General features: G+C 30.5%; 40 protein-coding genes (1 of these 40 running past the window's edge). 9 read left to right on the top strand and 31 right to left on the bottom strand.

The window, feature by feature from the left end:
* Nucleotides 1-64: 64 nt before the first annotated feature.
* The 9 genes from VJY38_RS06415 to VJY38_RS06375 form a co-directional block, all read right to left on the bottom strand.
* On the bottom strand, nt 65-3,154 hold the full coding sequence (locus VJY38_RS06415; RefSeq protein ID WP_353679851.1) for an efflux RND transporter permease subunit: 3,090 nt from the start codon (nt 3,152-3,154) through the stop codon (nt 65-67).
* 37 nt (nt 3,155-3,191) lie between these two features.
* Nucleotides 3,192-4,256, bottom strand: coding sequence for an efflux RND transporter periplasmic adaptor subunit (locus VJY38_RS06410; RefSeq protein ID WP_353679850.1), 1,065 nt, complete (start codon nt 4,254-4,256; stop codon nt 3,192-3,194).
* A gap of 319 nt (nt 4,257-4,575) precedes the next feature.
* The gene (locus VJY38_RS06405) at nt 4,576-5,334 is read right to left on the bottom strand and encodes an NADH-quinone oxidoreductase subunit B family protein (RefSeq protein WP_353679849.1); all 759 of its coding nucleotides are present in this window, start codon (nt 5,332-5,334) and stop codon (nt 4,576-4,578) included.
* Nucleotides 5,335-5,352: 18 nt separating this feature from the next.
* Nucleotides 5,353-6,822, bottom strand: coding sequence for a hydrogenase large subunit (locus VJY38_RS06400; RefSeq protein ID WP_353679848.1), 1,470 nt, complete (start codon nt 6,820-6,822; stop codon nt 5,353-5,355).
* A 1-nt stretch (nt 6,823) separates the two neighbouring features.
* Nucleotides 6,824-8,248 carry a proton-conducting transporter transmembrane domain-containing protein gene (locus tag VJY38_RS06395; RefSeq protein WP_353679847.1) on the bottom strand — a complete coding sequence of 475 codons (1,425 nt, stop codon included), beginning with the start codon at nt 8,246-8,248 and terminating at the stop codon, nt 6,824-6,826.
* 1 nt (nt 8,249) lies between these two features.
* A complete protein-coding gene (locus tag VJY38_RS06390; protein ID WP_353679846.1) occupies nt 8,250-8,885 on the bottom strand; it encodes a hypothetical protein in 636 nt (211 codons plus the stop codon).
* Nucleotides 8,885-9,802, bottom strand: coding sequence for a respiratory chain complex I subunit 1 family protein (locus VJY38_RS06385; protein WP_353679845.1), 918 nt, complete (start codon nt 9,800-9,802; stop codon nt 8,885-8,887). Before VJY38_RS06385 ends, VJY38_RS06390 begins: the two co-directional genes overlap by 1 nt.
* A complete protein-coding gene (locus tag VJY38_RS06380; RefSeq protein WP_353679844.1) occupies nt 9,803-11,782 on the bottom strand; it encodes a proton-conducting transporter transmembrane domain-containing protein in 1,980 nt (659 codons plus the stop codon). It lies immediately after the preceding gene.
* Entirely contained in the window at nt 11,782-12,462 is a 681-nt protein-coding gene (locus VJY38_RS06375) for a PTS sugar transporter subunit IIA (protein ID WP_353679843.1), read from the bottom strand. Before VJY38_RS06375 ends, VJY38_RS06380 begins: the two co-directional genes overlap by 1 nt.
* 197 nt (nt 12,463-12,659) lie before the next feature.
* Between VJY38_RS06375 and VJY38_RS06370 the strand changes: the two genes are divergently transcribed.
* The 4 genes from VJY38_RS06370 (at nt 12,660) to VJY38_RS06355 (ending at nt 19,068) form a co-directional block, all read left to right on the top strand.
* Nucleotides 12,660-15,077 (top strand): TonB-dependent receptor, encoded by a 2,418-nt coding sequence (locus VJY38_RS06370; RefSeq protein ID WP_353679842.1) that lies wholly within the window; start codon nt 12,660-12,662, stop codon nt 15,075-15,077.
* Between the two features lie 104 nt (nt 15,078-15,181).
* Nucleotides 15,182-16,345 carry an AI-2E family transporter gene (locus VJY38_RS06365; RefSeq protein WP_353679841.1) on the top strand — a complete coding sequence of 388 codons (1,164 nt, stop codon included), beginning with the start codon at nt 15,182-15,184 and terminating at the stop codon, nt 16,343-16,345.
* A 60-nt stretch (nt 16,346-16,405) separates the two neighbouring features.
* The gene (locus tag VJY38_RS06360) at nt 16,406-17,902 is read left to right on the top strand and encodes a glycogen synthase (protein WP_353679840.1); all 1,497 of its coding nucleotides are present in this window, start codon (nt 16,406-16,408) and stop codon (nt 17,900-17,902) included.
* Between the two features lie 11 nt (nt 17,903-17,913).
* Nucleotides 17,914-19,068, top strand: a complete 1,155-nt coding sequence (locus VJY38_RS06355) for a metallophosphoesterase (protein WP_353679839.1) — start codon at nt 17,914-17,916, stop codon at nt 19,066-19,068.
* Nucleotides 19,069-19,085: 17 nt separating this feature from the next.
* Here the strand turns inward: VJY38_RS06355 and VJY38_RS06350 are convergent, their stop codons facing one another.
* From VJY38_RS06350 to dnaA, 14 genes are all read right to left on the bottom strand, one after another.
* A complete protein-coding gene (locus tag VJY38_RS06350) occupies nt 19,086-20,882 on the bottom strand; it encodes an ABC transporter ATP-binding protein (RefSeq protein ID WP_353679838.1) in 1,797 nt (598 codons plus the stop codon).
* Entirely contained in the window at nt 20,882-21,892 is a 1,011-nt protein-coding gene (locus VJY38_RS06345) for an NAD(P)-dependent oxidoreductase (protein WP_353679837.1), read from the bottom strand. The genes VJY38_RS06350 and VJY38_RS06345 overlap by 1 nt, the downstream gene beginning before the upstream one ends.
* 11 nt (nt 21,893-21,903) lie before the next feature.
* On the bottom strand, nt 21,904-23,598 hold the full coding sequence (locus VJY38_RS06340; protein WP_353679836.1) for an ABC transporter ATP-binding protein: 1,695 nt from the start codon (nt 23,596-23,598) through the stop codon (nt 21,904-21,906).
* A 115-nt stretch (nt 23,599-23,713) separates the two neighbouring features.
* Nucleotides 23,714-24,991, bottom strand: a complete 1,278-nt coding sequence (serS, locus tag VJY38_RS06335; RefSeq protein ID WP_353679835.1) for a serine--tRNA ligase — start codon at nt 24,989-24,991, stop codon at nt 23,714-23,716.
* Nucleotides 24,992-25,032: 41 nt separating this feature from the next.
* Nucleotides 25,033-27,498, bottom strand: coding sequence for a leucine--tRNA ligase (gene leuS, locus VJY38_RS06330; protein WP_353679834.1), 2,466 nt, complete (start codon nt 27,496-27,498; stop codon nt 25,033-25,035).
* Nucleotides 27,499-27,601: 103 nt separating this feature from the next.
* Nucleotides 27,602-30,421, bottom strand: coding sequence for a S8 family serine peptidase (locus VJY38_RS06325; RefSeq protein ID WP_353679833.1), 2,820 nt, complete (start codon nt 30,419-30,421; stop codon nt 27,602-27,604).
* Between the two features lie 35 nt (nt 30,422-30,456).
* Nucleotides 30,457-32,352, bottom strand: coding sequence for a M1 family metallopeptidase (locus VJY38_RS06320; RefSeq protein WP_353679832.1), 1,896 nt, complete (start codon nt 32,350-32,352; stop codon nt 30,457-30,459).
* A 175-nt stretch (nt 32,353-32,527) separates the two neighbouring features.
* Nucleotides 32,528-34,969: a DNA gyrase subunit A gene (gyrA, locus tag VJY38_RS06315; protein ID WP_353679831.1), complete on the bottom strand. Its 2,442-nt coding sequence runs from the start codon at nt 34,967-34,969 to the stop codon at nt 32,528-32,530.
* A gap of 44 nt (nt 34,970-35,013) precedes the next feature.
* The gene (locus VJY38_RS06310; protein ID WP_353679830.1) at nt 35,014-36,006 is read right to left on the bottom strand and encodes a magnesium transporter; all 993 of its coding nucleotides are present in this window, start codon (nt 36,004-36,006) and stop codon (nt 35,014-35,016) included.
* 18 nt (nt 36,007-36,024) lie between these two features.
* Nucleotides 36,025-38,010: a DNA topoisomerase (ATP-hydrolyzing) subunit B gene (gyrB, locus tag VJY38_RS06305; protein ID WP_353679829.1), complete on the bottom strand. Its 1,986-nt coding sequence runs from the start codon at nt 38,008-38,010 to the stop codon at nt 36,025-36,027.
* Between the two features lie 12 nt (nt 38,011-38,022).
* A complete protein-coding gene (locus tag VJY38_RS06300; RefSeq protein WP_353679828.1) occupies nt 38,023-38,322 on the bottom strand; it encodes a DciA family protein in 300 nt (99 codons plus the stop codon).
* On the bottom strand, nt 38,297-39,406 hold the full coding sequence (recF, locus tag VJY38_RS06295; protein ID WP_353679827.1) for a DNA replication/repair protein RecF: 1,110 nt from the start codon (nt 39,404-39,406) through the stop codon (nt 38,297-38,299). Before recF ends, VJY38_RS06300 begins: the two co-directional genes overlap by 26 nt.
* A 1-nt stretch (nt 39,407) precedes the next feature.
* Complete coding sequence (dnaN, locus tag VJY38_RS06290) at nt 39,408-40,535, bottom strand: DNA polymerase III subunit beta (RefSeq protein WP_353679826.1); 1,128 nt, start codon at nt 40,533-40,535, stop codon at nt 39,408-39,410.
* A gap of 298 nt (nt 40,536-40,833) precedes the next feature.
* Nucleotides 40,834-42,231, bottom strand: a complete 1,398-nt coding sequence (gene dnaA, locus VJY38_RS06285; RefSeq protein WP_353679825.1) for a chromosomal replication initiator protein DnaA — start codon at nt 42,229-42,231, stop codon at nt 40,834-40,836.
* Nucleotides 42,232-42,750: 519 nt separating this feature from the next.
* Between dnaA and VJY38_RS06280 the strand changes: the two genes are divergently transcribed.
* Both VJY38_RS06280 and VJY38_RS06275 read left to right on the top strand, forming a co-directional pair.
* A complete protein-coding gene (locus VJY38_RS06280) occupies nt 42,751-43,743 on the top strand; it encodes a class II fructose-bisphosphate aldolase (protein ID WP_353679824.1) in 993 nt (330 codons plus the stop codon).
* Nucleotides 43,744-43,915: 172 nt separating this feature from the next.
* On the top strand, nt 43,916-44,419 hold the full coding sequence (locus VJY38_RS06275; RefSeq protein WP_434968560.1) for a hypothetical protein: 504 nt from the start codon (nt 43,916-43,918) through the stop codon (nt 44,417-44,419).
* A gap of 74 nt (nt 44,420-44,493) precedes the next feature.
* Here the strand turns inward: VJY38_RS06275 and VJY38_RS06270 are convergent, their stop codons facing one another.
* The 6 genes from VJY38_RS06270 to VJY38_RS06245 form a co-directional block, all read right to left on the bottom strand.
* Nucleotides 44,494-44,907 (bottom strand): c-type cytochrome, encoded by a 414-nt coding sequence (locus tag VJY38_RS06270; protein WP_353679822.1) that lies wholly within the window; start codon nt 44,905-44,907, stop codon nt 44,494-44,496.
* A gap of 72 nt (nt 44,908-44,979) precedes the next feature.
* Nucleotides 44,980-47,145: a spermine/spermidine synthase domain-containing protein gene (locus VJY38_RS06265; protein ID WP_353679821.1), complete on the bottom strand. Its 2,166-nt coding sequence runs from the start codon at nt 47,143-47,145 to the stop codon at nt 44,980-44,982.
* The gene (gene amrB / locus VJY38_RS06260; protein WP_353679820.1) at nt 47,126-48,643 is read right to left on the bottom strand and encodes an AmmeMemoRadiSam system protein B; all 1,518 of its coding nucleotides are present in this window, start codon (nt 48,641-48,643) and stop codon (nt 47,126-47,128) included. The genes VJY38_RS06265 and amrB overlap by 20 nt, the downstream gene beginning before the upstream one ends.
* Nucleotides 48,644-48,662: 19 nt before the next feature.
* Nucleotides 48,663-49,895 carry an AmmeMemoRadiSam system radical SAM enzyme gene (amrS, locus tag VJY38_RS06255; RefSeq protein ID WP_353679819.1) on the bottom strand — a complete coding sequence of 411 codons (1,233 nt, stop codon included), beginning with the start codon at nt 49,893-49,895 and terminating at the stop codon, nt 48,663-48,665.
* A 12-nt stretch (nt 49,896-49,907) separates the two neighbouring features.
* Nucleotides 49,908-50,684, bottom strand: a complete 777-nt coding sequence (locus VJY38_RS06250) for a slipin family protein (protein WP_353679818.1) — start codon at nt 50,682-50,684, stop codon at nt 49,908-49,910.
* A gap of 30 nt (nt 50,685-50,714) precedes the next feature.
* Complete coding sequence (locus tag VJY38_RS06245; RefSeq protein WP_353679817.1) at nt 50,715-52,034, bottom strand: NfeD family protein; 1,320 nt, start codon at nt 52,032-52,034, stop codon at nt 50,715-50,717.
* 208 nt (nt 52,035-52,242) lie between these two features.
* On the opposite strand from VJY38_RS06245, the gene pruA reads away from it, so the two are divergent.
* From pruA to truA, 3 genes are read left to right on the top strand one after another with little or no spacing between them, the layout of a single operon-like run.
* Nucleotides 52,243-53,880 (top strand): L-glutamate gamma-semialdehyde dehydrogenase, encoded by a 1,638-nt coding sequence (pruA, locus tag VJY38_RS06240; RefSeq protein WP_353679816.1) that lies wholly within the window; start codon nt 52,243-52,245, stop codon nt 53,878-53,880.
* A gap of 32 nt (nt 53,881-53,912) precedes the next feature.
* On the top strand, nt 53,913-54,410 hold the full coding sequence (locus VJY38_RS06235) for a rubrerythrin family protein (protein WP_353679815.1): 498 nt from the start codon (nt 53,913-53,915) through the stop codon (nt 54,408-54,410).
* A gap of 2 nt (nt 54,411-54,412) precedes the next feature.
* The gene (gene truA / locus VJY38_RS06230) at nt 54,413-55,189 is read left to right on the top strand and encodes a tRNA pseudouridine(38-40) synthase TruA (protein WP_353679814.1); all 777 of its coding nucleotides are present in this window, start codon (nt 54,413-54,415) and stop codon (nt 55,187-55,189) included.
* Between the two features lie 83 nt (nt 55,190-55,272).
* Here truA and VJY38_RS06225 read toward each other — a convergent pair whose 3' ends face one another.
* Together VJY38_RS06225 and VJY38_RS06220 are read right to left on the bottom strand one after the other, a co-directional pair.
* Nucleotides 55,273-56,838 carry a sensor histidine kinase gene (locus VJY38_RS06225; RefSeq protein WP_353679813.1) on the bottom strand — a complete coding sequence of 522 codons (1,566 nt, stop codon included), beginning with the start codon at nt 56,836-56,838 and terminating at the stop codon, nt 55,273-55,275.
* 240 nt (nt 56,839-57,078) lie between these two features.
* Nucleotides 57,079-57,671 carry the 3' portion of a LytR/AlgR family response regulator transcription factor gene (locus VJY38_RS06220; protein WP_353679812.1) on the bottom strand. It continues 178 nt past the right edge of the window, so only the last 593 of its 771 coding nucleotides appear in the window; its start codon lies off the right edge, out of view; the stop codon is at nt 57,079-57,081.

Below are 57,671 nucleotides of genomic sequence, written 5' to 3'. Positions count from 1 at the left end.
GTTTTAAAATAATTCAATCGGAAAACTTAAACAGAAAAGCTCTATTCAAGTTTTATTCTTGTTTTTATTTAGCAACATATGCTTCTTCAACTTTTTCAACAACTACGTTGCTAACTGTTTTTGTTTTTTCTGATAGATATGAATATACTACTGGAATTACATATAGTGTTAATAATGTTGAAAAAATCAAACCGCCGATTACAGCGATTCCCATTGACATACGACTTTCTGAGCCAGCTCCAAGAGCCAGAGCTATTGGAAGAGTTCCGAGAATAGTTGAAAAGCTTGTCATCAAAATTGGTCTTAATCTCAAACGTGCTGCTTCTTTTACTGCATCAATTACAGATAAGCCCTGTGCTTTCTTTTGATTTGCAAATTCAACAATTAAAATTCCATTTTTTGTAACCAGTCCAATTAACATTATTTGACCAATTTCACTAAAAATGTTTAAAGTCTGGTTAAAATACCATAATGAAAAAACAGCCCCTGCGATTGCAAGTGGAACGGTAAACATAATTATAAATGGATCTCTAAAACTTTCAAACTGAGCAGCAAGTGTTAAATAAATCAATATTAGTGCAAGTAAGAAAGTAAATAACAAACTGGATGAACTCTCAACAAAATCTTTAGAAGCACCTTCGAGTGCAGTGGAGAAATTATCATCTAAAACTTTTTTAGCAATATTATCCATAGCTTTAATGCCATCACCAATTGTTTTTCCAGGAGCTAAACTTGCTGAAAAAGTTGCACTAACATATCGATTAAATCTATAAAGTTGTGGTGGATTACTTCTTTCTTTCATTGTTATTAAATTATCAAGTTGAATTAATTCTCCTCGATTATTTCTAACATATAAAGATGCAAGGTCTACTGGTTTATTTCTGTTTTCGCGAAGTACCTGTCCAATTACCTGATATTGTTTACCATTCATAATAAAATAACCGAAACGCTGTCCACTATATGCAAGTTGAAGTGTTTGAGTTATATCCAGTGCAGTTACACCCAGTTCACGTGCTTTTGTTCTATTAATTTCAACAACAATTTCTGGTTTATTGAATTTTAGATTAACATCAACGGTTGCGAAAGTAGGATCTTCCTGTGCAGCTTCTAAAAATTTTGGTACAACTTCTCTCAGCTTTTCAAAATCTGGTGCTTGAACAACATATTGAACAGGCAAACCACCTCTTCTTGTTGAAATTGATTGACTTTGAATAACGAATGAACGAGCATCGTTAAGTCTTCTTGTAATGCCAGTTATTTGTTCAGCAATTTCTTGTTGACTTCTTTTACGTTTAGAAGCATCCGTTAGAGTAAGTCTAACAAACCCAGTGTTTGCACCGCTTGCACCACCGCCACCAGCCGTAACAGAAATTATAGCCTCTGTTTCTTTGATTGAATCCTGAATCGTTCTGGCTAATTGTTGAATATATCTATCCATCATTTCAAAAGATGTACCTTCTGGCATTGTGCATTGAACACGAATTTCTCCGCGATCTTCTATTGGAGCGAGTTCCTGTTGTAAATTTGTACCAATTAAATATATAATCATTATAGATACAATCATTATAACAATTGCAAGCCATTTTCTCTCCATAAAACTTTCGAGAGTATTTCGATAAAAATCTTCAAGCCAGGAAAAGATTGGTTCGGTTTTATAATAAAACCAGCTATGTTTTTCTTTTGTTTTTAATAATCGAGAACTTAACATTGGTGTTAATGTTAAAGCAACAAATGCAGAAATTATTACCGATCCTGCTATTACAACTCCAAACTCAACGAATAATCTTCCTGTGATTCCCTGTAAAAACATTATTGGTAAAAATACTGCCGCTAAAGTTATTGTTGTTGAAATTATAGCAAAGAAAATTTCAGAAGATCCTTTTGTAGCAGCTTCAATTGGATTCATTCCTTCTTCGATCTTTTTATAAATATTTTCGAGTACAACAATTGCATCATCAACAACAATTCCAATTGCAAGTACCAATCCCAGAAGTGTAAGCACATTTATCGAAAAATTAGCCAGATACATTATAAAGAAAGAACCAATCAGAGATACAGGAATAGCTATGATAGGAATTAATGTAGTACGCCAATCTCTCAAAAAGAAAAATATAATTAAAATAACCAGACCAAATGCAAGTAAAATTGTTTCTTTAACTTCAGAAATTGAATTTCGAATATACTTAGTAACATCAAAACCGATTCCAAGTTCGATATCTGGTGGTAAATCTTTTTTGATTTGTTCAATACGTTTATAAAATTCATCTACTATTTGAATATGATTTGCACCAGGTTGTGGAATTAAAACTACCCCAACCATTGGAGTGCCATCTCGTCTTAAAATAGAACGATCATTTTCTGGATAAAGCTGTGCATATCCAACATCTTTCAATCGAACAATAATACCATTCGATTCTTTAATAATAAGATTATTAAAATCTTCCTCGCTGGTTAATCTACTAAGAGTTCTTACTGTCAGTTCTGTATTATTTCCTTCAATTCGTCCTGATGGTAATTCAATATTTTCTCTATTAAGAGCATTTCTTATATCCAGTGGTGTTATTCCGTGTGCAGCTAATTGAGCAGGATCCATCCATAGTCGCATAGAATATCTTCTTTCGCCCCAGATATTAACCTGACTTACTCCAGGAATTGTTTGTAATCTTTCCTTAAAAATATTTTGTGCAATATCTGAAAGTTGTAATAAGTTTTTCTTATCACTTTTTATATTCAAAAAAACAATTGGAATTGCATCGGCATCTGCTTTTGATATTACAGGTGGATCTACATCTTGAGGAAGTCGAGCTCTTGCAATCGAAACCCGATCGCGAACATCATTGGCAGCTGCTTCAAGGTCAACTGAAACATCAAATTCAACAGTTATCACACTTCTTCCATCACGACTAACAGATGTTAATGAACGTATTCCAGCTATTCCATTAATTTGCTCTTCAAGAGGTTCGGTTATCTGAGATTCAATTACATCAGCATTTGCACCAACATAAGTTGTGGAGACTGTAATTATTGGTGGATCGATGCTTGGATATTCTCTTACTCCTAAAAATGTATAACCAATTATTCCAAATAAAATTATTGTAAGAGACATTACAATGGCAAGAACTGGCCTTCGTATGCTAACTGATGATAAACTCATAATTGTCTTTCAATTTTTCTTTATTAATATAAATTTTTTAATTCACAGAACTTAGTCTTACCGGAGCATTTGGTTTTATTTGAATGATACCCGAAACAATTAATGTATCACCTATATTAAGTCCACCAAGTATCTGAACCTCTTTTTCAGTTCTAATTCCAGTTGATACAATTTGTGGAACTGCTTTACCATTTCGATATACAAAAACTTTTTCTCCTTCAATATCTGGTACAATAGTTTCTGAAGGAACTAAAATTGCATTATTAAATTCTTCCAGTACAATCTCAATTTCAACATAAGCACCAGGAGTTAACTCTCCTTTTTCATTTGGTACTATTGCACGAACCTGTACAGATCTTGTATTCGGATCAATTTTTGGTTCAACCGCATAAACTTTTCCAGTGTATGTCTTTCCAGTAGAAGAAATTTTTATATATACTGTTTTTCCTGGTTTAATTAAACCAAAATATTTTTGTGGAACTGCAAAATCGACTTTCATTGGATTGATACTTTGAAGAGTTGCTATTCTTGTTTGAGGAGAGATATAACTTCCTACACTTACAGATCTTAATCCAATTATTCCATCAAAAGGAGCTCGAATTTCAGTTTTTTCAATCTGTGCCTGTGTGTATTCAATATCTGCAAGAACTGAATTTAGTTCACCGAGAGCAACATCATAATCCTGTTGACTTGTAAGATTCTTTTCAAGTAATTGTTTATATCGATATTCTTTATCTCGTGCAAGTGTTTCTCTCGATTTATTTTTTTTCAAAGTTGCCTGAAGTTCTGCATCATTAATCTTTAATAAAAGTTCTCCCTTTTTTACATATTTTCCTTCTTCAAATAAAATCTGCGTAATTTTTCCTGCTATTTCTGTTCTTAGCTCAACTTCTTCATTACTCATTAAAGTACCATTTGAAAATATTTTATTTTGCAGGTATCCTTCTTTAATAATTATTCCTTTAACAACAAGAGGTTGTGATCTTGGATTTGATTGAGGCGAATTTAAATTCTTGCTTTTATTAATTATTAATTTAGGTAATGCAAATAAAAACAAAATTATTACAATAGAAATTAAGCTTATCAACTTTTTCTTGTTCATAAAAATTCCGAATTAATAATATTTATAAAAATACAATGATTAGACAACAATAATTATGTTATAGATTAATGCACCGTTTAAATTATATGCTTGGGTTGTGTTTATAAAACAATTTTAGCGGGAATAAAATTCTATTCTCATTCATATTTTTGATTGTTCGATCTGAGAATTTTATAAATGCAATAAACAACCAGTGAAAAAATTGAGCCCCATGCTAATATTAAAAAAATATAACCGGATGTTTTCATATTTCTTCTAAAATAGTAAATAAATTAGTATAAACTTAATTATTGTTTTGAATAGTATCAATTTGATTGACTCAAATATTTAAGTATTTCAATAATGCATTAATAAAAGTAAGAGGATGAGGCGGACAACCAGGGATATACAAATCCACTTTATGATTTTCTATAAAAGAACGATCTAACTCATCAGACTCATAAAAAATTCCACCACTAATTGCACAGGCACCAAAAGCTATTACTATTTTAGGTTCTCCAATACTTTTATATGCATCAAGTAATGCAGATGCCATATTTTTTGTAATTGGTCCAGTTATTACAATACCATCTGCATGACGTGGAGATGCAACGAAATCTATCCCGAATCTTGTAATATCAAAATTAACATTTGTTGTTGCTGCCAGTTCCATTTCGCATCCATTACAACCTCCAGCAGAAACCTGTCTTAGCTTTAATGATCTACCAAATAGTTTATAAATCTTCTCTTTTATCTCAATAGCTTTTAATTCGTACTCTTCATAACTCTGTTGTGAGCTTACAATTAAATTATTTCTTGAGGTAGCAGCAATTTTATAATTTGATGTAAACCTTATTCCATTTCCTTTACAAATTTTTTCACATTCACCACAAAAAATACATTTGCCCAAGTCGAGCGATAGGGGATTTAATTCAATAGCTTCGGTTGGACAAATTTCTTTACATTCAGAACAATTTAATTCACATTTCGATTCATCTAAAAGAGGGAATCCTCTATGTGTATCAAGTATTAAAGCATTCTTAATATCATTTATTGTTTGAAAGCCATGTTGTTTTCTTAATTTTATTAAATTCATCATAAAAATCACCAATTATAATTATAAATCGAAACCGCAATAAGAGAGATTAAAGCTTTTGTTACATAATGGAAAATCAGAAATATCATTTCCTCTTACAGCTAATGCTAATGCAAACCAATTATTAAACGAAGGATCTTTTATTTTTACTTTTTTGATTTTACCTGTTTCATCTGTTAGAATTACATAAGAAACTTCGCCTCGCCATCCTTCGGTAAGAGAAATCACAAATTTATTTGGCTCTAAGCTTCCCAGGCTGCTAATAATATTTTCTTTACTAAGATTTTCAAGCTGCTCTCTAATAATTTTAATTGATTGTATTATTTCAACATATCTTATATAGGCTCTTGCAAAAACATCACCAGAATTTAATGTAAGTTTATGAACAGGAAAATATTGATAAGCTCCACTGGGATGATCTGCACGAACATCAATTGAAACACCACTTGCACGAGCAGCTGGACCAACCATCCCGATTTGTATGGCTGTTTCTTTATCTACAATTCCAGTTTTTTCAAATCTTTCGAGCACAGAAGCTGAAGAGAACAATACTTCTGAAGCTAAATTAACTTCTTCTTCAAGACTATTAATTGTGTTAAGAATTTTACTTTTAAGAGCATCATCAATTTCATAATTAACACCACCATAATTAATCAATCCTCTTCCAAATCGATTTCCACACAATGACATTGTTGTATTTATTACTTTTGTTCTTAATGCACCAAATACAGAGCTGCCTGTTAAATACGCAACATCATTTGATAATGCAGATAAATCACCAAGATGAACAGCAATTCTTTCTAACTCTAAAGCAATTGCTCTTATCAGGTTTGCATTGTAGGATACATTACAATTTGATAGCGACTCTACTGCACGAACAAAAGTACTCGCATGAGCAATAACACTATCGCCAGAAACTGATTCTGCTAATTTTAATAAATAAACAGGATTGTTTTTTCTAAATAACTTTTCTATTCCTCTATGTTGAAACCCAAGTTGAATTTCCAGATGATAAATTTTTTCACCATGACACGAAAATCGAAAATGTCCTGGTTCTATTATACCCGCATGGATTGGACCAACACCAACTTCGTGTACATCTTCTCCTTCCATTTTGAAAAAGTTATATAACTCTGCATTAATTTTGCGTAGTGGTTTTAGCCATGGATGATTAAGCGGTTTAATATCAAATTGTTCATAAAACTCTCTTTCAAAAAGATGAGCAGCAGGTACATCTTGAGTTAATGATTCATATTCTTTTTTATTATCAAAGATACAAGAAGCAAGGTACAATTTAGAATTATCATCATTAGCAGTTATACCATATAAAACCACATCATCATTATCCTTATTGCCAAATAGCTGAACTAATCTTTCACCGCTTTTAATTTTTTTTACCAATTGCTCTCGAAAAGAATTTATATCGAGACGTGGGATTTCTGATAATGGAATTGCTTCTAAGTTTTTTATTTCAAGCCAGTTGTTATTCATATTAACCAATAAACTTTCCTGCATTTATAATAAATTCATTTAATTGCTGGGGAATAATAATTCCCATTATTATTAAGATTAACAATAAAATAAATTGTGGAATATAGGCATACCCTGGAATTTTATTGTTAGTGGATAATTGAGAACTACCAAAAGACATTTTCGTAGCAACATTTATCATTCCGTAAGTAATGAAAATAATAAACAAGAAAAATGGAATAATTAACCAACCCAAATTACTTAACCACAAAGCTTTAATAATCAAAAACTTCGTAATAAAAGCTGGCGAAGGTGGTACTCCAAGAATAGTAATTGTAGAAATTATCCAGAGCCAGGCTGTTTTTGGCTCAGAATATAATAATCCATTAACACTTTCTATTTTCTTTGATTTATACAAGTAATAAATATTCCCTGAAGTTAAGAAAAAAGTAGTTTTAGAAAGTGAATGAACAAGAATATGTAACATAGCTGCATAAATTCCTGCTTTACCCAAACCAAGAGCAATAAAGATAATTCCCATATTTTCAATAGAAGAATAAGCTAACATTCTTTTATAATTCTTCACTCGTAAAATAAAGACTGAACTAACCATTAAAGACAAAAATCCAGTCAATAACAAAAAAAAGTTGATAAAGTCTTCTTGATGGGCATGTATAAATATTTCATTTATTCTAATAATACCGAGCAAAGCAGAGTTAAGTAAAGTACCAGATAATAAAGCCGATACAGGTGAAGGTGCTTCTGAGTGGGCATCTGGCAACCATGCATGAATTGGAGCAACACCAATTTTTGTTCCGATTCCCACAAATAAAAAAGCAAAAGCTATTTTTAACCAGAATGGATTTTTTTCTGCTGCATACTTATACAAATTTTCAAAAAAGAGGGAATCAATTCCTTTACTTCCGATTGACAGCACAATTATTCCAACAAAAGCAATTGCAATACCTATGGAACAAATATAAACATACTTCCAGGCTGCTTCTAAAGATGATTTTTTCTTTTCAAAGTAAATCAAGAGTGCACTCGTTAATGTTGTTCCTTCAATAAATACCCAGAGCAAAGCAATATGAGTTGATAAAATTACTCCACTCATTGCCACAACAAAAAATAAAAGTTCTGCAATAAAGACCGCTTCTTGATAAGCCGTTAAATTACTTTCTTTAAAGTAAAAAACACTATAAACCGAGGTTGCAAGAAAGACAATACTCATAATCGAGAAAAAGTATAATCCAACGTCGTCAAAAGAAAAATATTTTAGCAACCATGCTGGCAACACAAACCAGACTACATTTAACCATCGCATTATTGCAATTATAAGATAAATAATAGCATTGCCAATTAAGACAATCCTATTGTAAACTTTGTTTTTTATAAGTAAAGCAAATAAGCTAAAAATTATTGGTATTAGTAAAATACTGGCTATCATATCAATCTCTTAGTTCTGTTAATACATCAATATGGTTGCCATCATACATTTCTTGAATCTTATTAAAAAATAAAACAAAGAGATAAATTCCAACAAACAGATCAAGTAAAACTCCAAGATTTACTAATAAAGGCATTTCGTTTGCAACCGAAATAGAAAGTAAAAAAATTCCATTCTCTAAGAGCATATAACAAAGTATATGTGTAATAATTCTTTTTCTATTAATAATTAAAAATAGAGATGAAATTATTAAAACAATCGACACACCAAAATATAGTGGTTTTATAAACTCACCAACCTGTGCCGACCAGAATGCTGCAACAAAACCAAGAACGAAAATTCCAATTGCTATAAGCAAAGAATAAAACTGAGAAATATATGGTTCAACTTCTCTTCCTATTTCATTTTTTCTAATTGCTGTTAATAAAAATACTGGAATAACAATAGCTTTTATAACCAGAGTTTCAAAGCTTAAAAAAAGTATATTTAACCAGTTAATTTCTTTTATATCAAGTAGAACCAAAAGAAATAAAATAAGACCCTGAAGTGAAAGAGTTTTTACATATGCTTCTATTCTACCCACAGCAAAGATATAAAGCATTGTAGTACCAAGAAGTACAATTAAAAAATCACTCATTAATATCCTCCGCGTAAAAAGAACATTACTATTGCAAAAGCAGTTATCGAAAAAGCAGTTATAACAAAAATGAACTGAGGCACGTGCGACATTCTAATTCTTGCTATTAAAGATTCAATTAAACCAACTGTCATAAATATCAATACCAGCAACAAAAGAAATAAAGTAATAGAAATTTCCAGAGATAGAGAAGGAGGCACTAATAGATTAGATATTAACATAGAAAACAATAACATTTTTAAAGAAGCAGCATAATTAATCAAAGCTAAATCTGGTCCAGAATAATCAAGTATCATAACTTCGTGAATCATAGTTAACTCGAGATGAGTATTGGGATCGTCAACAGGAATTCTACTGCCTTCTGCTAATAACATTATAAAAATTGAGATCACAAGAAGTATCTTAACAAGAGCTGTATAGCCAGAGCTTAAATTCAAAACAAGAAAAATTGATTCGAAAGATAATCGATTTGTAAGTAAAGCCAATGTTCCAATAATTATAAAGAATGCCGTTTCACTAATAGTAGAAAAAGTAGCTTCTCTGCTTGCACCCATTCCTTCAAAGCTACTTCCTGTATCGAGTGCGGCAAGTACAGTCATAAATTTTGAAAATCCAAGAATATAAGAGAATAAAACAAAGTCAGCTGGAAATTTTATTATGCTTCCTAAAAGAGGAATTGGAATAATTAGTAACGCAATCAACATCGATGCAACATTTATCGATGGAGTTAATCTAAAAATAAAAGAAGTTGTTTTACTTATTACCTCACCTTTTTGGAGTAACTTCAAAAAATCATAATAAGCTTGTAAAATTGGAGTTCCTTTTCTTCCTGCCCATAATGCTTTTACTCGATTAATAATTCCTACAAAGAAAAAAGGGGAGATAATCAAAAAAATGTAAATAATAATTTTTACCATTTAAGATACTCCAAATATCCATATCAAAATAAACAACAAAAATATAAGACCATAAATTATGTATTGCTGCATTTTACCACTTTGTATCCAAGCAAAGAGTTCCATAGATAATTTCAAAAATTTAACTACTGGCTGGATTAAAAATTTTTCCAGGAAATCGTGTGTATAACTTACAAGACTTGCTTTCTCTGGAAATAATATTTGTTCTTTCTTAACTTCAATTTTTTGAGGAACCATCTCTTTAACAAGATGGAGAAAAGGTTGAACAAAAGATCCACCTGTATATTGTAATCTACTACTTGTTATTTGATAGCCACAATCCCAGGTTTTAAATTCTTCAATTTTTCTATTCTTTAATAATAAATATCGTATAAAGTAAATGAATAATGCTAAAGCCAAAAAAACTAATAACACTATTGAAATAGAGCCGTAGATATCGGAAATAAATTTAAAGTCTTTTTCAAAATCATAATGTAAAAATTGGTACAATATATTTTTTATAAGTATTAACATCACATAAGGAAATATTCCGCTTATTATAATCATTCCAGTAAGTATTAGCATTGGTGTTAGTAGTAAACGATTTTTTTCGTTAGGTTGAATATGAAATTCATTACGTTGAATACCTAAAAAACAGATACCATACAATTTCGTAAATCCAAGTAGAGCAACAGATCCAATGAATGCTAAACCAGATAGTCCAAGAATTGCACCTACATTTACAAAAACATTGCTAAAAGAAAAAGCTTTTACAAAACCAAGGTAGATTGCAAACTCACTTATAAATCCATTAAACAAAGGCAAACCGCTAATTGCAAGAGAAGATATTAAAAACATTACAGATGTAATTGGAAGAAATTTAATCAGCCCGCCAAGTTTGTTTAAACTACGTGTATGAGTTTGTGAATAAATAATACCACTTCCAAAAAACAAAACACTCTTAAAAGTAAAATGGTTAATTATATGTAATATTGCACCTATTAACCCCATTAAAGCAACAAATTTTATTTCATAAACTATTCCTATTAAACCCAAGCCTAATGCAGTACCAATAATACCTACATTTTCAATACTGGAATATGCCAGAAATCTTTTTATATCATCCTGAGAAATTGCATTTATAATACCAATAATTCCTGTAATAAGTCCTATATAAAAAATCATATATGCAATAAATGGATCAATAACGTCCATAAGTGAAATAATTCTTAAAATTCCATAAATACCTGTTTTTGTCATTACTCCAGACATAATTGCAGAAATTCCAGTGGGAGCTGAAGGATGAGCTTTTGGAAGCCAGGTATGGAATGGTGCAAAACCTGCTTTTGTACCAAAACCAATAAAAAATAATATAAAGAGGAGAAATGAATATTTATTTTGATTATTTAATAAACTTTTAAAATCAAGAAAATCAACTGAGTTGGACTTAACAGAAATTAAACTAAAAGCAGCAATTAAAAATGCTGCACCAATTTGCATTGCAATCAAATAGTAGTTGGAATTTTTTCTTATATCTTCCTTTTTATTTTCAAAAAGTACCAGAAAATATGACGATAGCGACATTATCTCCCAGATTATTAAAAACATTATTGCATTCTGAACAGTAACAACCATCAGCATCGAAAATATCAGCAAACCCAAAAAGAAATAAAAAGAAGATAGTGAATATTCTTCGAGATATATTTTCATATAACCCGAAGAATAAATAGCAGAAAAAAATCCGCCCAGTGATATTATAAGTATGAAAAATGCAGAAAGTGGATCTATGCGAACAGGAACAGTTCCTATTGGTAAATTAAATAAAAACAACGATTCTATTTTATCCCCACCAAGCAATATATTTAATGAGAAGGGAAATAAAAATAATAAAGCAATAGATGCAAAAATTACAAATACTTTAGATTTATCTTTATCTTTAAAAAATAAAGGAATAATACCACCAAGAAGGTAAAACAATGAACCAAATAAGAAATAATCCATTAAACTTTAGCCTCCCTTGATTGCCATTCTTTTTCTTTCATTCTAATAAACTCAAGCAGGCTTTCATAAGGCGAGCGATCTTTTAGCATTTTTAAAAAGACTTCTGTATGACATAAATACGATACTTTAGACAATACCTCTAAATGCATTTTGGGACTTGCAGTAAGTAAAACAAATAAAGTATGAACTGGTTCATTATCTAATGAGCCAAAATCAACTGGATTTTTTAAATAACAAATTGAAACCCTTGCACTATTCAAATCTGTTATTATTGGATTTCTTGGATGAGGTATTGCTATTCCTTTTCCAATTGCGGTTGGCATTAATTCTTCTCTTTTCAATAATGCAGATAATATATTTTCTCTTGATAAATTCTGGGGGATATTAATAACATTTACAGCATTTCTTAAAACATCACTTACTGTATCACCTTCTATGTCATAATAAACACCACCTTTTTCAAGAAGCGAACTTAAGTTATTTTGATTTAATGAAATATTTATAAGCGAAGGTAAAAGTTCAATTTTATTACTTAATATCCATTCGTTTATTTCAGCACGATTAAATCGATACTGGTGATTAATTTTATAGCAGGGAATTTTATTCTCTTTTATCCATCTATAAACAGTTTTCTCAGAAACATTAAGAAGTTTAACTATATCTTTTATTTTTAATTCCATAATATCTTAAATTTATTATTTCAAAAGTATAAAATATACCTTTTATTTCAAAATTTGAGAAAGAAAGGCAAGCAATAGACCAAAATGTCCAGATTTGTCCATATTAATCGGTTCATAAATTATTTTCAGGAAATATTTAAACTTATAACTCTGAAATAAATGTCAAACAACCGAAAATTTATAATTTAAGGTGAGCTATGAAAAAATTTCTTTTTATCCTGTTCTTTCTTCTGTCTTTTATTCAAATTTTCTCTCAACCCCGTCAACCTGGTAGTGCAACAATTGAAGGATACGTCTTTGATGAATCTTCTTCGGTTCCAATGGAATTTGCTAATATTGTTCTATTTAGAGCTTCTGATAGTACTCAGGTAACCGGTACTGTAACAAATTCAAAAGGTTATTTTATTCTGGAAAACATACGTGGTGGAAATTATTATTTACGAGTAAGTTTCATTGGTTTTGAAAATAAATTCATTGACAAAATTCAAGTAAGAGGTCCAGCAAAAATAGACCTTGGCAAAATTTATTTAAAACCAAAAACAATTCAAACTGGTGATGTAGTTGTAAGCGGTGAACGAGCTCAAATTTCTTACCAGATAGATAAAAAAGTAATAAATGTAGCAGAAAGTTTTTCATCTGTTTCGGGAACAGCAGTAGACGTTCTTGAAAATGTTCCTTCGATAACTGTTGATGTAGAAGGGAATGTTAGTTTACGTGGAAGTGGAAGTTTTACAGTTTTAATTGACGGCAAACCTTCAATTCTTGAGGGAAGTGAAGCACTTCAACAAATACCTGCAAGTGCAATTGAAAGCATAGAAATTATAACAAATCCTTCCGCAAAATATGATCCAGAAGGAACTGCTGGGATTATTAATATAGTTATGAAAAAAAATAAAAACATTGGTATAAGTGGAATACTTAACTTAAATGGTGGCTTAAGAAATAAATATGGCGGCGAAGCAGTATCAAATTTTAAGAATGAAGATTTCCAGGCAGAGATTGGTATTGATTATAACAATAGAAATTTCTATATGAATACTCTCGAACAAAACTGGAATGATGATGGAAATAAAATAACTTATTATAACTCAAATGGACGGTTCGATAGAAAAATGAACTTCTTTGGTTTGAGAGGTTCAGTTACTTTTGATTTAGGAAATAAAAACAATCTAACTTTAGGTGGAAGATTTGGCGGAAGAGATTTCGGTGGTAATTCTAATCTCAACTATAGTGAATGGAATTCTTTAAGCGAAATAAAATCAAATTATATAAGTAAAACAGAAGATTCTCGTTCAGGAGATTTTTATTCTTTATTTGCAAATTATAATCATCCATTCGAAGATAAAGGACACGAAATTTCTGCTGAGATCTTTTTCAGCTCAAGAAAATCTAATGATGAATCAACAAACAAACTTTTTGAAATTGAAGATATTATAAAAGGAAAACAAACTACAGAAGAAGAACCAGAAAATAATTTAAGAACAAAAATTGATTACACACTCCCGCTTGGACAGAACAGTAAATTCGAAGCTGGTTATCAGGGACAAATTGAAATATCCAGCGAAAATTATAAATTATACGATTACAATCCTAACACCAATCAATTTGAATTTGTACCCCAATTCAGTAATAAATCAGATTTTTATTCTAATGAACTTGCTTTTTATTCTCTTTACTCAAGTAAAATTTCGACATTAGGTTATCAACTTGGATTAAGAACTGAATATACTGGTAGAGAAGTTAAAATACCAGAAACAAATCAATTGTTTAAGGTTGATAGATGGGATTTCTTTCCAACAATTCATCTCTCTTATGAAATTATGCCAGGTCATCAAGTAATGTCCAGCTATACAAGAAGAATTAATCGTCCACGTGGATGGGAATTTGAACCATTTTTAACCTGGATGGATGCATATAATGTAAGAATGGGAAATCCTGCTCTTCTTCCTGAATTAATTGATTCATACGAACTTAGTTATCAGGCTTTATTAGGTAGAACAGTTTTTTCACTTGATGTTTATTATAGAGTTACAAATAACAAAATCGAACATATTAGATCTGTTTACTCAGAAAATGTTGCATTACAAACAGTGGATAATATTGGAAAAGATTATTCACTTGGTACAGAACTATTCCTAAATTTTGATTTAATTAAAAACTGGAATATTAATTTGATGGGCAACTTATATAATTACAAAATCGAAGGTGTATTAAACAATCTGCCATTTTCGAGAAATAGTTTTAACTGGAATTTGAGATTTAATAATAATATAAAACTTTTCAGCACAACACAACTTCAACTTAATCTTATGTATAATAGTCCAACAGTTTCTTCGCAGGGAAAAAGAGAAGGTTTTGTATCTACAAATATTGGAATACGACAGGATTTACTTGGCAAAATGTTAACTGCAACTCTTCAGATTCGAGATTTATTTGGTGCATCAAAATTCAAATCAGAAAATTCTTCATACAATTTTTACAACTATCGCTCTGCTGAACGTGAATGGCCAATTGTAATGCTGAATTTGAGATTCAATTTTAATAATTATAAAAACGACAGACGAAATCAAGAACGCCAGAATGATATGGAAGTAGAACCAGAATTCGAAAATTAACTCTATAAACCTTCCTTGTTCGGGATACAGAAGAAATTCTGTATCCCGCTTTATTTTAAATCAACCTGTCAAAAAAATTAAATTCTCTTTTTATATATTTACTCATGAAAAAACTTAAGCTCATGAAAAAGATAACCCCCGATTCGACAATTAAATTTTTTGTCTCTGTAATAGGGCTTTTTATAATCTTTTTCACACTTAAAGAATTACGCCATATTTTTATTCCCTTTGTAATTGCATATCTCTTATTCTTTGTTTATGAACCAATGAATAATTATCTAAAGCTCAAAAAGATCCCGTTAAGCATTCTTATAATTATGAACTTATTAATTACATTAGGATTTTTCTTTGGGATTACTCAAATTGTACTTAATGCATTTCTTCAATTTGGCGAAAATATCTCTGCGTATGTAGATAAACTAAGCCACATTATTCGAACAGTATCAAGATCACTTGGAATAAGAGACCCACTTCTAACAAATTTTACCATGAGCAAATTTTTAAGAACATTAAACTATACCGATATTGCAAGTGGAATTCTTTCATCTACAATTGATATTTTCACAAATCTATTTCTTATTCTTTTCTTCTTTATCTTCATTAGCAGTGGTCACGATAAAATTGTAGAAGCTATTAGACTTCGTTATGTTGAAAAAAATGTTAAAACCACAATTAAAAAACTAAAAAAAGAATTAAAGCAAAAACAAGAATTGCTCGATAATCCCGATCAATCAATAGATGAACAGCTTGCAACTCTAACCATTCAAAGAGAAATGAAATTACGAAAAACTTTTAAAGACATCACAGAACAAATTCAAAAATATATTCTCACAAAATTTTTTATTAGCATATTACTTGGAATTCTGGTGGGCACAATTCTCTGGTTGTTCGGAGTTGAATTTTATATTGTCTGGGCTACTCTATCGGTATTACTTCATTTTATACCAAATATTGGTTCAATAATTGCTGTTGTACTGCCTTCATTAATGACATTAATTCAATATGAATCAACTGGTTATTCACTTCTTGTTGCAGCAACAATTATTATTGTGCATAACATAATTGGAAACATAATTGAACCACAAATTTTTGGTAGTAGATTAGGTTTAAATCCACTTGTTATTCTTTTATCGTTAATGCTCTGGGGCTATTTATGGGGCATAGTTGGAATGTTTCTATCTGTTCCTATTACTGCTGTATTAAAAATAATAATATCTAATTCGAACTCTAAAAATATGCGTTTCATTACAAATCTTATGAGCAATTAGCTTATCATTCAAATATTTTCTTTCCTTATCTTTGTAATTATAATTAATAAATTTTAGTACATGAAAATAGCATTTGTATCGAGCGAAGTTTATCCCTATGCTAAAACTGGTGGACTTGCAGATGTTTCTGGTTCTCTTCCATTAGAACTTTCTAAGCTCGGACACGATGTTAAAGTCTTTATGCCAAAGTATAATACATTCGGCGAAGTTGAACATGGATTATCGTATCGATGGGATATTGGAGAAATACCTGTACGTGTAGCTGGAAAAGTTCATTCTGTTCATGTTCATACAGCCAATCTACCAAACTCAATTCCAGATTTAAAATCAAATGTTGAAGTTTATTTTGTTGATTGTCCATACTATTTTCATCGCTACAGAATTTACACTAATGATTATGATGAAGATGAAAGATTTATATTATTTTCAAAAAGTGTAATTGAAATTTTACAACGACTTCAATGGGCTCCAGATGTAATTCATTGTAACGATTGGCAAACAGGTTTAATTCCAGTCTTATTAAGAGAAAATTATGGCTGGGATAAATTATTTGAAAAAACAGCTACTCTTTTTACAATTCACAATATTGCTTATCAGGGCAGATTTTCTAAAGAAGCTTTTCACAAAGCAGAAATTAGATACGAACATTTTCTTCATGGTGGAATTGGTGAATATTTTGGTGATGTAAATTTTTTAAAAATGGCAATCTTTACAGCAGATATATTAAACACTGTTAGCGAAACATATGCAAAAGAATTACTTACTCCAGAATATGGTGAAGGAATGCATGAATATTTGCAAATGCGTAAAGATGATTTTTATGGAATCTTAAATGGTGTTGATTATAATATCTGGAATCCTGAAATAGATAAATTTATTCCATACCATTATTCAATTAATGATTTATCTGGAAAACTAAAAAACAAAAAATACTTACTTGAACATATAAACTTACCATTTAATGAACATATTCCTGTAATTGGTATAATTTCAAGACTTATTCCACAAAAAGGTTTTGATATAATTTCTTTTGTAATAAATGAATTGATGGAATTAGATGCTCAATGGATCATACTTGGTAGCGGTGAACATCGTTACGAAGAACTTTTTTATCATTTAGCACATAAATATCAAACAAAAGTACATTCATACATAGGATATAATAACGAACTTGCACACCTAATCGAAGCTGGTGCTGATATATTTTTAATGCCATCAAAATATGAACCATGTGGACTAAATCAAATTTATTCACTTAAATATGGAACTGTCCCAATAGTTCGAAAAACAGGTGGACTTGCAGATACAGTCTTAGACTGGAATGAATATTTAGCAATGGGACAAGAAATAGGAACTGGATATTCTTTCCAGGATTACTCTGGGCACGCACTTTTAGATACGGTTAAACGTGCACTTCACGATTTTCATTTAAAAGATATCTGGAAAAAAATTCAATTAAATGGAATGAGTAAAGATTATTCATGGAAGAAATCTGCAGAAAAATATATTCAACTTTATCAAAAAGCTATTAATAAAAGAAAAGCCACAATTAATTAAAAAGAATTATTATGAGAACCAATCAAGCAATAATCTTTTTTGCAATAGTATTTTCAATTTATGGATTAATAAACTTTTATGTTATACGTAAAATTCTTTCTGTTATTCCAGATAATTATAAAAACATTTCTCTGATTTTATTGATATTCTTTGCTTTATCTTACATTGCAGGCAGAGTGCTCGAAAATTACTGGGTCTCATATTTAAGTGATTTTCTAATCTGGTGTGGTTCTTTCTGGATAGCTGTAATGTTTTATTCTTTCTTTTTCATAATTGTGATTGATTTATTAAGATTAATAAATCACTTCCTTCCATTTTTTCCTGATATTCCAAATAAGAATCTAATAAATGTAAAAAACTTTATAGCAATATCGGGAGCAGTATTAATTTTCATTATTATTGCTGGTGGATATTTAACCACAAAAATTATTAATGTTCGTCACTACGAAATCTTCATCAATAAAAAAGCAGGAAATTTAAATTCGCTAAATATTGTTATGGCTTCAGATTTACATCTGGGAACAATAAATGGACAAAAGTTTGCTTATAAAATTGTTGATAAAATAAATAAACTAAAACCAGATCTTATTCTTTTTGCTGGAGACATTATTGATGAAGATATTAAGCCAGTGCTGAAAGACAATGTAGGTAAAGCCTTATACGAATTAAAAGCAAAATATGGAATTTATGGGATCACAGGAAATCACGAATATATTGGTGGTGTAAAAGAAGCAGTAAATTATCTAAACGCACACAATATTAAAATGTTGCAGGATACTGCGATTCTAATTAATAATTCATTTTATATTATTGGAAGAGAAGATAGATCGATAGATCGTTTCACAGGTAAGAAAAGAAAAAAATTAAGTGAACTGGTTAATGGGATTGATAAATCTTTACCAATAATTTTAATGGATCATCAACCTTTTCATCTTGAAGAAGCTGAAGAAAATGAGATTGATTTACAACTTTCTGGACATACTCATAATGGACAATTGTGGCCACTCAATTACTTACTTAAAAAAATTTATGAATTGCCCTGGGGTTATAAAAGAAAAGGGAATACACACTATTATGTTTCATGTGGAGCTGGCGGTTGGGGTCCTCCAGTTAGACTGGGCAGTGTGCCAGAAATAGTAAACATTAAAATTCATTTTGTCGAGTAATTAAAAAACGAATGTCTTTATTTATCAAATGTAGTTTTTATAACTTCTTGATCTTTGTATTGCAATTGATACAGTTTATAATAAATACCACGTTTTGCAAGCAATTCTTGATGTGTTCCAATTTCTCTTAATTCACCTTTGTGCATAACAAGAATTTTATCTGCATTTTGAATTGTGGACAATCGATGTGCAATAACAATAGAAGTTCTTCCTTTAAGTAATTTTTCTATTGCATTCTGAATTAAGATTTCTGTTTCTGTATCAATACTCGAAGTAGCTTCATCGAGAATTAAAATTTGTGGATTAAATGCCAGAGCTCGTGCAAAAGAAATCAATTGTTTTTGACCCACACTCAATGTTGCTCCTTTTTCTTTTACTTCTTCATCATAACCATTAGGAAGTTTTGAAATAAAATCGTGAGCACCAACTATTTTAGCAGCTTCAATAATTTTTTCATCAGATATTTCCTGTGACCCAAGAGAAATATTAGATTTAATTGTTCCTGAAAATAAAAACACATCTTGCAAAACAACCGAGATGAATTTTCTTAAATTATGTTTATCAATATCGCGTATATCAATACCATCAATTTTAATACTCCCTTTCTGAATATCATAAAATCTTGTTAGAATATTTATAATGCTTGTTTTGCCAGCACCAGTAGCTCCCACTATTGCAACTGTTTCGCCTGGATTTATTTTAAATGATATATCCTTCAATACATATTCTTCTGGATTATAAGCAAACCAGACATTTTTAAATTCAATTTCCCCTTTAATGTTTGTCAATATTATGGGATTCTCTGGATTCTTCACAAAAGTCTTATCATCAAGTAATTTAAAAATTCTTTCTGAAGAAGCCATTGCTGTTTGAAGTATATTATATTTTTCCGAAAGATCTCTTACTGGTCTCCAGAACATTTCTGTATACTGAAGGAATGCAAATAAAACTCCAATCGTTAAATGTTTTTGAATTACTTCGCCACCACCATACCAGATAATTAAACCAATTGTAATTGAGCTTAAAAGTTCTACAAAAGGAAAGAAAACAGCATAATAGAAAACAGATTTTATATTGGCATTTCTGTAATCACTATTGATTGAAGAAAATTTTTTCAATTCTTCTTCTTCTTTAACAAAGTTTTGAACAATATTTATTCCTGTTACATGTTCCTGCATATAAGAGTTTAATCTTGCAAGATGATAACGAACATCTCTATAAGTTTCTCTTACTTTTTTTCTAAATAAAAATGTAGCATAAAATAATATTGGAATTATTGAAAGAGTCACAAGAGCTAAATTCCAAGAAAGAGAAAACATAAAAACAAAAATCCAGATTATAACAAAAATGTCACTAAAAACTGCAACAATTCCAGAAGAAAACATTTCGTTTAAAGATTCAACATCATTTGTAACTCTTGTTACAATTCTTCCGATTGGTGTTCTATCAAAAAATCTTAATGCAAGTTTTTGAACATGGGAAAATATCTGTACACGCAAATCATAAATAATTTTTTGACCCATCAATTCAGTAAAATATGTAAGAAAGTATTGTACAGTTGCCTGAAAAGTAAGAGAAGCCAATAAAATTATGCTTATGACAATTAATCCATTCCAATCTTTTGCTGATATGTAATCATCAACTGCTATCTTTGTAAGATAGGGACGAAGTGGACCAAGAGCAGCAACAAGTATATTTAGAAAGATTGCCAGAATAACATATTTTTTATATGGCTTAACATACTGCAATAATCTTTTCATTAATTTCGAATCGTAGGCTTTGCCTAATATTTCATCACCATGTATGTCAGACATTAAACAACCTTATAATAATTTTTATTTTCAAAAAACGATGTAATATTTTCATAAGTTGTATCAAGTATTCTTTCTATAGCTTCGTGAGAATCGAATGCCATGTGTGGTGTAATAATTACATTTTCTCTACGCAGTAATAAATTTCTTTTTAATAGAGCTTCAACATTTTGTATGGGAACATTCTTTGTTAACATTTGATTTTCTTCTTTAAGCAACTCTTCTCCTTCAAAAACATCAAGTCCAGCTCCACCAAAAATTCCCTTATCAATTGCATAGTAAAGTGCTGCAGGTTCTATTAATCCACTTCTTGCTGTATTTATAAACAATGCACCTTTTTTAACTTTATGAATATTATTCATATTAATCATATGATGAGTTTGTTCGTTGTAAGGACAATGCAGAGTTATAATATCAGAAGAACTTAATAACACATCCAGATCAACATATTTGAAATCGAGTAATTCTTCGAGTATATGATTTTTTCGAATATCATAAGCTAAAACTTTCATACCGAATCCCTTTGCAATTTTCATTACATGAACTCCAATACTTCCAGCACCTATAACTCCAATTGTTTTTCCACGAAGATCGAATCCACGCAATCCATCTAAAGTAAAAATACTTTGCTGTGATCTTATGTATGCTTTATGAAGATTTCTTGAAAGAGCCAGTATCAATGCAAATGTATGTTCGGCAACAGTATTTTCACCATAATATGGAACATTGCAAACAGAAATATTTTTTTTCTTTGCATATTCAATATCAATATGATTAAATCCAGTACTTCTTGTTGCGATTAACTTAAGTTTTTTTGCTTTGTCTATAATTTCTTTATCAACTTTATCGTAAATAAATACAGATAAAACATCTATCTCTTTAAGAATAGAATTCCCCGAATTTAAATTATCTTTGAAAAAATATAACTCATATTTATTCTTATCGAATCTTTTATTCAAATAATTTTTTTCTTTTGTTGGAATTGAAAAGAAGGCAACTTTTATTTTTTTCATATTTACTTTCCTCAATTAATTTCTTTTAATTCATCTTCAAGTAATTGTTTGTAATAAAGTTCTGAGTAGAATCCTCCTTTAGCAATTAATTCATCGTGAGTCCCTTCTTCTGTAATTTTTCCATTCTCCAGAACAAATATTCTATCTGCTTCCTTAACTGTAGAAATTCTATGACTTATAATTATACTTGTTCTATTTTTCATAAATTCTCTGAGTCTTTTTAAGATTTCTTCTTCTGTATTAGTATCGACTGCAGAGAAAGAGTCGTCGAGAATTAAAATTTTGGGATCTGTGGCTAATGCACGTGCTAAAGTTGTTCGCTGTTTCTGTCCACCTGAAAGTGTAATTCCTCTTTCTCCCAAAATTGTATTGAATCCATCAGGAAAATCTTTTACATCTTTTGTAAGCTGAGCAATTTCTGATACATATTGTATTAAAGATTTATCATAACCATTCAATCCATAAGCAATATTATTTTCGAGTGTATCAGAAAATAAAAATGTTTCCTGCGGTACATAACCAATATGTCTTCTTAATACAGCTAAAGGTATTTCTTTTATATTATAGCCATCAATTAAAATTTCTCCAGATGTAACATCGTACATTCTTGGTATTAGATTAATAAGTGTTGTTTTGCCCGCTCCGGTTTTACCAATAAAAGCAACTGTTTCACCTTTATTTATTTTCAGATTAATATTATCAAGAACCAGTGGAAGATATTCCCCATATTTAAATGAAACATTTTTAAATTCGATTTCCCCTTCTAATGAATTAATAGAATAATTTGTAATAGAACTATCAGATATTTCATAAGGTTCATTAAAGAACTTCATCAATCTTTTCATACTGGCTTCTGCCTGTTGAACAATATTAGCTACAAATCCAAAAGAAATCATTGGCCATATTAGCATTGATAAATAAGCAATAAATGCAGCAATTACACCAAGAGACAATTGATTTTTCATTATCATTCTTCCACCAATCAAAATAACAATTATGGCAGATAGTCCAGCTATCATAAAAAATATAGGATGAAACAGAGCTTGAAGTCGAACCAGATCCATCTTACGTTTTAGATATTCAAAACTGTGTTCTTTATACTTATTGATTTCATAATTTTCACGCACATAAGATTTTATTACTCTAATTCCAGAAAAGTTTTCCTGTGCAAGTGTTGTTAAGTCAGAAAATTTTTCTTGAATTTTTACATATCTTTTGTGAACCTTTTTCATAACTACATAAACAAGAAAAGATAAAACCGGTAATGGCAATAATGCATAAAAAGTAAGCACTGGACTTAAAGAAATCATAATTGAAATTATCATGATAAATAAAACACCATTATCAATCGAATACATTACAGCTGGTCCAACAAACGAACGAACAGCATTTATATCATTAGTAGCATGAGCCATTATATTGCCAGTAGAATTATTCTGAAAGAATCTTAATGGAAGCTTTTGAATGTGTTGCCAGAAGTCCTGTCTTAAATCATATTCAATTTTTCTGGAAACAACAATTATAGTTTCGCGTATTAAAAATTGAAATACACCTGAAACAAGTGTAATCCCCACAATAAGCAATGCATATTTAAGAATTACACCTGTATTTATATTTTCTTTAAGTGAGTTAATTCCATCTTTTATAAGAATAGGAACATAGACTGAACCAATATTAGAAATGATAATAAATAATATACCTAACAACAGTGTATTTTTATATCGAAGAAAATACTTTTTAAGATATAATAGATTTCTGAACAATTTCCTGCCAATTTTAATTTCCTAACATAAAATCAAAAATAAAAATTCAATTAGCAATTTACTCTATAATTTCAAATCCAGTATATTTTTGAAGAGCCTTTGGAACTATTACTTTTCCTTCTGGTGTTTGATAATTTTCAAGGAGTGAAACCATAAGTCTGCTTGTAGCAAGACCGCTACCATTTAATGTATGAACAAATTCAACTTTTTTTGTTTCTTCTCTTCTAAATCTAATATTTGCTCGACGAGCCTGAAAAGCTTCGAAGTTACTGCACGATGAAGCTTCGAGCCATTTTTTTTCTGCAGGAGACCATGTTTCAATATCGTAACACTTTGCTGCAGAAAAACTCAAATCTCCCGTGCACAATAAAATTACACGATAGGGAATTTTTAATGCCTGTAAAATATCCTCTGCATCTTTTACCAGACTTTCCAATTCATCATACGAATCTTCTGGTTTAGCAAACTTAACCATTTCAACTTTATTAAATTGATGAACTCTTAAAAATCCTTTTGATTCTTTTCCATAAGAACCAGCTTCTCTTCTAAAACATGGTGTATAACCAACATATTTTATTGTTAAATCTTTTTCCTGTAAAATTTCATCGCGATGAATATTTGTTATTGGAACTTCAGCTGTTGGAATTGGATAAAGTCCATCTTTTTCTATCAAATACATATCTTCTTCCATTTTGGGAATTTGTCCTGTTCCCTTCATAGATTCACGATTTACCAGAATAGGGGGAAAAATTTCTTTGTATCCATGATGCTGAAGATGAAAATCGAGCATAAAATTTATTAGAGCACGTTCGAGTGTAGCCCCTTTTCCTTTATATAGTGGAAATCCAGAACCAGAAATTTTTGTGCCTCTTTCAAAATCGAGTATGTCAAGTTTTTTACCAAGTTCAATGTGATCTTTAACTTCAAAATCAAATTCGAATGAAAAACCATCTGGCAACCAGCGACGCACTTCAACATTATCTTCTGCACTTTTGCCAACAGGAACAGAATGATGAGCAATATTTGGAGTCCATCTTAAAGTTTCTTCTAATTTTTCTTCTACTTCTTTTAATTGTCTATCCAGTTCTGCAATTTCATCTCCAACTTTTTTCATTTCAGCAAATATAGCAGAAGTATCTTCTCCTTTCTTTTTTAAGATTGGAATTTGAGAAGAAACTTTATTACGCAGAGCTTTTAATTCATCACTTTTTGCTATCAAACTTCTTCTTTTCTCATCAAGTTCTAAAATTTCATTTACAACATCTGCAGAATTTTTATTTAATAATCCCTGTCTTACCAGTTCAGGATTTTCACGAATGAATTTTATATCGAGCATAAATTAATCCTAATATTTGGGTAATGTAATTGTATAATGCATTATTTTACTACAATATTATAAATCTTATTAGGCACATAAATTTCTTTAATAATTTGTTTTCCATTAACATAGCCTTTTACTTTTTCATCATTAAAGACCTTTGCTTTTACTTCTTCTTCGGATAAATCTGCTGGCATTTCTATTTTAGCTCTAACCTTACCATTAATTTGAACTACAATAATAACATTTTCTTTAATCAATGCAGCCGGATCTGCTTCGAACCAGAATGGGTTTTCATAAATTGATTTTTCTTTACCAATTAAACTCCAGCATTCTTCGCCAAGGTGTGGTGCAAGCGGTGAAATCATCAAAGCAAATCTTTCGAGTGCATATGTTTGTAAATCTTTACGGCATTCATTAATATTTTTAAATTCGTTTAATAATTCCATGAGTGCAGCCACTGCAGTATTGAATCTGAAATTATCAATTTCAGTATCAACCTTTGCCAGTGTTTGATTTACTTTTCGATAAATATTTTTTTCAACATCATTTAATTCGCTTAAGTCATATTTATCTTTTGATGGATATTCTTTTGCAATATTTTTATTCGATTCAAATAAAGTATAAATACGTTGAACAAATCTATCGACACCAACAATTCCTTTATCGCTCCAGTCACCACCCATTTCGTATGGGCCCATAAACATTAGATACATTCTGAAAACATCTGAGCCAAATTGTTCAAGGAAAGTATTTGGATCAACAACATTCCCTTTTGATTTAGACATTTTAGCACCTTGATTTGTAATGGTGCCCTGATGAATTAATTTAAGGAATGGTTCATCGCTATTAACAAGTCCAATATCTCTTAAGAATTTGTGAATGAATCTAGCATAAAGTAAGTGCATGGTAGCGTGTTCAGCTCCACCGACATATATATCAACGGGTGTCCATTTATTTGCTAAATCAACATCGAACATTCCTTTTTCATATTTTGGATTTAAGTAACGCAAATAATACCAGGAAGAATCAACAAAAGTATCCATTGTATCCGGGTCGCGTTTAGCAGGGGCTCCACACTTTGGACAGGTTGTATTTATAAATTCTTCGCAGCTTGCAAGTGGTGAACCACCTTCGGGTTTAAAATTTACATTGTAAGGTAGAATTACAGGTAATTGATCTTCTGGCACAGGAACTTCACCACATTTTTCACAATGAATAATTGGAATTGGCGTACCCCAATATCTCTGACGTGAAATTAACCAATCTCTTAATCGATAATTTACAGTTCTTTTGCCTACACCCTGTTTTTCTAAATCTTCCGAAATTTTTTCAATTCCAACATCTGAACTCAAGCCATTATATTTTCCTGAGTTAATCATTATTCCAACATCTGTGTAAGCTTGCGTTAATTCATCTTCTTCTTTCGTGCCTGGTTGAAGTATCACTTTTCTAATTGGAAGATTAAACTTTTTTGCAAATTCAAAATCACGTTCGTCATGCCCGGGTACTGCCATAACACATCCGGTTCCATAAGTTGCAAGAACATAATCTGCAATCCAGATTGGTACTCTTTCGCCATTTACTGGATTAATTGCATAAGCCCCCGTAGGAACACCAGTTTTTTCTTTTACTGTTGATGTTCTATCAACTTCTGTTAATGATTTTATTGAGTCAATATAATTTTCTACTTTCTCGCGATATTCGGGTTTAGTAATTTTAAGAACCAATTCATGCTCGGGAGCTAAAACTACATAAGTAACACCAAATAAAGTATCGGGTCTTGTTGTAAACACTTTTATTTTCTCATCGTGTCCTTCAATTTGAAAATCGATCTCAGTTCCATAGCTTTTACCAATCCAGTTAATCTGCATTGTTTTTGTTTTTTCTGGCCAATCAATTTTGTTCAAGCCATCAAGAAGTTCATCTGCATATTGAGTTATTTTAAAGAACCATTGAGTTAAATTTTTTTGAATAACTGTTGTACCACATCTTTCGCAGCCACCATTACTTAATACCTGTTCACGTGCCAATACTGTTTGACAAGAAGGACACCAGTTAACAGGAGCATTTTTTCTGTATGCCAGTCCTCTTTTATATAATTGTAAAAATAACCATTGATTCCATTTATAATATTCAGGTACGCAAGTCATCAGCTCTGCATCCCAGTCATACATTCCTCCCATACGATTTAACATCTGTCGTATATCTTTAATATTTTGAAGAGTACTATCCTGTGGATGAATACCAGTTTTTATTGCATAATTTTCTGCAGGCAATCCAAAAGCATCGTAGCCCATTGGTTCAAAAACATTATAGCCTTTTAACTTTTTATAACGAGCAAAGGAATCTGTTGGACCATAATTATACCAGTGACCAATATGCATTTTAGCCCCGGAAGGATAAATAAACATTACAAGTACATAAAGTTTTTTATCGATTTTTGATAAATCTGTTTTGAATACTTTTCTTTCTTCCCAGAATTTTTGCCACTTCAGTTCGATTTCTTCAAATGGATATTTCATATCTCACATAAATTTGTTTGAAATTGATAAGAAACTTATCAAAAACGAAGGGGTTAATCAAGAAACAGAGATTATACAGCTTTAATTATAAAAGATTCTAAGATTATTTTATCAATGTCATTTTTTTAATTATCAGATTATTTCCAGCTCGAAGTGCATAAATATAAATTCCACTTGTGAGATTAGCTCCATTAAATTCTATGTTGTATCTGCCAGGTTGTTTTTGTTCATTAACCAGGGTTGCTATTTCTCTTCCAAGAAGATCATAAACCTTTAAAACTACATAATTTTCTTCCGGTAATTCGTAAGTAATAATTGTAGAAGGATTAAATGGATTCGGATAATTTTGATATAAAACAAGGTTTTTTGGTAAGGTTATTTTTTCTTCAACATCTGAAATAATTGATTTATACTTTTCTCTGCTTAACCTTATTGCAGTTCTTAATTCATTCAGATTTTCACCTGCTGCTAATGCAAAAGCAACCGGCAAAGTTTCTCCTGCAGGAATATTAAATGGTCCTCCAGAAATAGTAAAAGAAACATCTGCAATTCCTGCACCACCCTTTATAATCCCGCTTGAAAGAGAAATCCATTTATCTTTTTTTGTGAAACCCCCTCGATCGATATCGAACAATGTTACTTCGTTATAGATTGGATAGAAACCAAATTTATCTGAAGAAATTAAAGCAACTCCTGCAAAAGGTAGATTTAAACTTTTATCCACACAGTAAGCATAGCCAAAATTATCTGTTTCATCATAATTAACAGAATCTTTTGTTGCATCTTCTGCAGGAATATCCCAATCAAAAAAGAATCCTGCATATAAACCATTTATATTTTTTGATGTTGTATTTTTTAAGTTCATTACAAGAATAATAAAATTATCATAAGGTGGCTGACTAAATGAATATGATTTTAATGTTGTTTCTATGCCCAATCTTCCTTCACCAAAATTATAATCATCGAATCTTGTTGTGCCAATTTCATCACCATTCATTTTGATTATTTTAAATTGATCGATAATTCTAAAGTCTTCTCTCTGAGTATATGTTTCTCTTGCAGCATCCATTACTGTAGTATCGGAAATACCATACATAAATGCACCTTCGAACATCAAATTATCTCCACCTTTATACTTAAATCCAACTCCTTCCTGATTATCTGGATAATCATTAAAACCAAGAGTTCCTTTACTTGTTATCGTCATCGAAACTTTATTAGCAACGTGTGTATCATACGTTGGATTTATTCTTACACTAAACCATTGAAAGTCTGAATAATTATTACCACTATACTTCAACATAAAATTAACTGTGTGATTATATGGAGCTCCATCCAGTACTTTGAAAGAAAAATCATTATTAGTATTTGTTATTGTTTCAAGAGTATTTAATTGATTGATAGTAAAATTTTTATTCACTATTTGTATATACGGATCAGAACAGATGAGTTCAACAGAGATATTCGAAGAAATGTCAAGAAAATTTTGAAATGTTACATTTATAAAAACCTGTTCACCATTTTCAAGTAATCCATTTTCGTTTCCTTTATCTATAAATTTAGTGTTAACAGCTCTAATAGAAATTAGCGATGTATCTTTTACGGCTTTAAATGCATTAATTCTTCCTTTACCTAAAAGAAATTTTAGGCTATCGGGATTATAGTCATAAATATCATCACATGTCATTCTAATTCTTTCTGCAACCTGCAATGGATTTAATTCCGGAAATCTAGAAAATATTAATCCAGCCAATCCAGCAACATGCGGTGCAGACATAGATGAACCGCTTATCTGTTTGTATTTTTGACCAGAAATAGTAGGCCAGGTTGATATAATTGATGTTCCCGGTGCAAAAACATCAACTGTATAGCCATAATTACTTCCAGAAGAATTTTCATAATATGCTCTTTTCTGTCCATCGTTATCAAGCCAGCCTACAGATAAAACTCCATTATAACTTGCTGGATAAAATGGAGATTTTTTATTTTCGTTCCCGGCAGAAGCAACAATCAAAGCACCTTTAGAAATTGCATAATCAATAATTTCCTGTTCATATCTCGAGTAGCCATAACCGCCCCAGCTACAATTAATTACTCTTGCACCATGTTCTGCAGCATATTTAATTCCTTCAAAACCATAATAGATATATGGTTCTCCCTGAGAATTTCTTTTATCGTTTCTGGAAACTTTAACTGGCATTATAGAACAATTATATCCTATAGATGCAATTCCAATAAGATTATCTGAAACAGCAGATGCTATTCCTGCAACATGTGTTCCATGATAACCAATATTTATAATTATTGGTGGTTTATCTTCCGAAGGATCATCGTCTGGTGTGCCATCTAAACCTCCAAAATCGTATCCAACAATATTTCCATTTTTATCTCGGTAAATATTTGCATTGATATCAGGATGCTGCCAGTCAACACCAGTATCAATTATTCCAATAACTATATTAGAATCCCCCTTTGTAATATCCCATGCCTTTATTGCATTTATTTGAGATAAATTAATTTGAGTTCCAGCAAAAAAAATAGAATCATTAGGATAATAAGTAACTTCTCTTATGAATTTAGGTTCAGCCCATTCAATTTCTTTTAGCTTTGAAATTTTGTTTGATATTATGAATGGATCGTTACCATCTTCTAATTTTAATTTATAAATCCTGCTAAATTGATCCTGACCTTTCTTTAAAACATTTTCAAACTTGCTAAAGATTGGTTCAACTTCGTGGACTACTTTCTTTTTTAATTTAGAATTAATTTTTTGTTGAATTTCTTGCGGGTAATAATCCTCTTTAAATTTTACTACTACAGTATTTGATAAGTATAAAATATCACCTTTTTTAATTATAGATTCCTGTGCAATAATAAAAAAGGGTAACAGATATATAATGAAAAATAAAATTCTCTTATTCATTTAATTTTGTACTCGTTATGCAAAAATTATGATCATTACTTCACTACATAAAGATTATTTTCAAAATTAACATCGGGGATTTGACGATTCCCCAATTCTAATTTTACTATCTTCTTTTTCGAATTCAATCTAATGATTTTTTCTTGTTCTCCATTTTTCCAGATATCTGCTTCTGCTTTGTAAATTAACTCGCTTGTGCCATCATCAAAAGTTGCTGTTAATTTTACTGGAAGTGGTAAACCTCCATTATTAAAAATTTTTATTTCAAGTTTATTTCTTTTCTGATGAAATTCTTTAATTGAAATGTCAGGATATTTTGGATCAAAAAACCAGGCTTTCCAGTACCAGTTTAAGTTTTGCCTTGCAACTTCATTAAATGTAAAAAAGAAATCGTATGGAGCTGGATGTTTTCCATTCCATCTATTAATATATTCATGCAAACATTTTTTGAATAATTCATCACCAAGCATATTTCTTAAAAACTCGTAAGCTGCAGCTGCTCTTCTATAAGAAGCATTTCGATAAGAAGAACCTCTCATTTGATAAGCGGGAATCATCGGGGGCAAATCTCTATCTGTACCACCTATTTCATTATATCCCGAAGCATTTCTTGCTCTTGGATCGTAGCCTTCAGCATTTTCTGCTTGAAAATCGAATGGTAACATTGTAGCCCAGCCTTCATCCATCCAGGCATATTTTCTTTCATTTATTCCCATAAAGAATGGAAAATAAGTATGACAAATTTCATGAGATGTTAAATGAACTGTAGCTCTTAAATCTTCGGTAGAAGAATTATTACACATCATTGGAAATTCCATTCCTCCCTGTCCATTAAAAACTGTCATTGATGGATAAGGATATGGATAACCAGGAATATGATTAGAAAAGCTCTCTATGGTTTTTCTTGCAATTTCTGCAACTTGATAAAAGTCTTTTGATTCAGGTTTATATACAGCTGATATAAATGCTCTCCTTCCAGAATTTGAATCGACTACCAGACTTGAACCATCCCAGAGATAATGATTGCTGAGTGCAAATGCAAAATCGGGAACATATTCTGCTTTGAATTTATATGTAAGCTTCTCTTTGTTTAATGTTATATTACCATTTTTATAATCCTGCTCTTCAATAATTTTTACAATCTCATCGCTTGCATAAGCTTTCTTAAATTTTTGTAAAATCTTTTCAGAAAAAACTTCTTCTGGATTTTGAAGAACTCCTGTTGCCCATACAACAAAATTTTTTGGTACAGTTAATTCAACTTCATAATTACCAAAATCATTATAAGTTTCTGTATTGCCTGTATAATTAATTACATCCCAGCCATCAATGTCATCATACACTGCAATTTGTGGAAACCAATAAGCAATAAACATTGATGTACTATCATAAGCTCCCATTCTAATTTGTGCTTTATCTGGAATAATGCAGCTCCACTTAAATTTCAGTTCTGCTTTCTCTTCAGGTAAAAGTTGTTTAGGTAATTTTATAAAAAGATTTGTTCCTTCTCTGTAACTTGAATCTCTTCGATCACTTATTCCAATATTAACATCATTATAAACAATACTCTGTAGTTCCATACCATCATTAACTGCATCAGGTGGAATTTGGTAATCTCTCATATTTCCTTTTTTGTATATATCAGTAAGTAATTTCACAACAATTCTATTAAGTGTGTCTGGACTATTATTATAATAAACAATTGTTTCTTCGCCTATCAGCTTTCTTTCCTTTGGAAAAACTTCTGCTCTGATATAATAATCTGCTTTATTCTGCCAGTAGTTTTTGCCTGGTTTACCATCAAATGAGCGTGTTTGTTTTTCGTATGCTTTCAGAAAATTTAGCGGGATATGAAGTGTAGTGCTTTGTGCATTTAAAATTAATGCACTGGATATAATAAAAAAGAAAATCGCAAAAAGATTTTTTTTCATATTAATCTCATTTATCAATTAAAAATTAGAAATCTTTTTTGTAACCAACAGCAAAGATAGAGAAAGAACAAGATTCAGAAATTTTTAATTCACGGATTTACAACCAAAATCCCCTGATTAAATTAGAAAAAGAGTAAATTAAAGCTACCAGGATAAATTTCTGGTAGCTTTTATTTTATTCTGCGTCTGTTTTATCTTCAGGGATTACTCTTGCGATATCAGCAATTTCGTCATCTTCGTTTAATTTAATTAATCTCACTCCCTGAGTATTTCTTCCCATCACACGAATATCACTTACTGCCTGACGAATTACCATTCCTTTTGTTGTAATAATTACTAATTCATCGCCATCATTAACTTCTTTCATTGCAATTAATTTACCATTCTTTTCAGAAGTCTTAATTGTTATTACGCCTTTACCGCCTCGTTTTGTTAATCTATAATCTTCAATTTCAGATCGTTTGCCAAATCCTTTTTCTGTTACAACAAGCAGTGTTGATGCATTTCTTACCACGATCATTCCAATAACAGCATCATTTTTTCCCAATTTAATTCCACGCACACCAGTAGCAGTTCTTCCCATATCTCTAACATCTTTTTCGTTAAATCGAATTGCCATACCATTTCTTGTTCCTATAATAATATCGTTGTTACCATCACTCAATTTAGCTTCGATTAATCTATCGCCAGCTGCAAGATTAATTGCATTAATACCACCTCTTCGAATATTGGAGTATGCAGAAAGAACTGTCTTTTTAACGGTTCCTTTTTCTGTAACCATAACTACGTATTTATCATCAGAAAATTCTTTTACTGTAACAAATGCAGTTATTTTTTCATCTTTTTCTTTTTCAATTAAATTAAGTATTGATCTTCCTTTGGCGGCTCTTCCACCTTCTGGTATTTCGTGAACTTTCAACCAGTAGCATTTACCTTTATCTGTAAAGAACATAATATAATGATGGGTTGAAGCAATGAACATATGTTCAATAAAATCTTCGTCTTTAGTTCCAGCACCTGTAACACCTTTGCCGCCGCGTGCCTGTTTGCGATATCCACTTACTGGAAATCTTTTAATGAATCCCTGATGAGATATTGTAACAACAACATCTTCTTCTGCAATTATATCTTCGAGTGAAAAATCTTTATAGTCATGAATAATTTCCGTTCTTCTTTCGTCGCCATATTTTTCTTTTAATTGAAGTAGTTCTTCTTTTATGATTTGTTTTCTTTTCTTTTCACTTTCAAGAATTCCTTTCAATCTTTCAATTAACTTGATAGTTTCTTTATACTCATCTTCAATTTTCTTTCTCTCCAATCCAGTTAATCTTTGCAATCGCATATCGAGAATAGCTTTTGCCTGAATTTCGGAGAGTTTAAATTTTCTCATTAAATTATGTTTGGCAGTTTCAACATCTTTAGATTTTTTAATGGTTTCAATTACTGCATCAATGTTATCGAGAGCAATTATATAACCTTCTAAAATATGAGCACGTCTTTCTGCAGCATCTAAATCATATTTTGTTCTTCTAATTAAAACATCCATGCGATGGTCGAGAAAATGCTGCATCATCTGTTGCAGCGTAAGAACTTTTGGAACTCCATTAACAAGTGCAAGCATAATTACACCAAAAGTTACCTGCATTTGTGTATGCTTGAAAAGTTGATTTAGAGTAACAGCAGGTTGACCATCGCGTTTCATTTCTATTACAATACGAAGGCCATCACGGTCAGATTCATCTCTAATATTTGCTATTCCATCAATTTTTTGATCTCTAACAAGTTCTGCTATTTTTTCAATTAATGCCGATTTATTTACCTGATAAGGTATTTCGGTAATAACAATATTTTCTCTGTCATTTTTTAATGTTTCAATATTTGCTTTTGCACGAAGAATAATTCTTCCTCTTCCTGTAAGGTATGCTTCTCTTACACCTTCATATCCATAAATAATTCCACCAGTAGGAAAATCTGGAGCCTTTACATATTTCATTAAATCTTCGGATTTCATTTTTGGGTTATCAATTAAAGCTACAAGACCATCAACAATCTCGTTCAAGTTATGAGGAGGAATATTAGTTGCCATACCAACAGCAATACCACTCGAACCATTTACAAGTAAATTTGGTAAATAAGAGGGAAGAACAGAAGGTTCCTGTAATGTATCATCAAAATTAGGTACAAAGTCAACTGTATTTTTATCCAGGTCACGAAGCATTTCATCGGCAATTTTTGCAAGTCTTGCTTCTGTATAACGCATTGCAGCAGGACTATCTCCATCAATTGAACCAAAATTTCCCTGACCATCTATCAAAGGATAACGAAGTGAAAAATCCTGAACCATTCTAACCATTGTATCATAAACTGCTGCATCTCCATGAGGATGATATTTACCAAGAACTTCTCCAACTATTCTTGCAGACTTTTTGAAAGGTTTATTATAAAATAATCCAAGTTCGTACATTCCATAAAGAACTCTTCTATGTACTGGTTTTAAACCATCTCTTACATCGGGAAGAGCACGAGCTACAATTACACTCATTGCATAATCGATGTAAGAAGATTTCATTTCTTCTTCTAAAGAAACAGGTATAATCTTTTCGAATATCGTTGTCATAATGTTATTTCTTCTTCTCCTTTATTTATTCGCAATTTAATTTATTACATAAGAATTGTAGCTATACCAAGATAAAATAATATTGTAAAAATATCTGTTACAGCAAGAGTAATAGGTCCAGCAGAAATTTTAATATCTAAATTTTTTCTATGAAGAAAAGATGGAATACTTATTCCCCAGAAAGCAGCTATAATCTGAATAATAATTATACTTAAACCTATCACAAGTGCATCTTTTAAATTGTTCTTCCAGATATATATAACTAAAATTACAATTGAACTGCATGTTAAAGCCAGTAAAAATGCCGTCTTAAGTTCTTTCAATAAAATTCTAAAATACCATCTTATTGTTGGCTGAACAGAGTGTAATGCTTGAACTGTTAAAGTCATAGATTGAATGCTTGTACTTTCTGCAAGACCAAGTACCAATGTAAGAAAAAATGCAATAATTATACTTTCTTCTATTGTGGCTTCAAAGAAACCTGCAAGCAAAGCACATATAGTTCCACTTGTAACTGTAGCAAGAAACCATGGAAATCTAACTCCCCAGGCTTTAATTGGCGAAGCATTTTTTACTTCATTAATATTAACACCAATGGTTTCGAATATATCGTTGATTCTCTGTCGTTCTTCAATATCTGGTTCGCTACTTAAAAATTCTTCTGTAAAAATATTTATATCTATTATTCCAACTATTTTTCTTTGTTCATCAATTACAGGGAAAGCTAAAAATTTATAAGTAACAAAAAATTCACACGCATCATAAACTGTAGCAGAAGATGGCAAAGCTGCAACTCTTTTTACCATTATATCTTCGAGTTTCGTCTCTGGTTTGGCTGTTAATAATCTTCTTGTAGGCAACACACCAACTAATTTTTCTTCATCATCCACAGCATAAAAATAAACTATTCTTTCACCAACTCCTTCTGTCCGTATTTTATTTAGTGCTTCATCCACAGTTAAATTTTTATTTAGAACAGTAAAATCTTTTCGTGCAAATTCTATAATTGGTTTATCGTATGTAGGTTTAATATTCATTTTGTTATAATAAATAAATCATACATCGAGGTTAGCATATTTTGCATGTTTTTCAATGAATTCTCGACGTGGTTCAACATCGTCTCCCATTAAAGTTTCAAAAATTTTATCGGCTGCAGCTGCACTTTCCAAATTAACCTGTAATATTGTTCTTGTTTCTGGATTCATTGTTGTCTGCCATAATTGTTCTGGATTCATTTCACCGAGACCTTTGTAACGAGAGATTACAATATGTTTTGAAGATGTTGATTCTTCGGTATTCTCTTCTGTTTCAACAACTTCTTCTTTCTTTACTTTTCCATCTGCTTTAAGCCTTTTTAATATTTTATCTCTTTCTTCATCATCATAGGCATAATATTCTTCTTTTCCTTTTTTAATTTTATAAAGTGGTGGTTGAGCAATATAAACTCTTCCCTGTGTAATTAATTCTTTCATATGTCTATAGAAGAATGTAAGAAGCAAAGTACGAATGTGACTTCCATCTACATCTGCATCTGTCATAAGAATAATTTTTCCATACCTTGCTTTTGATGGATCGAAATCTTCACCAATTCCAGCACCAATTGCAGAAATTATAGCTTGAATTTCCTGATTCTCAAGTATCTTATTGAGTTTTGCTTTTTCAACATTTATTATTTTTCCTTTTATTGGAAGAATTGCCTGAAATCTTCTATCTCTTCCCTGCTTGGCAGAACCACCAGCTGAATCACCTTCTACAATGTAAATTTCGCAGAGTTCTGGGTCATTAATTGAACAATCTGCAAGTTTACCTGGAAGATGAAGTGAATCAAGTGCATTCTTTCTTCTTACGAGTTCACGTGCTTTACGAGCTGCTTCTCTTGCTTCGGCTGCTCGCAAACACTTTTCTATTATTTTTTTTGCAACAGAAGGATTTTCTTCAAGATATTCAGAAAGCTTTTCACCTACAATTGTTTCTACTATCGATTTAACTTCGCTATTACCTAATTTAGTTTTTGTCTGTCCTTCAAATTGTGGTTCCATTACTTTTACAGAAATAACAGCTGTAAGACCTTCTTTAAAATCGTCTCCTGTTAAAGTTATTTTACTATTCTCTTTTATCAAACCATTTTTATATGCATAATTATTAAACGTTCTTGTAAGAGCTGTTCTAAATCCTACGAGATGAGTTCCTCCTTCGATTGTATTTATATTATTTACATAAGAATGAACATTTTCGGAATATGAATCATTATATTCAAAAGCTATTTCTACTGGAGTTCCATCTTTTTCGCCTTCTATATAAATTGGTTTATGGAGTGAACCTCTTTGTTCATCCAGATATTTGACGAAGTCAATCAATCCACCTTTAAATCGATAAGTTTCTTCTATTCCTTCTGATTCGTCTCTTAGTATCATTGTAACATCTTTGTTCAAATAAGCAAGTTCACGCATTCTTTCTGCAACGGTTTCAAAATTAAATTTAACAGTTTTGAAAATTTCTTTGTCCGGTTTGAAAGTAATTTTTGTTCCTGTTTGATCTCCTTTATAAGTACCAATTACTTTTACAGGAGCTTTTGGTACTCCACGATGATATTCCTGATAATAAATTTTTCCGTCTCGTCTTACTTCTACTTTTAGCCATTCTGATAAAGCATTAACAACAGATACACCAACTCCATGCAGACCACCTGAAACTTTATATGAACTTTTATCAAATTTTCCTCCTGCATGAAGTACAGTCATAACAACTTCGAGTGCAGATTTTTTCTCTTCTGGATGAATATCTACAGGAATTCCTCTTCCTCTATCTTCTACCGTAACACTCTGGTCCTTATGAATTGTTACTATAACACGATCGTTATATCCGGCTAGTGCTTCGTCTATACTATTATCAACAACTTCATTAATTAAATGATGAAGTCCTCGAGATCCTACATCTCCTATATACATTGCTGGTCTTTTTCTTACCGCCTCGAGACCTTTTAAGACATTAATACTTTTAGCTGTATATTCTGTTATGCCTTTTTGTTTTTCTTTAGTCATAATTCCTTACCCTTATAAAAATTTAATTGTCTTTATAACTTCTTTGCCAAAAAATTTATTGATTTTATTAATTAAAACTTTTTTTTGGAAATTCAGTTCACTTTTCCATACTGCATTCTCTACTTTTAGGTAGAGAGTTTGCTTATCTACTTTTTTTGCTTTTGCTATTTCTTTTAATTCCGGAAAAATGTTATCAAACTCTTCAACTACGTTATAGTTCTCCGCTATTTCTCTAATCTTTTCAAATTCCTTTTCTGTTTGTATTATGTCACTAATACTTTTAAAACTAATTAATGATTTTCGCTTTCCCATTTTCTACTTTTATTAATAAATAATCACTTGAGTTCCCAATTTCCTCTTTTCTTGTAAGGTCTGTCATTGTAATGAACGCCTGTCCAATTTCAGGTATATAATTACTAATTTTTTCTGCTCTTTTTTTATCTAATTCTCCAAAAATATCATCCATAAGAAAGATGGGAGCTTTAGAAGTTTTCTCTTTTATATAAAAAAACTGGGCAAATCTTAATGCTATCAGAAAAGTTTTATGTTGTCCCTGAGAACCAAATTTTTTTAATTCTTTACCATTTAGAAAAAAAACAAATTCATCTCTATGTGGTCCTAATAAATTCATTCCTTTGCGTATCTCTTCTTCTCTTAATTTTTCTATTTCTCCTCTATAATTATTTTCAAGATTATCCTCAGTGTTGATTTGTGTTATATATGCCATTTCTGGAATCTCTTCGTTCATTATGTGTTTAAATGCCTCTTTAAGAAAAGCATTAAATTCTACAACAAACTTTTTTCTTTGTTCTATTATTGAAGTTCCTTTTGTAATTAATAATTCAGTCCATGCATCTAATTGATGAAATAAATTAATATTCTTATTCTCTTTCATTTGATTTAATATTAGAGAGCGTTGTTTTAAAATCTTTGAATATTCTAAAAGTGTTTTTAAGTAAGTTTGACTTACCTGAGAAATAATAGAATCAACAAATTTTCTTCTTACTGCTGGTGCTCCCTGTGTAATAGAGTGGTCTGTTTGTGTTAGAGAAACTACTGGGAATTTACCAATAATTTCAACTGCTGAGCTTATTTGTTTTTCGTTTAGAAATATAGTCTTTTTATTTTTTTGTAAATCATATATCAAACGAACTCTATCTTCTGTTAAATCTAAGAATTTTCCTTCTACTCCAAAGTTAATTTCCTCATATGTTATTACTTCACTATCTGGTGCAAGATGAATATTTTTTGTTGTACATAAATAATATATTGCTTCCAGTATCGTTGTCTTTCCCTGTCCATTTCCTCCAACTATTAGATTCAATTTATCAGAGAAATTAATTGAAGTATCTTTGTGAAGTCTGAAATTTTGTAACTCAATTTGTTTAAGAACCATTTTATACGTTTAATCTAACCGGCATAAGCAACATCATTAGATCTACATTTTCTTTTTTTTCTGCCGGCTCTATGATTACTGCTTTTGTTGGAGAATGTAGTTTGAATATTATATCTTCATAATCTGAAAGATGATTTAATATATCGTTCATATATTGGGAATTGAAACCTATTTCCATTGGTTCACCATTGTATTCACATTGAACTTTTTCTTCACCTGATGCACCTAAATCAATATCTTCTGCAGAAATTTCTATTACTTCCTTATTTAAATTGAATTTTACTTTTCGTGTTGTGGAAGTAGTAAATAACATCATTCTTTTAACAGACTCATTCAATTCTTTAGAATTCACTTTAAGCATAAACTCGTTTTCTAAGGGAATAACACTTTCATAGTCTGGATATTTATGTGAAATAAGTCTTGCAATAAGTTCAATATCACTTAATCGAAAAGATACATAAGCATTAGCAAAAAATACTTTAACATCTCTCTCGTCCAATATTTTTGTTAATACACTTACTGCTCTTTCTGGAACTACATATTGCTTTTTAATAGGTGATTTTATGTTTTTAATTAAAAGATTAACAAGACGATGTCCATCAGTTGTAACAAATCTCAATCCATCTTCTGAAAAATCAAATAGTGTCCCAGTCATTGCTGGTCTTATTTCTTCTTTGCTTATTGCAAATGCGGTTCTTTCTATAGAACTTCTTAACTCTTCTCCATTTATGGTTATTTCATTAATTTCTGATGCACTTTCTCCATTAATTGTTTGTATTTCTGGATAATCTTCTGGTTCTAAGTAACTTAAAGAGTATTTTCCTTTATCTGTTAATAAATTAATCTTTTTATTTGGTTGTAGTTGAAAATGTAAAGTAGTATCGTGAAGTGATTTAACTATATCGTACAACATTCTTGCAGGAACAACAATTTTTAAATTATCATCCGATACAACATTTAAAAAAGTTTTTAGTGATATTTCCAGATCTGTAGCATAAATAGTCATCAGGCCATCTTTAATTTCTATAAGAAAGTTCTCTAAAATTTTCATTGGAGTTCTTGTGGGAATTGCAGGTATGATTTTACTAAGATGTTTTTCTAACTCTTTACTGTTTACTTTAAATTCCATTTTTTTCTCCAATTTATAGTGCAAATTATCAAAAATAGTTTATACTTTCAATTTATAATAGTAGTAGTGAATTCACACGTTTATTATTTATCTTGATTATATATTTATCAAGTTAACAAAAACAATAAAGATGTTAATAAGTTGATAAGTGAAATATCATAATGTTATTAATTAAAAAGGAAAATTTTTTCTCTTCGTTATTGTTAGTATGTTGTTAATAAAAGAGAGAAGTAGAGAAAAAGTTAATAAAAAAGATTTCTCAACAAGAAATAAACAACATTATAACAAATTATAAACATTATGTTGAAGATAATTCTATTTTATTTTTTAAGTATTCAACAGTTTCTTTAATAGTATTATCTGATTTGATTAAATCTTCTACACTGTTAAAGGCATGAATCACAGTGGAATGATCTCGTCCACCGAAATGTAAGCCAATAGTTTTAAGTGAAGATTTTGTTAGCAATTTAGATAGGTACATGGCAATTTGTCGAGCAATTACAACTTCTTTTCTTCTGTTTTTTTCTCTTACTTTATTTTCATCTACTTTGAAATGTTCGCAAACTATCTTAGTGATATAATCGATAGAAATATTTACCTGCTTATTTGTAGAAACTTCTTTAACAACTTTTTTAACCAATTCAAAATCAATTTCTCTGGAGTTTAAAGAAGAAGTGGCTAATAATTTAATTAAACAACCTTCCAGTTCACGAATGTTAGAAGTTATGTTATATGCAATGTATTCGAGTATTTCGTTAGATAGGTTGATTCCAAAATTTTCACTTTTGTTTTTAAGAATAGCAACACGAGTTTCAAAATCTGGTGGTTGAATATCTGCTGTAAGTCCCCAAGAAAAACGAGATATAAGTCTTTCGTTCAAACCTTTTAATTCTTTTGGTGGTTTATCGCTTGAAAGGACAATCTGTTTACCATTCTGGTGTAAGGTATTAAATATTTGAAAGAAAAGATCGAGAGTTTTTTCTTTACCTACAAGAAATTGAATATCATCAATAATTAAAACATCCATACTTTTATAAAAACTTGAGAACTCATTAACCTTATCGCTCTGAATAGATTCTACGAATTCAACAGTAAATGCATCAGAAGAAATATAGATTACTCTTTTATCTGGAGTTTTTTCCAGAATTTTATTTCCAATTGCATGCATTAGATGTGTTTTACCAAGTCCCACACCTCCATAAATAAAAAGGGGATTGAAAGATGTTTGTCCAGGATTTTCTGCTATAGCATAAGCAGCAGCACGAGCTAACTGATTTCCTTCTCCTTTAATAAAATTTTCAAAAGTATATCTGGGATTTAAAAAAGTTTCATAATTTCTTTGATTACCATTTACTTCTTTTTGATGATTATTAGAAGTTGTTGTTTCTTTTATTTCATTAATAACAGAAGATTCATCATTTTCATCAAGAACGATGTAAACAAGCTTTCCATCACTTCCCAGAACCTGATTAATCGTTTTGTTAATTAAGGTATTATAATGTTCTTCAATCCATTCAATGAAGAAATTGTTTGGGACAAAGATTTTTAATGTGTTATCTTCTATTTCAAAAGGTTTAATTGGTAAGAACCAGGTGTTATAAGTGATGTATGGAACATTGTCTTTAATAATATTTAAGCATTCTTTCCAGATATCTTTTGCGTTTTTAACTTGTTCTGTTTTCTGATTAATCTCCATAGTTATCCACAAACTTTGTTTCAGAAAAATGAGAAAAACAAAAAAATTTGAAAAAATTTTTATTTATCAACAAAATTTATCAACAAATTATTAACATTAAGAAAAAACCATAACCCATTAAAAATAAATCAGTTACAAGAAAATTATTTTAATAACAAACATCAATCTTAAATTCAAAGAGAACAAAGAAGCATTTTTTCTTTCGTGAAACGTTTCACAAAGAAAAATTATTAACAAGTTATCAACAGGTTTTTGGTGGTCGTAAACCCACGTGAAAATATTGGTTGTAAAGCAGAAGAGCAAATTAAATTTTACAATTGATAAAAAAATATTTTAAATGTCACAAAAAGAATTAAAAATTAGTAATGAAAAATTAAAAACTTGTAAAGTGAGAATAGAATATAAAAGAAGAGTAAAAGAAAAATGTGTAAAGAAAAATCTTAGTTTTGATTAATCATCATATTTTTTATATACTTATGTTTGAAATAATGAGAATTAATTAACAAAACGGCAAGAAATATGATACATTACAAAGAATTAGGATTGGTAAACTCAAAAGAATTATTTCAAAAAGCAGTGAAAGGCGGATATGCAATACCGGCTTTCAATTTTAATAATCTTGAACAATTACAGGCAATAATTAGTGCCTGTGTAGAAACAAGATCTCCTGTTATTCTTCAAGTATCGAGTGGTGCTCGAAAGTATGCTAATCAAACTTTATTAAAACATCTTGCAAAGGGCGCAGTAGAATATGCTCACGAATTGGGATATGATATTCCAATAGTTCTTCATCTGGATCATGGCGATAGCTTTGAACTATGTAAATCGTGTATTGAATCAGGATTTTCTTCTGTGATGATTGATGGTTCTCACTTACCATATGATCAGAATGTTGAACTCACACGTAAGGTTGTTGATTTTGCTCATCAATACGATGTGAGTGTAGAAGGAGAATTGGGCGTTCTTGCAGGAATTGAGGATGAAGTCTCCAGCGAAGTAACTCATTATACCAAACCAGAAGAAGTAGAAGATTTTGTTAGTAAAACAGGAGTTGACTCGCTTGCAATTTCAATAGGGACATCTCATGGTGCAAATAAATTTAAACCAGAGCAATGCACAAGAACAGAAGATGGAATTTTAATTCCACCACCACTTAGATTTGATATACTTGAAGAAATAGAAAGAAGAATACCTGGATTTCCAATTGTTCTACATGGTGCATCTTCTGTTCCGGTAGAATTAGTTAGAACAATTAATAGTTATGGCGGAAAATTAAAAGATGCAGTAGGAATTCCAGAGGATCAATTACGTAGAGCAGCTGCTTCTGCTGTATGCAAGATTAATATTGATTCTGATGGTAGACTTGCAATGACTGCATCAGTAAGAAAAACACTTGCAGAAAATCCAGCAGAATTTGACCCAAGAAAATATCTTGGTCCAGCCCGCGAAGCATTAAAAGAACTCTATAAGCATAAAATTATTAATGTGCTTGGTAGTGCTAATAAAGCATAAGTAAGATAGATTAAATTATTTAAAACACTGATAGCGTAGATAATTACGCTTCAGTGTTTTTTTATTTTAAATAAATCTTTGAGGGAAAAACGGGAAGATAAAAAGATGAAAGAAGGACTAATGCAAAGCATTTTACTTGTCGTTATTACAGTAGCTTTCCCAATAATAATCTATTTTTTCAAAAAAACATGAAAAATATTTTTCAAAAGAATTAGAAAAGTTCAAAAAAAATTTATTGGAAGACCTTTACAGATTTAAAACAAGATATTCATTTTTTTACAGGAAACAAGCAGAAGCAATATTAGAGTTATATAAAAGAGTATACCGAATGATAAATGCAGCAGTGGAGCTATTAAAACCAAAGCAATTAGACAGTAATTTAAGTGAAAAGAAAAAATTAATAGAAAGATACTATAATGAAGCTCTTACTTTTTTTAACGAAAACAAACTTTTATTTAATGAAGGAATAATAGAGATAACAAAAAGTAATTTAGAAATTGTAAACAATTCGGTTCTTCAATTTAATACAGCACTGATGTTTACAGGTACGGAAAAAGAATCCTATAGGAATACAGAAAAAGAAGAATGGATAAATGCGTGGAAAAAATTAGAAGATAATTTACCTTCAGTAATAAAAGAATTTGAAAAAGCTTTAAAAGAAGTAATAACAGTATAAACTATAGCACAGGAATTATAAAAATTTTTCTACTGTAATTTCTGGAAATATAAACACCAGTAGTTTTTGTCTAATTATCTCGTGAGCAAATAATCTGCTATCTTACCTAAGTCCTTTACATCTAAATTGTTGTAAGATGGCATAATTATATTTTTATATTTCATTCTATATTCTTTCATTCTTTCATTACTAAAAGAAGAAGGATTTCGAAGGTAATTAATTAAATTATCTCTTCCCCAATACTCTTTTAAATTTACAAGTGCGGGAGCAATATTGCTTCCTTCGAGATTCTGACCATGACAGGAAGTGCAACCACTTTCTCTAATTAATTGCAATCCATCTTTTTCTTCGTTTGATTGCAAAGTTTTTTCTGTGTATGTATTATCTTTATATGGAATTTCTTCTTTTTTATTTGTGACTCTTCCCAGTAAAAAAAGAAAAATAAACAAGCCTAAAAAAGCAGCAAGCCATTTTTGAGCATTAGTCATTAATAATTCCTTTCGATTTTTTGTTTGTAAAATTAATAGGTAAAGAGACTAATTACAATTGTAGTTTGATTTTTATACTAAGAAAATTGTTAACAACAGCAGGATTATGATTATTACTAAAGTAGTATAAAACCCTGCAAATGGGATTAATAAAAGACTTGATAATACCGAACCAAGACTACCTCCGATCAAATCTGCTGCATATAGTTGTGAAACCACTCGCTTTTGATCTTCAACATCATAAAGACTTGCATAAGAAAAAATACTTGCAACAAAGAAACCATCAAGTAATAATACAACAAGAGTAAATAATAAGTTATTTAAGTAGTTTGTATAGATTAAATAATATACACAAAGATTTAGAATTACAAATCCAGTAATTAAGAACAAACCAACAAATTTTATTTTGTTTAATGAAATTAAAAGAGAACTATTGATTTTATTTATTGTGAAAGCACCGAGAGCTAAACCAATCATAAAACCAGCTAATAACAAACCAATATCTCTGTATAAAATTCCATTATAATTCTGATAATAAATAATTAGGACTGTTTCTAAAATCATTCCACATAAACCAGCAAACAATACCAGAATAAATCTTTTTATGCTTTTACTTCTTATAAAAATAAAAGAAAGTAAAAATATTAAAACAAGTAATGGAATTAATTTGTTGTTAGAGAAGTCAAAATCAATTTTAGTATAAGTTAATTCAGGAAAAAATTTTGATAACCAGATTGATGTATTGTATGCATAACAAACGGGACGTAAATCTGTATTAACATTTTCTGTTGGTTCGTTTAATATTTCATTTATTTGATAAAAACGATCGTTTGTAAAAATATAATTTATGTATTGTGGAGAAACCAGTTTTGTATCCAGACTCCTTTCACTAAAACGTTGTGTAAGAAGCCTGGTATCATTACTTAATGCAGATTTTGAGGCAATAAAAATCACACCTGGAAGAGCAATAGAATTCTTAAAATTAAACTTAAGAGCAGCATATATACTTTTGTTTCTTTCTTTTAATGGTTCTGTCCAAATATTTTCTGATGAACGAATTCTAAAAGATAAAACACCATCATTCAAAGAATTATAACATTGTTTAAAAAATTCCTTTGTATAAAATCGATTGGACTGTGCAGATAAAGGTTCTGGCATTCCTACAAGAATTAAGTCGTATTTGCGGCTCTGTTTTAAAAATCTTCTTGGATCGTCAAAAATAATATTAACTTTTTGATTGTTAAGAGAATTTGAAAGATGAACAGGCAAATAATTTTTTAGTATATCTATCAGATCTTTATTTATTTCTACATAATCAATTTTTTTTACAGGCAGTTTAAGTAATTCATAAATAACTCCTTCGAATCCACCGCCTAAGACAAGGACATCATTTATTTTTTCTAATTGTAATGCAGATAGATGAACAAATTCTTCTGCAGCTGTACTTTCTGTCTCGTATGCAAGTGCATCATCAATAAATATGTTTACCTGTTTTTCAATAGAAGAGATTGTTACTCGTCCATATGGTGTATCAATTAAATCAACAAGGTATGGATGATTCCAGGAGGAAGTATATTTATCAAATTCCTTTGAGTATATAAAAAGGAAACTGAATATTATTAACAGACCAATTATGGAAAATATTTTTTTCAATGATTTTTCAATCGATAGTAAACAGATAATGCTAATTATTAAACTGCAAATAAGCGCAGAAGAAAAGTTGCTTAATTTAAATACCAGGAACAAAGTAGATAAAATGCCGCCAGCAAGACCACCTAAACTTTCTATAGCATATGCTTTTGCAAGTGTTTCACTTTTCAAAATAAATTGTTTGGCAGACCATTGAAATAAAAGACCGGAAATTAAGCTTAAAGGAATTAGTGCGATTAATAAAATTACAATTTGATTTTCAAATGGGAGAAAACCACCAGCAACCGCATTAAATATTTTTCTTGAATAACGGATAAAGAGAATATCTATTAATAAAATTAAAATGGAGAGAATAAATAAGTTGCTAATGTTTTTCTGTTCAGGAATAAAAGATTTCTTTCCTACAGAAGCTCCAATAGCAGTACCAATTAACCAGAAACCCAATGAAAGCACATAAATTAATTCTATACCATAAAATGCAACATTTAATTCACGGAGTATAATTACCTGTGAAAGGATAGAAAAAAATCCAACTGTTATAAGATTAATTACCGGGAGTGACTTTTGTTCATTCAAAATCTTTTTCACTAAAGATTTCTGCTTGAAAAGTGAAAAGCTCAGCATTTTTCCAGTCGTATGCATTTAATCCTGCTTTATAACAGAGTTGATTTAAAAATTCTTCTTTTGACCAGCCAGTTTCTGTAGCTACTTGAGGAAGAAAGACTGCCTGTTTGTTTCCTTTTTTAACAATTACACCATCTCGTCCTAAAACAATATCATCGGCACTTTTAATTTTTGTGAAAGGAGTTAGCACAGATATTTCGATTTCTATCTGGTTTAATTCTTCTTTTGTTAGTGGTCTGAATCTTGTATCATTAAATGCAGCCTGAAGAGCCATAGCACCAACAACAGTACAAAGTGGAGTATCTTCTATCATATGACCGATACATCCACGTAACTGTCCAAGTTTTTTTAATGTAACAAAAGCACCACGTTTAATTTTTAGTTTTTGATTCATATTTCTAGGCAGTGGGACAGTTTGATTTAGAAAATATTGCTCAAGTGTTTTTCGTGCATATTTTAATAGAAATTTTTTATCAGATAGAGTTAGTTTATATTTATTATCAACAACAAGTGTATCTACATCATAAAACGTATAAGCTTTTTCTTTTGTAATAGCAACAGCCGAGTAACTAACAACCCTATCTGTACTCCCCACAGGATTATATCCAGAGTTTGAATAACTGATAACTTTTGCACTTTTAGCACCTAATTCTTTTGCTATGCAAATTGCAGCAATAATTGGTGCTTCGCCACAAGCACAGGTAGCAAGTTGTGGAATTCTCTTTTCTAATTGTTTATTTATTGTTTTTAGTATCACTTCTGGATTTAATTGTGTGATAGCTTTCAATGTAGTATTGTCAACGTTTATTGCATTGTCGAAATCTGGATAGTGAGAAAAATCTGAACTGGCAATAATTAATGCTTTTTTATTATGGAGAATGTCTGCTAATGATTTTCCAAATTTACAGCACAGTTGAATATTCGAAGAACCAACTATTACTGGAAGAATTTTTGTATTCGGAAATAAATATTTTATAAAAGGCAATTGAACTTCGATTGAATGTTCTTTTGCATGTACAGCAAGATTTGTAGTAATCTCAGGATCTTTTTTTAATAATTCGTTTGCTGAAGCGTTATCAATTTTTAATGAACCTATTGGAGTAACAAATGAACCAGCTGGATAAACAGAAATATTATTAAAATTAGGAGTAGTATGATTTGTTCCTAATATTACAATAAGATCATATTCATTATTTCTAATCTGATTAAATGCATCGGCTGCAATTTGTCCAGAATAAATATAACCTGCATGAGGAACTATAATTGCGACCACACTATCCACAGTTTTTGGTTTTGAATTGTTAAGAAAAGTTTCTATTTGTGATTTCAGCACAGTGGAATCATTTGAATAAAACTGACCGGCAAAGACCGGATATCGAGTTGAATCAATTTCTGTTGTACTTTTAGCATTACAGGAAAAAAATGCTATCATAAAAAGTAAAAGATAAAGAAACTTTTTCATGTTAATAGTTCCTTTTAAATTATTTCCATACTCCAGAAATTTTATAATTGCAATATTCACATCTACCATTCTTTAAGTTTATTTCTGTTGTAAACATTCCTGTTCTTTTAATTACAATTTTTTTACAATTTGGACAATATGTTGAATTACCCGGATGACCCGGCACATTACCAATAAAAGCATAATGAATTCCTTTAGACATTGCAATATTTCGTGCGCGTTCTAAAGTTGAAATTGGAGTTGGAGGAAGATTGAGCAATTTATAATCTGGATGAAATCTTGTAAAATGTACTGGAACATCTGGACCAACTTCGTTTACAATCCAGTTGCAAAGATCATTTAGCATTTTATCTGAATCATTTAATGTTGGAACAACAAGATTTACAATTTCAAGATGAGTTTTACTTTTAGCTACTTGTTTAATGCTTCTTAAAACAGGTTTTAATTCGGCAGCAGATACTTTTCGATAAAATTCTTCACTAAATCCTTTCAAATCAATTTTAATAGCATCAAGAACTTCACACATTTCTTTTAATGGCTCTTCGTTCATAAAACCACAGCTAATTAAAACACATCTTATATTTTTCCTTTTTGCAAGTTTAGCAATGTCGATTAAATATTCTGTAAAGACTGTTGGTTCATTATATGTGAATGCTATTACTGGTACATGTTGAGAATAAGAAGAATTAACAATATTTTCTGGTGGAACATAATTTACTTGAAAATCTTCTGGTTTGGCCTGAGAAATTTCCCAGTTCTGACAGAACTGACATGATAATGGACATCCCGCTGTTGCTAATGAGAAAGCCAGACTTCCAGGTAGAAAATGATAAAAAGGTTTTTTCTCAATTGGATCAATATGAATAGAAACAGGTCTCCCGTAAACAAGACTTTTTAATTTTCCATTTATATTAATTCTTGCACGGCATTTTCCACGTTTTCCTTCTTTAATTATACAACCCTGAGCACATAATAAACATTTAATAATTTTTTCTTTGTGATCATATTGTTCGATCCCGGAAATTTGATTTAATGAATGGCAGGATTGACAATTAACATTTTTTGTCTCTGTTGAAATCCAGTAACGAGCAACAGGTGAATATTTATAAAGTTCTTTTTGGTAATCTGATTGTAATTTATTATTTATAAATGCAAGCAACTCTTCTGGAAAAGCGGAAATGAAAGCATACGCACTGCTTAACAAAATTCCTGTTTCAATGAATTTTCTGCGCGATAAATTTCGGGTTATCATTTTATATAAAAATCATTTTTCTTTCTTTGCTTTCTCCATTAAATCTAAAAATGGTTTAAACAAATCAATTGGAACAGGAAAGATTGTTGTAGAATTTTTTTCTGCTGCAACTTCTATTAATGTTTGTAAGAATCTTAATTGTAATGCATAAGGTGAACTGCTTATTATATTCGATGCATCTGCAAGACGCTGAGCAGCCTGATATTCACCTTCAGCGTGAATAACTTTTGCTCTTCTTTCTCTTTCTGCTTCTGCCTGACGTGCAATAGCTCTCTGCATTTCAACTGGTAAATCAACATTCTTTACTTCTACAAGAGAAACTTTAATACCCCATGGTGCAGTGTGAGTATCAATAGTTTCTTGTAAATGTCTATTAATTTTGTCTCGTTCAGTTAAAAGTTCATCAAGTTCAGATTGACCCAGCATACTTCTTAATGTGGTTTGTGCAAGTTGTGAAGTTGCATATAAATAATTTTCAACTTCAACAACAGCCTTTGCAGCATCGATAACTCTAAAATAAACAACAGCACTTACTTTAATAGAAATATTATCTTTTGTAATAACATCCTGTGGTGGAACTTCCATTGCAACAACTCTTAAGCTTACACGAACCATTCTATCTACAATAGGAATTAAGAAAATTAATCCTGGACCTTTAGTTGGAATTAATCTTCCTAATCTAAAAATTACACCGCGTTCATATTCTCGTAAAATTCTGATTGCACTTGCTAGTATGATAATTACAAACATTATTATTATAAAAGTAACAGTTATATTTTCTGGTCCCATTTCAATTTTCTCCTTGTCTAATGAGAAATTCTATTTGTTATTATTTTCTATAAATTTTTCGACTATTAAATTCAAATCTTTTCTTGCAATTACTTTGACAGGTTCTCCTTCGTTAATTTCATCTCCCTTGCATGTTGCAAACCAGATTTCGCCATGAAGAAGTATTTGTCCACCAGAATCAGAACTTATTTTCGATAATGCTTTCCCAACTTCACCTATCATTCCTTCGGTACCTGTAGTCGGTTTCATTTTTTGTGCAGAGATTCCTTTGCCAAGTGCGAATGCAAAAAACAATGCGGTTAAAATTGTTACTGTAATTATTACAGTTAAAGAAATATTCAAAAAGTCATTAGAAATATCTGTATTTATGAGCATTAAAGAACCTATAACAAAAGAAATGATTCCACCTGCAGTTAATAAGCCATGACTTACAACTTTTATTTCTGCAATAAAAAGTAGTATTGCAAAAAGTATTAATCCCAATCCAGCATAATTAATTGGTAGAGTATGAAGAGAATAGAAAGCAAGCACAAGACAAATAACTCCAACAATTCCAGGAAGAATTGAGCCAGGATTACTTAATTCGAAAATTAATCCATATATTCCAATCATCAATAAAATATAAGCAACATTTGGATCGCTTACGATATCAAGAATTTTTTGAATAATACTCATTTCGATAAAATGCAGATTTGCATTTTTAGTATTAATTGTTTTAATACCTTTTGCAGTTTCAACTTTTTTACCATCGAGTTGAATGATAAGGCTATCGAGATTTTTTGCAATCAAATCAATTACGTTCTCTTTTAATGCTTCTGTTTCTGATAAAGAAAGACTTTGACGAACAGCTTTTTCTGCCCAGCTGACATTTCTATTTCTTTTTTCAGCAATACTTCTAATAAATGCAGCTGCATCATTAGTAGCTTTTTCCATCATTACATCGGTACTATCTTTTTTATTTTGTGCACCACCTTCACTCATCATAACGGGATGAGCAGCACCAATGTTTGTTCCATGAGCCATAGCAGCTATATGAGATGCAAGAGTTATAAATACACCGGCAGATGCTGCTTGTGCACCGGAAGGATAGACATAAACTACGATTGGAATTTCAGAAGAAAGTAAATCGCTAACAATTAATCTTGTTGATTTAAGTAATCCACCGGGAGTATTTAATTCGATTATCAAGCATTCTGCATTTTCTTCTATTGCTTTTTCAATAGAATCGTGAATGTAACTTGCTGCAACTGGATTTATAGTCCCATCAATTTTAATAACAAAAATTTTGGAAGGTGAATTTGAAGTATCTAAAAATGATAGAAAGAGTAATATGAACAAAACTATTTTCATAACTTCAGCTCCTGAACTTATAAATCATTTTTAGCTAACGTAACGCACAAAAAATCAAAGCATTTTCATAGAACCACTAAAAAGTAAATAATTCTTAATCAACAAGCAACGAAGGAAAGTTATTTCGTAAAAGTAAAAACATTCAAAAAGCGAGGATAATTTTTCATAATTTTGGATATCAAATACAAACACAATTAAAAGGTAATTTATGGCAAATGCAAAATTTAATGTACCCTTTCCGCCAAACGAACCAGTAAAAAGTTACGCACCGGGAACATCGGAGCGTACAGCATTGAAAAACCAGCTCAATGCAATGGTAAATCAAACAATTGAAATACCATTAATAATTGGCGGTAAAGAAATTAGAACAGGCGACACAGAAAATTGTGTCTGTCCACACAATCACAAAACAGTGCTTGCTGTATACCACAAAGCAGGCGAGAAAGAAATTAAAATGGCAATTGAATCTGCTATGGAAGCTCATAAAATCTGGTCTAAAATGGAATGGCACGATCGCATTGCTGTATTTTTAAAGGCAGCAGATTTAATTAGTTTATCTGAATGGAGATATATCTTAAATGCTGCAACAATGCTTGGTCAAAGTAAAAATGTTTTTCAAGCAGAAATAGATTCTGCAGCAGAACTCAGTGACTTTTTCAGGTTTAATGCATACTATGCAATGAAAATTTATGAAGAACAACCCCTTCATTCTCCAGTTGGTATGTGGAATAGAATGGAATATCGTCCTCTTGAAGGTTTTATATTTGCTGTTGCACCATTTAATTTCACTTCGATTTGTGGAAACCTTCCCACATCGCCAGCAATTATGGGAAACGTTGCATTACTTAAACCAGCTTCAAGTGCAGTTTATTCAGCTTACTGGATTATGAAATTACTCGAAGCAGCTGGATTACCCGAAGGTGTAATTAATTTTATTCCCGGATCAGGTTCGAAAATTGGAAGCATTGTAATGGAATCAGAATATTTTGGTGGGATTCATTTTACTGGTAGTACACCAACTTTTCAAGCAATGTGGAGAACAGCTGCAAATAATTTGTCGAAGTATAAATCATATCCACGACTTGTTGGAGAAACAGGTGGAAAAGATTTTGTTTTTGCTCATTCAAGTGCAGATATCGAAGCTCTTGGTGTAGCTTTGATTCGCGGTGCATTTGAATATCAGGGACAAAAATGTTCTGCTGCCTCTCGTGCATATATTCCAAAATCTATCTGGAATAAATTAAAAGATTATCTAATTAGTGAACTTAAAACAATTAAAATGGGAGACGTTCTTGACTTCACAAATTTTATGAATGCTGTAATTGATAAAAATGCTTTTGCATCTATCACAAGTTATATTGAATATGCAAAGAATTCTTCGGAAGCTGAAATTATTTCTGGTGGTAATTATGATGATTCAATTGGATATTTTATAGAACCAACAATTATTCTTACAACAAATCCCAAATTTAAAACTATGGAAGAAGAAATTTTTGGACCGGTTCTTACAATTTATGTTTACGATGATGATAAATACGAAGAAACACTTCACTTGTGCGACGAAACTTCTCCATATTCACTAACCGGTTCTATATTTGCACAGGATCGAAAAGCAATTGAATTAGCTGATAAGATTCTAACACATTCAGCAGGAAATTTTTACATTAACGATAAGCCTACTGGAGCTGTAGTTGGTCAGCAACCATTTGGTGGTGCACGAGCAAGCGGAACAAATGATAAAGCTGGAAGTTATCTTAACTTATTAAGATGGGTTTCGGCAAGAACAATAAAAGAAAATTTTGTTCCTCCAAAAAATTATCGATATCCGTTCATGATGGAAAAATAAAATTTTCGTTCAATAAATAATTGGAGGATAGTATGCCATCAACACAGGAAAACTTAAAAGAAGCATTTGCAGGTGAAAGTCAAGCTAATCAAAAATACAGAGCATTTGCTAAAGTTGCCGAAAGAGAAGGTTTTCCAAATATTGCAAAATTATTTAAAACAGCGGCTGAAGCAGAACGTATTCATGCAGAAGGACATTTAAATGCAATGGATGGAATTGGTAAGACTGTTGATAACTTAAAAGCAGCAATAGCAGGCGAAACTTATGAATTTACTGAAATGTATCCACCAATGTTTGAACAGGCAGAAAAAGAAAATCATAAAGCAAAGAGAATGTTTAAATATGCACTCGAAGCAGAAAAAGTTCATGCAGAACTTTATAAGTTAGCTTTACAGGCTGTTGAACAGGGGAAAGATCTGGATATTTCTGAAATTTATTTATGTCCGGTCTGTGGTCATATTGAATTTGGGAAACCAAAAGATAAATGTCCAATTTGTGGTGCATTACCGGAAAAATATATTCAGGTATAATAATGGCAAGATTTAAATTGTATATTGAATATGAAGGTACAAGATATAGTGGCTGGCAAAAGCAAAAAAATGCAAAAACAATTCAGGGTAAATTAATTGAAGCAGCAGAAAAAATTTTTAAGGGAGAACAGGTTGATATTCAGGGCTCCGGCAGAACAGATGCCGGAGTCCATGCTTTATGTCAGGTTGCTCATATGGATGTTCAAACTGTCCTTGCACCTGAAATAATTAAAATGAAACTTAATGATGAGTTACCATCGGATATTAATATTCTTGAAGTAGAAAAAACAACTCAAAAATTCCACGCACGGTATAGCTCTAAAGCAAGAAGTTATATTTATCAAATATCAAAAAGAAGAACTGCTTTTGGTAAACCTTTTGTATGGTGGATTAAAGATAAACTCGATTTTAAAAAAATGAAAGATGCTTCAAAACTTTTTATTGGTATGCATGATTTTAAGTCCTTTGCCGAATTAGATTCAGATGAAAAATCTACTAAGGTTTTAATTGAAGATGTACAGATGAAAGAAACAGATAATATGATATTAATTAGAATTGTGGGTTCTCATTTTTTATGGAAACAGGTAAGAAGAATGGTAGGCGTTCTTGTTGAAATAGGAAGAGGTAAATTGACTGAAAATGACTTGCTCTATTTTTTAGAGAATGAGTCAAATACACCTTCTAAATATACTGCACCACCATCAGGTTTATTCCTTGAAAAAGTTTTATATGATAAAGATACTCTTGATGATAAATTGCAACCAGTAATTAATCTTTAAAATGAAATCGAAATGGAATTTTTGAATTATGGCGTGCAAAACAATCTAATTAGTGCCGAAATAATAGAAGAGGGTAATATTTTTTAATCGTTGTATTTTTTGAATATTACCGTGAAAGAAGAACCATAACCTTTTTTACTAACCACATTTATTGATGCATTATTTAAATCACAATGCTTTTTTACAATTGCCAGTCCTAATCCAGTTCCTTCGAACATTCGTGAATAAGAATTATCTTCTTGAGAAAAAATTGTAAATAAGTAAGGAATATATTCTGTATTAATCCCAATGCCTGTATCTTTAATTTCAACTGCAATATTTTCAGTAGAATTATTGAACAATGTAATTTCGATTCTTCCTTCGGGTGTATATTTAATTGCATTTTCAATCAATTGAGAAAAGATCTGTTGACATGAATGCTTATCTGCAAAAGTTAAGGGACGATTAATTTTAGAAGTATATAAAAAATCCAGACCTTTTTTATTCGCTACTTGCTTATATTTTTCAATAATATCTAAAAGTATATCATTGTGTAGGTTAATTGGTTGTGGTTTAAAATCATATGTTCCCGAAGTTAATTGTGCAATCTCCAGTATTAAATCAATAGTTCTCTGAATTCTTTTGCTTTCACTTTCGATGATATGTGCACTTTCTATTACTTCTTCATTATTAGTTGAATTAAGATCATTTTTTAAGAGTTGAGATAAATTAACTATAATATTTACTGGTGTTCTAATTTCGTGAGAGATAGTAGCAAGAAATTCTGCTTTTAATTTTTCAAGGGTTTGTTTTTTAGTCTCTGCCTCAATTAATAATTCTTTTGTCTTTTTCTTATCTGTAATATTTTGTACCATGCTTTCATAATAAATTATTCTGCCATTATCATCTTTTACAGGTGTAATTTGTTCAATAATATAAATTCTTGTTCCATCTTTTTTCTTGCAGGTTGATTCTAAATTTTTAATTCTATTTTTATGTAGCAGAATTTTTTTTAGATAATTTCTATCCTCTTCATTTTGAAAGATGTCCTTTTCAAAATTTAATTTTTTCAATTCATCCAGGTTATTATAACCAAGCATTTTAATGAATACATCATTGGCAAATCTTAGTTTACCATCTGGATAAATTTGATAAGTTCCAATTGAGGCATCATTATAAATATTTGTTAACATTTTGTTTTTTTCATCAAGTTTTTCCCAGGCATTTTTAATTTCAGTAATGTCTCTATTACTGATATATCTACCGATATACTTATTGTTATCATCATAAACTGCTTGACAGGTATGTGAGATAAATCTTTTTTCACCATTTTTAGTTACAATCATAAACTCGAATGAACAGAAAATTTTCCCTTTTAAAATTTCACGTGTATGATTAATAAATTTTTCTAAATCTGTTTTATCTACTATTTTAATTAAAAGACTTCGATCTTTTAAAAATTCTTCTTTTGAGTACCCTGTAATATATCTGCAGGAAGGTGACATATATGTGATTTTATTATGAGGATCGAGCCAGTAAATCCAGTCTGTAGAAAATTCTGCTATTATTTTAAAAAGCTTTTCTTTTGAGACATGACGATGAGGGAATAAGTTTTCGTCGTGAATTGTGCCTTTTGTTTCGATTAATGAATTTTTTTTGCTCTTTTCCATGAGAAGACTTTCATAATATTGCCCTTTTAATTGCCCCCTCGAGGAGATTCAATTTAATGTATATTTAATTAGCTATTCATTAAATGGTTTAATAATAAGTGGAATTGGAATCGTTAGGTCTAAGTACCTACGATTTTGGCTCCAATTCCACTTTCACAGAGGGTGCATATGAAACTTAATTTTTTATTTTCTGCAAGCTAAAGGATTATAGACGAACGATTAAATAATGAGACGAGCGATTTAAGCAAGAATTGAATTTAGTTTCTTTTTATATCTCTGGCTGACATGAAGAATGTCAGTTGTATTTTTTAATTTAATAATTAATCTGTTACTGCTTGCTTTTTCTATTCTTTCAATAAAGTCAAGATTTACAATTGTTTGGCGATGCACTCTTACAAATTTATTTGTGGGGAGTTTATTTTCCCAGTAAAGCATTGATTTTCTTAATAAAAATTTTTTGTTACCTACGAGCATTAATTGTGTATAGTCTTTAATGCTTTTAATAAAAATTATGTTGCTAACTGAATAGAAACCAGGATTCTTTTTGTCATTTATAAAGAAGTAGTCATTGTATTTTAGTTTTTTAATATCATCATCACTTTCTTTTTGAAAAGTTTTTTTACTATGTGGTAATTCCAGTCTTTCTCTTTTTTTTATTTGAGTATTAATCGATTTGATTAATTCTTCATAAGTAAATGGTTTAGTGATATAATCATCAGCACCCAATTCCATTCCTTTTCTAATTTCATCTCTTTGAGATTTTGCAGTAATGAAAATGAATACTGGAAATTTTGAGTTTTCTATTTTTTTTATTTCTGAGATAATTTTATAAC

Source organism: Rosettibacter firmus (assembly GCF_036860695.1).
Classification (GTDB): Bacteria; Bacteroidota; Ignavibacteria; order Ignavibacteriales; family Melioribacteraceae; genus Rosettibacter; species Rosettibacter firmus.
This window is presented reverse-complemented; position numbering and strand designations above follow the sequence as displayed.

Bases quoted from the DNA above. Each gene is read 5' to 3' on its own strand.
- VJY38_RS06415 (WP_353679851.1), bottom strand. From the start codon at position 3,154: ATGAGTTTATCATCAGTTAGCATACGAAGGCCAGTTCTTGCCATTGTA.
- VJY38_RS06410 (WP_353679850.1), bottom strand. From the start codon at position 4,256: ATGAACAAGAAAAAGTTGATAAGCTTAATTTCTATTGTAATAATTTTG.
- VJY38_RS06405 (WP_353679849.1), bottom strand. From the start codon at position 5,334: ATGATGAATTTAATAAAATTAAGAAAACAACATGGCTTTCAAACAATA.
- VJY38_RS06400 (WP_353679848.1), bottom strand. From the start codon at position 6,822: ATGAATAACAACTGGCTTGAAATAAAAAACTTAGAAGCAATTCCATTA.
- VJY38_RS06395 (WP_353679847.1), bottom strand. From the start codon at position 8,248: ATGATAGCCAGTATTTTACTAATACCAATAATTTTTAGCTTATTTGCT.
- VJY38_RS06390 (WP_353679846.1), bottom strand. From the start codon at position 8,885: ATGAGTGATTTTTTAATTGTACTTCTTGGTACTACAATGCTTTATATC.
- VJY38_RS06385 (WP_353679845.1), bottom strand. From the start codon at position 9,802: ATGGTAAAAATTATTATTTACATTTTTTTGATTATCTCCCCTTTTTTC.
- VJY38_RS06380 (WP_353679844.1), bottom strand. From the start codon at position 11,782: ATGGATTATTTCTTATTTGGTTCATTGTTTTACCTTCTTGGTGGTATT.
- VJY38_RS06375 (WP_353679843.1), bottom strand. From the start codon at position 12,462: ATGGAATTAAAAATAAAAGATATAGTTAAACTTCTTAATGTTTCTGAG.
- VJY38_RS06370 (WP_353679842.1), top strand. From the start codon at position 12,660: ATGAAAAAATTTCTTTTTATCCTGTTCTTTCTTCTGTCTTTTATTCAA.
- VJY38_RS06365 (WP_353679841.1), top strand. From the start codon at position 15,182: ATGAAAAAACTTAAGCTCATGAAAAAGATAACCCCCGATTCGACAATT.
- VJY38_RS06360 (WP_353679840.1), top strand. From the start codon at position 16,406: ATGAAAATAGCATTTGTATCGAGCGAAGTTTATCCCTATGCTAAAACT.
- VJY38_RS06355 (WP_353679839.1), top strand. From the start codon at position 17,914: ATGAGAACCAATCAAGCAATAATCTTTTTTGCAATAGTATTTTCAATT.
- VJY38_RS06350 (WP_353679838.1), bottom strand. From the start codon at position 20,882: ATGTCTGACATACATGGTGATGAAATATTAGGCAAAGCCTACGATTCG.
- VJY38_RS06345 (WP_353679837.1), bottom strand. From the start codon at position 21,892: ATGAAAAAAATAAAAGTTGCCTTCTTTTCAATTCCAACAAAAGAAAAA.
- serS (WP_353679835.1), bottom strand. From the start codon at position 24,991: ATGCTCGATATAAAATTCATTCGTGAAAATCCTGAACTGGTAAGACAG.
- leuS (WP_353679834.1), bottom strand. From the start codon at position 27,498: ATGAAATATCCATTTGAAGAAATCGAACTGAAGTGGCAAAAATTCTGG.
- VJY38_RS06325 (WP_353679833.1), bottom strand. From the start codon at position 30,421: ATGAATAAGAGAATTTTATTTTTCATTATATATCTGTTACCCTTTTTT.
- VJY38_RS06320 (WP_353679832.1), bottom strand. From the start codon at position 32,352: ATGAAAAAAAATCTTTTTGCGATTTTCTTTTTTATTATATCCAGTGCA.
- gyrA (WP_353679831.1), bottom strand. From the start codon at position 34,969: ATGACAACGATATTCGAAAAGATTATACCTGTTTCTTTAGAAGAAGAA.
- VJY38_RS06310 (WP_353679830.1), bottom strand. From the start codon at position 36,006: ATGAATATTAAACCTACATACGATAAACCAATTATAGAATTTGCACGA.
- gyrB (WP_353679829.1), bottom strand. From the start codon at position 38,010: ATGACTAAAGAAAAACAAAAAGGCATAACAGAATATACAGCTAAAAGT.
- VJY38_RS06300 (WP_353679828.1), bottom strand. From the start codon at position 38,322: ATGGGAAAGCGAAAATCATTAATTAGTTTTAAAAGTATTAGTGACATA.
- recF (WP_353679827.1), bottom strand. From the start codon at position 39,406: ATGGTTCTTAAACAAATTGAGTTACAAAATTTCAGACTTCACAAAGAT.
- dnaN (WP_353679826.1), bottom strand. From the start codon at position 40,535: ATGGAATTTAAAGTAAACAGTAAAGAGTTAGAAAAACATCTTAGTAAA.
- dnaA (WP_353679825.1), bottom strand. From the start codon at position 42,231: ATGGAGATTAATCAGAAAACAGAACAAGTTAAAAACGCAAAAGATATC.
- VJY38_RS06280 (WP_353679824.1), top strand. From the start codon at position 42,751: ATGATACATTACAAAGAATTAGGATTGGTAAACTCAAAAGAATTATTT.
- VJY38_RS06270 (WP_353679822.1), bottom strand. From the start codon at position 44,907: ATGACTAATGCTCAAAAATGGCTTGCTGCTTTTTTAGGCTTGTTTATT.
- amrB (WP_353679820.1), bottom strand. From the start codon at position 48,643: ATGAAAAAGTTTCTTTATCTTTTACTTTTTATGATAGCATTTTTTTCC.
- amrS (WP_353679819.1), bottom strand. From the start codon at position 49,895: ATGATAACCCGAAATTTATCGCGCAGAAAATTCATTGAAACAGGAATT.
- VJY38_RS06250 (WP_353679818.1), bottom strand. From the start codon at position 50,684: ATGGGACCAGAAAATATAACTGTTACTTTTATAATAATAATGTTTGTA.
- VJY38_RS06245 (WP_353679817.1), bottom strand. From the start codon at position 52,034: ATGAAAATAGTTTTGTTCATATTACTCTTTCTATCATTTTTAGATACT.
- pruA (WP_353679816.1), top strand. From the start codon at position 52,243: ATGGCAAATGCAAAATTTAATGTACCCTTTCCGCCAAACGAACCAGTA.
- VJY38_RS06235 (WP_353679815.1), top strand. From the start codon at position 53,913: ATGCCATCAACACAGGAAAACTTAAAAGAAGCATTTGCAGGTGAAAGT.
- truA (WP_353679814.1), top strand. From the start codon at position 54,413: ATGGCAAGATTTAAATTGTATATTGAATATGAAGGTACAAGATATAGT.
- VJY38_RS06225 (WP_353679813.1), bottom strand. From the start codon at position 56,838: ATGGAAAAGAGCAAAAAAAATTCATTAATCGAAACAAAAGGCACAATT.